Raw genomic sequence first — 48,799 nt, forward strand, 5'->3', positions numbered from 1 at the left:
CGAGCATGAATATGAAAATTTAACTTCTTAGCGTTTTCTTACCCTTACCTAAAAATATAAAAATGAAGTGACAGAAAAATTATAAACATATGAAAGTGCAGATTAATCCAGCTTCTGGAGAAGCTGGATAACACGAAAAAACCCGGCGTGATACCGGGTTTTAATTTTATCAGTATGTCTGCTTTTCTGCCAGTAAAGAAACAAAAGCGACATAAGATTTGGTAATCCCGATAGCCATCGGGACATTCAGGGGCACTTCGATCTCCTGTCTTTAGGCCAGTAAAGCAAAGAATTTATGGTTACTGGCATCGGTGAGGGGATTCCCGATTTTTTTTTAAACCTTCATGATGTCCACTTCTTTTTTTGCCAGAAGCTCATCTATTTTAGTAGAAAATTGATCGGTTAGTTTTTGAACGACATCTTCTGCTCTTTTTATTTCATCTTCAGACGCGCCATCTTTTTGAAGCTTCTTAAGCTCGTCATTGATGTCTTTGCGTACTGTTCTTAGGGATATTTTTCCTCCTTCGCATTCATGCTTAGCTTGCTTTACCAGAGAGATACGCCTCTCTTCCGTAAGTGCAGGAATGGTAAGGATGATTACTTCTCCGTTGTTTTGGGGAGCAAGTCCGAGGTCGGAATTGATTATGGCTTTCTCGATTTCAGAAATCATCGTACGCTCAAATGGCTTGATGGACAGCGTGCGGGCATCCGGTGTGTTTACAGAAGATACTTGGTTCAATGGAGTATTGGCTCCGTAATACTGCACCATAATCCCATCCAGCAGATTGGGCATAGCCTTGCCTGCACGGATTTTCAAAAGCTCAGCTGCCGTGTGATCCACTGCCTTCTGCATCAATTCTTTTGCTTCGTCTAAGTATAATTCGATTTCTTCCATAATTATTTGAGCTTAAAGAGAAGTGATCAAAGTACCGATTTCTTCACCCTGCACCAACTTGCGAAGGTTTTCTGCCACGTTCATGTCAAATACGATGATTGGCAGGTTGTTTTCTTGGCAAAGGGTGAAGGCTGTCATGTCCATGACGTTTAGGTTCTTTTCATACACTTCCTGAAATGAAATGGTTTTATATTTTGTGGCTGTTGAATCTTTTTCCGGATCGGCAGTATATACTCCGTCCACTCTTGTCCCTTTCAATACGATATCAGCCTCTACCTCAATCGCTCTCAAACTTGCCGTAGAATCTGTGGTGAAATAGGGATTTCCAATACCTGCTCCGAAGATCACGATACGTCCTTTCTCCAAGTGGCGGATCGCTCGTCTACGGATAAACGGCTCACATACGCTCTCAATCTTGATACCGGACATCAAGCGTGTGTACATCCCACCCTGCTCAAGTGCACTTTGCAGCGCCATCGCATTGATCAGTGTAGCGAGCATGCCCATGTAGTCTCCCTGCACTCTGTCTATCCCTGATTGCTCTGCCTGCACTCCTCTGAAAATATTGCCACCACCGATTACGATTGCAATTTCCACACCCATCTCCTGTACTTTTTTTATCTCTTGAGTGTATTGCTGAAGTCTTGCAGGATCAATGCCATAATTCTTATCACCCATCAGTGCTTCTCCACTTAGTTTGAGCAGTATTCTCTTGTATTTCATATCTATAGTTGGTTTTTTATGGTCACCCCGAGTAATCGGGGCAGGCTATGGAATCTTGCATGTTGGATAATAATCTCTCTATGTGTTGTTTTCGACATGCTCGATTTCATGTATTTGGTCTAGTTTTTCAGAGATTGATTATCGCTTGAACACGATTATTAGAGGCATTGCTTTTTCGATTGATGCCAAATAGCAAATCAAAATTGAATGAAAAAGAATCGGACAAAGCCCGATTAGCGCAAAATAATCCGACAAATATAATTTCTTCAATTCATTATGCTAGGGTTAAAAGTTAAAATTGGATCAAGACTTGATTTTTTTCCACGCTTTGGTTGAGAGAAACCTTCACGGCTTTGACAATGCCGTCTCCCGGAGATTTGAGGATATTCTCCATTTTCATAGCTTCCAGGATCAGCACTACTTCTCCTTTTTTGACCTCATCCCCGACTTTTACTTTCAGCTCTAATATGAGACCCGGCATTGGGGCTTTTATTTCTTTCAAAGCCTGGGAGGCCATATTGTTCATGCCCATTTGCTCCAGCAGAATGTCAAATCTGTCTTTCAGCTGAAGACTTGAAATTTTATTGCCAAGCTTGATGTTTAGGGTTTTTGTCTGCCTGTCTATGGAGAGCAGTTCTGCCTCTATAGACTTGCTATCATAAATGATGTGAATTTTTCGATCAGAAATCCACTGAAGATCCCAGTTGATCGTTTTCCCATTTACATGGACAGCTTCTTCTGCTATTTCTACCGAATAGCTTTTGTTTTGCGTAGTAACTGTAAACATTCCTGTTAATTTGAAGTCCAATATACAATTTCCAATAAAACCAACTCTTTTTCATTCGTTTTAAATATGAATCAATTGCCAGTACAAAACCCAGTTATCAGGTGGTATTCTTATATAAGTCCGATTATTTTTTTTCTTGTTTTTGCAGTTTCGTGCAAGTCAGTGCATGTCCCGGATCAGGAGCTATCAGAATCAGAACTTCTAATTGAAAACTCTACGGAAGAACTAGACGAAATTAGAACAATAGATACTGCCGCTGTAAAAGCACTGATTTCTCAAAAAGAAAAAGTTGCTGAATCGTATAAACCCTCGGCGAAGATAGACTTTGATATTTTACACACCGACTTGGACCTGTCTTTTGACTATCAGCGGCAAGCTGTATTAGGAAAGGCCGAATTAACTATCAGACCATTTTTCTATCCAACTGGAGAATTGGTGCTTGATGCTCAGGATTTTGAATTTGACGAGATATTTTTCATCCAAAACGGGAAACAGGAATCCGTCAGATATGATTACGATGAAGAGAAAATCCATATTCATCTACCGGGAGAGTTGACAAAGACCGACACGTTCCAAATAGTCCTGGACTACACCGCATTTCCGGAGCGCAATGCAGGAGCCGGAAGTGAGGCAATTATTGATACCAAGGGACTGTATTTTATTGACCCGCTGGATACCGTGCCTGACAAGCCGAGGATGATCTGGACTCAGGGGGAGACTGCCCATAATTCCAAGTGGTTTCCGACGATTGATTCACCCAATAATAAATTTACCCAGCTCATCAAACTGACCGTGTCCGACACACTCATAACCGTAGGAAATGGGGAATTGGTCAAACAGGAGAGTTTAGGTGATGGGATGAGAAAGGATTATTGGGAGATGAAGCTTCCCCATTCAGCCTATTTGGCTGCATTTGTCGTAGGGGATTTCGGTAAAGTCGAGGCTGAATGGGAAAATGTGCCTTTGGGGTATTATGTAGAAAAAGGCTATGAAAAGGGAGCCGGTAAAGTATTTAAGAATACCCCCGAGATGATAGGGTTCTTTTCAGAATTACTGGGAGTGAGATACCCTTGGCCCAAATATGACCAAATAGTCGTCAGAGACTTTGTGTCTGGGGCGATGGAAAACACGACCGCCTCTATTTTCATGGAAGAACTGCGACTTACAGAGCGGGAAGCGATTGATTCCGAATGGGATTACATCATTGCCCATGAGCTTTTTCACCAGTGGTTTGGAGACTATGTGACTACCGAGTCTTGGGCAAACCTTACTTTGAATGAAGGGTTTGCCAATTATAGTGAGTTCCTGTGGAACGAATACAAGTATGGCAGAGATGAGGCGAAATTGAAGCTAATCGTAGAAATGGAGAATTACTTTGCGGAAGCAGAAACAAAGCAGGTCGACCTGATTCGCTACGATTATGCAGAAGCGGAGGATATGTTTGATTCACATAGTTACTCCAAAGGAGGAGTGATCCTTCATATGTTGCGGGAGTACTTGGGGGCAGAAGCTTTTTTTGCAGGCGTACGTCATTATCTCGAGCGGCATTCTTTTGATAATGTGGAAGTAAATGATCTCCGGATAGCATTCGAGAAGGTAAGTGGGGAAGATTTGAATTGGTTTTTTAACCAATGGTTTCTGGATAAGGGGCATCCGGAACTTCAATTTGAGGTGGACTATTCGGATCCAAAAAATGTACAAATATCCGTTACCCAACAACAGGATTTGGCCACTACTCCGCTGTACCGGCTTCCTCTTGATGTGAGTTGGTATGAGGGGAATGAACGGATAAGTAAGCGCTTTATGATTACCAAGGCTTTTCAAAAGATTGATTTGGGGAATGAAAATCCTGTGGAATTGATATTCCTGGACGAGGAGAAAAATATGCTTGCCCAAAAGTATGTGGAAATGGACGCCGGTCAAATGCGTAAACAATTCAAGACTTCCGGATTTGGTATAGCGAGGTATGAGGCGTTGGATAGTTTGGCTGCATGGGAGGCCATGACAGAATTGGAATCCATTATACCCGAGGCATTGGATGATGAGTTTTGGTCAGTTAGGGAATCTGCACTGACCATTTTACAGGGACATTCTGACTGGCTGGAAGATAGTCCGGAGTTAGCGCGGAAGATTGCGCACATGGCTGAGAATGACGAAAGAAACTCGGTAAGAGCCGGAGCACTTGATGTGTTAACTGCTTTTGGACCTGATGAGTATTATGCCACTTTTTTGAAACTGGCTTCGGACTCGTCCTATTTGGTAGCAGGATCAGCATTAATGGGGCTGGTCAGCATAGAGCCGGAAAAGATTGACCCTGCGGTGATAGAAGGCTTTGCGGGTGAAGGAAACTTCCGAATGGTGATTCCTGTGGCCGATTACTACCTTACTAATTCTGTTACAGGCAAAGGGGCTTGGTTTATGGATCAGGCGAAAGCTATTTCGGGGCAGGGATTATATTATTATTTGGGATATTTCAGTGAGTATTTCAGTAGCTTCCCTGAAGAAGGCAAAGCCGATGCTGTTGATTTCTTATTGGGAAAGATGAGAAAAGATGCCCGAAGCTATATCCGCTTGGGGGCTTTTCAGGCATTGCTGGGATTCTCGGATGATGAAGAGGTTTTGAAGAAGACGAGAGAGGTAGCGGCTCTTGAAACGGACGCTGAACTGACTATGTACTACGAATATTTTTTAGAAGTAATGAAAGATGAAAATTAATGTATTGATTTATAATTGTTTGGAAATAAAAAGCACAAAATCTCATCAAATTTGAAATCCGTGTTTTGAATGTTTAATAAAAGCCTATAATTTTGCCATCCGTTACGATAGAAAAGCCCGAGAAAAAGGCAGGAAACGTAGCGCTAGTTGGGGGAATACCAAAGCGGCCAACTGGGACGGACTGTAAATCCGTTGACTTATGTCTTCACAGGTTCGAATCCTGTTTCCCCCACACCATTGCCGTAATGCAAAATTTTTTTTCTAGTTTTGCTGGGCGAAAAAAATCCGGATAAGACCGGATTGAAATGGAAGTAGCTCTCCGGGGTATTGCCTAAGGTATAATACTTAGAGGTAGAGCGGCCAGAGATGATTTCATCTCGAAAGATTACAAGCGGGAGTAGCTCAGTTGGTAGAGCGGCAGCCTTCCAAGCTGCAGGTCGCGGGTTCGAGCCTCGTCTCCCGCTCTTTGTTTCCCCTAAGGATTTCCTTAGGGGGAGCATAAGAGTCTAAGCCGACGTAGCTCAGGGGTAGAGTACTTCCTTGGTAAGGAAGGGGTCAGGGGTTCAAATCCCCTCGTTGGCTCATTTCGGCTTAATAAGAAAAAAAAATTAATATATCTTTAAACTTAAACTGAGGATTTTCACGCATGGCAAAAGCACAATTCGACCGTTCCAAGCCGCACGTTAATATCGGTACGATTGGTCACGTAGATCATGGAAAGACCACTTTGACTGCTGCCATCACTACCGTACTGGCTAGTAAGGGTCTATCTGAATTAAGAGACTTTTCTTCTATCGATAATGCACCGGAAGAAAAAGAAAGAGGTATCACCATTAACACCTCTCACGTAGAATATCAAACTGAAAACAGACACTACGCTCACGTGGATTGTCCAGGTCACGCTGATTACGTTAAGAACATGGTAACAGGTGCTGCCCAAATGGACGGCGCCATCCTAGTAGTTGCTGCTACTGACGGACCTATGCCTCAGACTAGAGAGCATATCCTTTTGGCTCGCCAGGTAGGTGTACCTCAGCTAGTAGTATTTATGAACAAAGTGGATATGGTGGACGATCCTGAGCTTCTTGAGCTTGTGGAAATGGAAATCAGAGAACTACTTTCTTTCTATGAATTCGACGGTGACAATATCCCGGTAATCGCTGGTTCTGCACTTGGTGCATTGAACGGTGAAGAAAAATGGGTTAACACTGTTATGGAATTGATGGATGCTGTCGATTCTTATATTCCTCTTCCTGAAAGAGCAATTGATAAAGACTTCTTGATGCCTGTAGAAGACGTATTCTCGATCACCGGTCGTGGTACTGTTGCTACCGGTAGAATCGAAAGAGGTGTGATCAACTCTGGAGAAGGTGTTGACATTATCGGTATGGGTGCTGAAGGCCTTAAGTCTACAGTTACCGGTGTTGAGATGTTCCGTAAGATTCTTGACAGAGGTGAAGCAGGTGATAACGTAGGTCTATTGCTAAGAGGTATTGAAAAATCACAAATCAAGCGTGGTATGATTATCTGTAAGCCAGGATCTGTGAAACCTCACTCTCACTTCAACGCTGAAGTTTACGTTCTTTCAAAAGAAGAAGGTGGACGTCACACACCATTCTTCAACAGATACCGTCCACAGTTCTACCTTAGAACTACAGATGTAACAGGCGAGATCAAACTTCCTGAGAATGTTGAGATGGTAATGCCGGGTGATAACGTGACTATTGAGGTGACATTGCTTAACGCAGTTGCTCTTGAGAAAGGTCTTCGTTTTGCGATCCGTGAGGGTGGTAGAACAGTAGGAGCTGGTCAGGTTACTGAAATTCTTGACTAATCATCAATCACTGATTGACTATTTATACAATGCGATCTCAAATTATTTTGGGATCGCATTTGTTTCTTTAGTAATCAATACCTAATTTTGCGTTCCCATTAGCGGGACGTTCATTTACACGGGCATAGTTCAACGGCAGAATAGCGGTCTCCAAAACCGTTGATGGGAGTTCGAATCTCTCTGCCCGTGCCAGTAAGTTAAGTACACTATGAATCTAAAAAACTTTGTCCTGGAGTCATATGATGAAATGAAGAATAAGGTCACATGGCCTAAGTTCTCTTTTCTTCAAAACAGTGCAGTATTGGTGTTGGTAGCTTCTATGATCTTTGCCCTATTTATAGGTGTGGTTGATCTTGGATTCGAAAACATCATGACATGGTTTTATGATTTATTCTAATTGAATTGACATTACAGAATGGCTGAACATAAATGGTACGTACTCAGAGTAGTAGCGGGACAGGAGAAAAAAACTAAAACCTATTTGGATAACGAGATTACCAGACAGGATATTGGGGATTTTATTCCGGAAGTCTTAATACCCTCCGAGAAGGTATATGAGATGCGTAACGGTAAAAAGCGTGTCAGAGAGAGAAACTTCTTTCCCGGATACGTTTTAGTTAATGCTGATCTCTCAAACGGTGAAGCCAATCACGTAATTACAAGTATTCCGGGAGTAATCGGTTTCTTAGGATCTAACTCAGGCGGGGCTTCCAAAACCCCTGAGCCACTTCGTCAGTCAGAAATCAACCGTATTTTAGGTAAGGTGGAAGAGATTGACGAGTTCGCAGAGAAACTGGATACACCATTTATAGTCGGAGAGACTGTCAAAGTAATGGACGGTCCTTTCAGTGGATTCACCGGAACTATAGAGGAGATATTTGAGGAGAAGAAAAAACTTAATGTTATGGTTAAGATCTTCGGCCGAAATACTCCTGTTGAATTAAACTTTATACAAGTAGAAAAACAAGACTAAGCAATGGCTAAGGAAATCACTGGTTATTTAAAACTACAAGTGAAAGGTGGCCAGGCAAACCCGTCGCCTCCGGTAGGTCCGGCTCTTGGTTCCAAGGGTCTGAACATCATGGAGTTTTGTAAGCAGTACAATGCACGTACCCAAGAGAAAATGGGTCAAGTGCTTCCTGTATTGATTACAATCTACTCAGACAAGTCTTTCGACTTCGTAGTAAAAACTCCTCCTGCAGCAAACTTGTTGCTAGAGGCTGCGAAAATCAAAAGCGGATCTGCTGAACCAAACCGTAAGAAGGTAGGATCGGTAACCTGGGATCAGGTTAAGGAAATAGCGGAGGTTAAAATGCCTGACCTTAATGCTTTCAAAGTTGAGTCTGCTATGAAAATGGTGGCTGGTACAGCACGAAGCATGGGAATCACAGTATCTGGTAAAGCCCCTTGGGAAGTATAAATAAAAAACAATGGCTAAGTTAACAAAAAAGCAAAAAGAAGCTCTTTCTAAGTACGACCCAAGCCAAGTGTACTCCCTGGAGGCAGCTTCTACTATCGTGAAGGATATTACTATGACGAAGTTTGACGCTTCCGTAGATCTTGACATCCGTCTGGGTGTGGATCCACGTAAAGCTGATCAAATGGTAAGAGGCGTTGTTGCGCTTCCTCATGGTACAGGCAAAGACATCAAAGTATTGGTGCTTTGTACTCCTGACAAAGTAGCAGAAGCAACCGAAGCAGGTGCAGATTACGCGGGCTTGGACGACTACATAGCTAAAATCGAAGGCGGATGGACTGACATTGATGTCATCATCACTATGCCTAATGTAATGGCGAAAGTAGGTAGATTGGGTAGGGTATTGGGACCAAGAGGTCTTATGCCAAATCCTAAATCAGGAACTGTTACTCTGGATGTAGCTAAGGCAGTAAGAGAAGTAAAAGCGGGTAAAATCGATTTCAAAGTAGATAAATTTGGAATTATTCACGCAGGTATAGGTAAGGCATCCTTCACTGCAGCGCAGATCGAAGAAAATGTTAAAGAACTTATCCTTACTATTTCTAAGCTGAAGCCATCATCTTCCAAAGGAACATATTTCAAGAGTATTCATTTATCCAGTACAATGTCTCCTGGAATTGCAGTTGACAAGGGTAGCATTCAAGGAATTTAATCATGACTAGAGACGAAAAGAAAGTAATAATCGACGGTCTTACTGAGAAATTTAAAGAAAACCCTTTCTTCTATATCACTGATGCTTCAGGTTTCTCTGTGGCGCAAGTGAATGCATTCAGAAGAGCTTGTTACGAAAAAGGAGTGGAGTACAAAGTGTACAAAAACACCTTGGTGACTAAAGCGCTGGAAAATTTAGATGCCGACTACACTGAGTTGTCAGATAAGGCATTGAAAGGATTCTCTGGAATTATTTTCTCAAAAGAGACGAGTAATCTTCCGGCAAATGTATTGCTGGATTTCAGAAAAAAATTAGGTAAAAAAGCAACGAAGCCTGCATTCAAAGGAGCTTCTATCGATGCGGATATATTCATCGGTGAAGAGAATCTGGAGATGCTTTCTAAGTTGAAGTCAAAGGAGGAATTGTTGGGCGATCTAATCAGCTTGCTACAGTCTCCTGCGATGAATCTTATCTCAGCATTGCAAAGTGGCCAGAACAATATTACTGGTGTGCTTAAGACGCTTGCTGATAGAGAAGAAAAATAAGTTAAAAAAAATAATTCAAACAAATATTAAATTTCAAATACAATGGCAGATCTTACGCAACTTGCAGATCAGTTGGTAAACTTGACTGTAAAAGAGGTTAAAGAATTGACAGATATACTTAAGGATCAGTATGGCATCGAGCCAGCTGCTGCAGGTGCAGTAGTTGTAGCAGGTGGCGCTGGTGCTGGTGAAGCTGCAGCTGAAGAAGAGAAAACGACTTTTGACGTGATCTTGAAAGCAGCGGGTGGATCAAAACTGGCAGTTGTTAAGCTTGTAAAAGAATTGACAGGTCTTGGTCTTAAAGAGGCTAAAGAACTAGTTGACTCTGCTCCTAAAGCGTTGAAAGAAGGCGTAGCTAAAGACGAAGCTGAAGGCTTGAAGAAGTCTTTGGAAGAAGCCGGTGCTGAAGTAGAGATCAAATAATTTGCTGAACCGCAACTATTAGGTTGGGGTTCACACCTAAGACCTGACTATTTTAGTCAGGTCTTTTCCTGTTTATGCACAGGTTCAAAATTGCATTATTCTAATCGGAAATAGAATTATTCCGATAATAACATTTCACCATAAACATACACTACCTTGGCTATCAAGAATCAAACCGAAAGGAAAAGTTTCTCCTCCATTAAGGTGGTCAAAAGCTATCCGGATTTCCTCGATATTCAGTTGCAGTCTTTCAAAGACTTTTTTCAATTGGATACGCCAGCAGAAAAGCGCCGGGCAGACGGTTTATTTAAAGTATTCGCAGAAAACTTCCCAATCAGTGATTCCAGAGAGAATTTCACTCTTGAATTTATTGATTATGCAGTAGATCCACCGAAATATTCTGTGAGCGAGTGCATTGACCGCGGCTTGACCTACTCTGTACCGTTGAAAGCAAAGTTGAGATTACTTTGCCATGATGAGGATAATGAAGATTTCGAAACGATTGAGCAAGAAGTATTCTTAGGTAATCTTCCGTATATGACCGAGAAGGGGTCATTTGTAATTAATGGTGCAGAAAGAGTTATCGTTTCACAACTTCACCGTTCTCCGGGCGTGTTCTTTGCCCAAAGCAAGCACACCAATGGTACGAAACTTTACTCTGCCAGAATTATACCTTTCAAAGGATCATGGATTGAATTTGCTACTGATATCAACAATGTCATGTATGCTTATATCGATCGTAAGAAGAAGTTCCCTGTAACAACCTTGCTAAGATCTATTGGCTATGGCTCTGATAAAGATATTCTCGATTTGTTCGGTCTATCTGAGGAAGTCAATGCTACTAAGACAGCAATGAAAAAAGTGGCCGGACGTAAGCTGGCTGCAAGGGTTCTAAGAACTTGGGTAGAAGATTTCGTAGATGAGGACACAGGTGAAGTAGTTTCCATCGACCGAAATGAGGTATTGCTTGAGCGTGATACCGTACTTACAGACGAAGATATCGAAATGATCTTGGACTCAGGCTCGAAGAGCATCATTCTCCATAGAGAAGATGTGAACGTGGCTGATTACTCTATCATCTATAATACATTACAGAAAGATAGCTCCAACTCTGAAAAAGAGGCTGTGGAAGTTATCTACCGTCAGTTGAGAAATACTGAAGCTCCGGATGAGTCTACAGCCCGTGAGGTAATTCACAGTTTATTCTTCTCTGACAAGCGCTATGACTTAGGTGAAGTTGGTCGTTATAGAATCAACAAGAAACTGGGTCTTGACATAGATTCTGAGAAAATCGTCCTTACCAAGGAAGATATTATCAACATCGTAAAATACCTGATCGGACTTATTAACTCTAAGGCTGTGGTCGATGATATTGATCACTTGAGCAATAGAAGAGTAAGAACGGTAGGCGAGCAGCTATATAGCCAGTTCGGCGTAGGTTTGGCCAGAATGGCAAGAACGATCCGTGAGCGAATGAACGTTCGTGACAATGAAGACTTTAAACCGGTCGATTTGATCAACGCCCGTACGCTTTCTTCTGTGATTAACTCCTTCTTCGGTACAAACCAGCTTTCTCAGTTTATGGATCAAACCAATCCATTGGCGGAGTTGACTCACAAGAGAAGACTTTCTGCATTGGGGCCGGGTGGTCTATCCAGAGAAAGAGCAGGTTTTGAGGTTCGGGATGTTCACTACACGCACTACGGTCGTCTGTGTACTATCGAAACTCCTGAAGGTCCAAACATCGGGTTGATCTCTTCTCTTTGCGTTCATGCTAAAGTGAACTCAATGGGCTTCCTTGAGACTCCTTACCGTAAGGTGAAAGAGGGTAAAGTAAGCATGAAAGCAGAGGACATTTTGTTCCTTACTGCTGAAGAAGAAGATAACCATAACATTGCACAGGCGAATGCTCCTTTGGATGAGTCTGGCAAGTTTATCAACGAGAAAGTAAAAGCAAGATTCGAAGGTGACTTCCCTGTGTTGGAGCCTTCAGAAATCAGCTATATGGACGTTGCTCCTAATCAGATTGTATCCGTTGCAGCATCTTTGATTCCATTCTTGGAGCATGATGATGCCAACCGTGCATTGATGGGATCCAACATGCAGCGACAGGCAGTTCCTTTGCTGAAAGCCGAAGCTCCTATCGTGGGTACCGGCTTGGAAGCAAAAGCTGCTGTAGATTCCAGATCACTGATCATTGCGGAAGCAAATGGTGTGGTAGATTATGTGGATGCTAAGAAAATCGTCATCAAGTATGATCTTACAGATGATGAGCTATTGGTAAACTTCACGGATGAATACAAAGCTTATGATCTGATCAAGTTCAGAAGAACTAACCAAGATACTACGATCAACCTTACTCCTTTGGTGCTGAAAGGCCAAAAAGTGAAAAAAGGTCAGGTTTTGGTTGAAGGTTACTCTACTAACAATGGAGAGCTGGCACTCGGTAAAAACCTGAAAGTGGCCTACATGCCTTGGCAAGGGTACAACTTTGAGGATGCTATCGTAATCTCTGAGCGCGTAGTAAGGGAAGATGTCTTTACTTCTATTCACGTAGAAGAATTTCAGTTGGAAGTTCGTGATACGAAGAGAGGTGAAGAAGAATTGACTTCTGAAATCCCTAACGTCTCTGAAGAAGCAGTTAAAAATCTTGATGAGCATGGTATCATCGCGATTGGAGCTGAAGTAAAAGAAGGAGATATCATCATCGGTAAGATCACTCCAAAGGGTGAAACTGATCCGACTCCTGAAGAGAAGTTGCTTAGAGCAATCTTCGGTGACAAAGCTGGAGATGTGAAAGATGCTTCCTTGAAAGCTTCTCCTTCATTGAATGGTGTTGTAATCGAGACGAAGCTATTTGCAAGACCTAAGAAGGACAAAGACGTAAGAGCTAAGTCTAAAGCTGACGTTGAAAAACTGAAAGGAAGATACTCTAAAGATCTTTTGGGCCTTAGAGCACGAATGATCAACAAGATGGTTACCATCCTAGACGGCAAAACTTCTCAAGGCGTAAAGCATAAATTTGGTGATGAGATCATCACCAAAGGCCAAAAGTTCAATGCAAAAAACATTGAAAACAATCTTTTCCCTGCTAAGAACCCTTACAGAGATGAGAGCAATTACAATGTGCCGGAAGAAGCTAACCTGATTTCCGATATCGTTCTTGATGACTGGACAAATGATCCTCATACCAATGAGTTGATTGTTCACTTAGTGAAAAACTTCATTAATTCAAGAAATGAGATTAGCGGTACGTTCAAGAGAGAAAGATTTACTCTTGAGGTAGGAGATGAACTTCCTGCAGGTATCGTTCAACTTGCCAAAGTTTACATCGCTAAGAAGCGTAAGCTGAAAGTGGGTGATAAGATGGCGGGTCGTCACGGTAACAAAGGTATCGTAGCCAGAATCGTAAGAGACGAGGATATGCCATTCCTAGAGGATGGAACTCCAATGGATATCGTATTGAATCCGCTGGGTGTACCTTCCCGAATGAATATTGGACAGATCTTCGAAACTGTATTGGCTTGGGCCGGACAGAAGCTGGACAAGAAATACGCTACTCCGATCTTTGACGGTGCTTCTATGGAAGAAGTATCCCATGAATTGGAATTGGCAGGCTTGCCGGCTTACGGACGAACCTATCTATACGATGGTCTTTCGGGTGTGAAATTCGATCAGCCAATCACGGTAGGTATTGCATACATGCTGAAACTTGGTCACTTGGTGGATGATAAGATGCACGCACGTTCCATCGGGCCATACTCATTGATCACGCAGCAGCCATTGGGAGGTAAAGCCCAGTTTGGTGGTCAGCGTTTCGGAGAGATGGAAGTTTGGGCATTGGAAGCATTCGGTGCATCCCATGTACTGCAGGAAATCCTGACAGTGAAGTCTGATGACGTAATCGGTAGAGCAAAAGCTTACGAAGCGATTGTGAAGGGTGAGAACCTTCCAAAACCTAATATTCCTGAATCATTCAATGTATTGGTTCATGAGTTGAGAGGTTTGGCTCTTGAAATTACCCTGGATTAATAAAGCGAATGGGCTCGCAAGAGCCCTTTACATATCTTTCAAAAAACTATGGCGTTCAGAAAAAATAAAAAACTTAGCAATGATTTTTCCAGAGTCACCATTAGTTTGGCTTCCCCAGAATCTATTCTGGATAGTTCAAACGGTGAGGTGACCCAGCCAGAGACCATCAATTATAGAACTTACAAGCCCGAAATGGGCGGATTGTTCTGTGAGCGGATCTTTGGTCCGGTCAAAGACTGGGAGTGTCATTGTGGCAAGTACAAGCGCATCAGGTATAAAGGTATTATCTGTGACCGCTGCGGTGTAGAGGTTACAGAGAAGAAAGTAAGAAGAGAGAGAATGGGGCACATCGAACTGGTAGTACCGGTAGCTCACATTTGGTATTTCAAATCTCTTCCTAACAAAATCGGTTATCTTCTTGGTCTTCCGACTAAGAAACTTGACCAGATTGTCTATTACGAGCGTTATGCGGTAGTTCAGGCAGGTGTCAAAGCAGAAGAGGGCGTTCAGTATTTGGACTTCTTGACTGAAGATGAATACTTGGATATCATGGACAAGCTTCCTAAGGAAAACCATATGCTTGACGATGAGGATCCAAATAAATTCATCGCCAAAATGGGTGCTGAAGCGTTGGAGATGCTATTGGCAAGAATTGATTTGGATGACCTTTCTTACTCTCTTCGTCACCAGGCGGCTACTGATACATCTCAGCAGAGAAAAGCAGAAGCGCTGAAAAGACTGAAAGTGGTAGAAGCATTCCGTGATGCAAGAACCAGAATCGAAAACCGCCCTGAGTGGATGGTCGTTCGTATGGTTCCTGTTATTCCACCTGAATTGCGTCCTTTGGTTCCTTTGGATGGTGGCCGTTTTGCGACTTCCGATTTGAATGACCTTTATAGAAGAGTTATTATCAGAAATAACCGTCTGAAGCGATTGATCGACATCAAAGCTCCGGAGGTGATTTTGAGAAATGAAAAGAGAATGCTTCAGGAAGCTGTGGATTCTCTATTTGATAACTCCAGAAAAGTAAATGCGGTAAGATCTGATGGAAACCGTGCGTTGAAGTCCCTTTCGGATATGTTGAAAGGTAAGCAAGGCCGATTCCGTCAAAACTTGCTCGGTAAGCGTGTGGATTACTCCGGTCGTTCTGTGATCGTGGTAGGTCCTGAATTGAAGCTTCACGAGTGTGGTCTTCCTAAAAATATGGCAGCTGAACTTTTCAAGCCTTTTATCATCAGAAAACTGATCGAAAGAGGTATTGTGAAGACAGTAAAGTCTGCAAAGAAAATAGTGGATCGTAAAGATCCTGTGGTTTGGGATATCTTGGAGAATGTACTTAAAGGACACCCTGTGCTCCTTAACCGTGCTCCTACACTTCACAGACTGGGTATTCAAGCATTCCAGCCGAAACTTATAGAAGGAAAAGCGATTCAGCTTCACCCATTGGTATGTACTGCATTCAACGCCGATTTTGACGGTGATCAGATGGCGGTTCACGTACCTCTGGGACATGAGGCTATTTTGGAAGCTTCTACGCTGATGCTTTCTTCGCACAACATTCTTAACCCTGCTAACGGAGCTCCGATTACTGTACCTTCTCAGGATATGGTGTTGGGTCTGTACTACGTGACCAAGGGCAAGAGATCTACTCCTGAGGAGATTGTTGCCGGTGAAGGAATGACATTCTACAGCACTGAAGAAGTGATTATCGCGCTGAATGAAGAGAAAATCTCCAAACATGCGAATATCAAATGTAAAGTGCAGGTAAGAACCGAAGATGGAGGATACAAGGATGAGATCATCGAGACCGTAGCTGGCCGTTTGATTTTCAACCAATTTGTTCCAAGAGAAGTAGGTTATGTAAATGAGCTTTTGACCAAGAAAAAACTTCAGCAGATCATTGCTAAGGTGGTTAAGGTATGTGGAATGGCACGTACAGCTCAATTCTTGGATGATATCAAAAATCTTGGATTCCAGATGGCCTACAAAGGCGGTCTGTCCATGGGATTGAATGATGTAATCATCCCGGAAGAAAAAGAACCGATGATTAATAAGGCCAAAGAAGAAGTGGACCAGGTATGGAACAACTACTTGATGGGTCTAATCACGGACAACGAACGATACAATCAAGTAATTGATATCTGGACCCGTACCAACTCTCATCTGACTAATAATCTGATGAAGCAGATGGAAGAGGATAAGCAAGGATTCAATGCCATCTATATGATGATGCACTCAGGAGCCCGTGGTTCCAGAGAGCAGATTCGTCAGCTGGGTGGTATGAGAGGTTTGATGGCCAAGCCACAGAAAAACCTTCAGGGTTCTGTAGGTGAGATCATCGAAAACCCAATCCTCTCCAACTTCAAAGAAGGTCTGGATGTATTGGAATACTTCATCTCTACTCACGGTGCACGTAAAGGTCTTGCCGATACTGCATTGAAAACTGCTGATGCGGGTTACCTAACCAGACGTCTGGTAGATGTGGCTCAGGATATGATTGTCACTGAAGATGACTGTGGTAGCTTAAGAGGACTTCTTGTACAGCCATTGAGAGACAATGACGAGATCGTTGAGCCTCTTTCTGAAAGAGTTCTGGGACGTGTTTCTGTTCACGATATTTTCCATCCTCTTACGGATGAATTGATCGTAGAATCAGGTCTTCAGATTAACGATGAAGTAGCTAAGCTGATCGATGATGCTGGAATCGATGAAGTAGAGATCAGATCTGTACTGACTTGCGAAACCCGTAGAGGAGTTTGTGGTAAGTGCTATGGAAGAAACCTTACCACCGGTCATATGGTACAGGAAGGTGAATCTGTAGGTGTTATCGCAGCACAGTCTATCGGTGAGCCGGGTACTCAGCTTACACTAAGAACATTCCACGTAGGTGGTACTGCATCAAACATGGCTGTTGAAGCCAGTGTGATTGCCAAGTTCGACGGTGAAGTGGAATTTGATGAGGAATTAAGATTGATCGAGACTACCAACAAAGATGGCGAGCACATTACAGTTGTCATGGGTAGATCCGGTGAAATCAAGATCAATGATCCTAAGACAGGCAAGACATTAGTGTCTAATCATGCTCCTTATGGTGCTATTGTGAATGTGAAAGATGGAGAGAAAGTTACCAAGGGCCAGACCCTGTGTAAGTGGGATCCATACAACGCAGTTATCCTTTCTGAGTTTGACGGTAAGATTGAATTCGAAGCAATTGTAGAAGGTGTTACCTATAAGGAAGTGTCCGATGATCAGACAGGTTTCCGTGAGAAAGTAATCATCGATACAAAAGATAGAACCAAGAACCCTGCTATCATTGTAAACTACGGTGGGGAGTCTAAAGGATACAATATTCCGGTAGGTGCCCACTTGGCGATTGACGCAGGTGATAAGGTGAGATCGGGTCAGATCTTGGTGAAAATCCCAAGGTCCGTAGGTAAGACAAGAGATATTACCGGTGGTCTTCCAAGAGTTACCGAGCTATTCGAAGCAAGAAACCCATCCAATCCGGCTGTAGTTTCTGAGATCGATGGTGTAGTGACTTATGGTGGTATCAAGAGAGGTAACAGAGAGATCATTATCGAGTCCAAAGATGGTGTGATCAAGAAATACATGGTATCCTTGTCTAAGCATATCCTGGTTCAGGAGAATGACTTTATCAGAGCCGGCGAGCCACTTTCTGATGGAGCTATCACTCCAAATGACATCCTGTCTATCAAAGGTCCAACGGCTGTTCAAGAGTACTTGGTGAATGAGATCCAGGAGGTTTACCGACTTCAGGGTGTGAAAATCAACGATAAGCACATCGAGGTGATTGTAAGCCAGATGATGCAGAAAGTTGAAATCCTTGATGCAGGTGACACTGGGTTCCTTCAGAATCAAGTGGTGGACAAGTGGGCTTTCAGAGAAGAGAATGACAATATTCTTGACCGTAAGGTGGTCATGGATGCAGGTGATTCTTCCACATTGAAGCCGGGAATGATTATCTCTGCAAGAAGATTGAGAGATGAGAATTCCAGCTTGAAGCGTAAGGATCTTAAGTTGGTACAGGTACGTGATGCAGAAACTGCGGTTTCTAAGCCTACACTACAGGGTATCACTGCAGCATCTTTGGGTACTGAATCATTTATCTCTGCCGCTTCCTTCCAGGAGACTACCAAAGTCCTTTCTGAAGCAGCTATCAGAGGTAAGCGGGATGAACTGAAAGGCCTGAAAGAGAACGTAATCGTTGGTCACTTGATTCCTGCCGGTACCGGTCAGCGAAGATTGCAGCCGATCATCGTAGGTTCTCAGGAAGAGTACAATAAGCTTTCGGAAAACATGGAGCGCACATCTAAAAGATCCAGTGAAGCAATCCTGTAATATTCTAATAAATTAGTTCAAAAGGCCTGTTTCACGACAGGCCTTTTTTATGAATAACTTAAGTAACCACGGGGAACACAGAGTTTTACGCAGAGGACGCAGTTCTTTTAAACTAATTCAATCATGCAAGACGACAACAAAAAAGTAGATCAACAGATCAATGTAGAACTTTCGGAAGAAGTGGCTGAAGGTGTTTATTCCAATTTGGCTATGATAGCACATTCCAACTCGGAATTTGTGATTGACTTTATCCGCCTGATGCCGGGCGTACCGAAGGCTAAAGTAAAGTCTAGGATTATCGTCACTCCTGATCATGCGAAGCGATTGCTTGCCGCATTGAAAGATAATATCGAAAAATACGAAGCCGCTTTTGGCAAGATTAATCAATCAGGAGGAGCGCCGCAGTTTCCGATTAGCTTCGGCACACCGGGAGAGGCATAACAAAAATATAACTGCTTAGCTTTGTTACTCTTATTACTTTGTTTACCTTTGCAGTCCAAAATTTAACAGTTTACGGGAAAACTAAATTTTATCAGTTAATGCCTACTATTCAACAGTTAGTACGAAAAGGTAGAACTACACTGGAGACGAAATCAAAATCAAGAGCTTTGGATGCATGTCCACAGCGAAGAGGAGTTTGTACCAGAGTATACACTACAACCCCTAAGAAGCCAAACTCTGCAATGAGAAAAGTGGCCAGGGTGAGATTGACAAACGGAAAAGAAGTGAATGCTTACATTCCTGGAGAAGGTCACAATCTACAAGAGCACTCGATCGTCTTGATCAGAGGTGGTCGTGTGAAAGATCTGCCGGGTGTGAGATATCACATCATCCGTGGTGCACTAGATACCGCAGGAGTAAAAGACCGTAAGCAAGGTCGCTCTAAGTATGGTGCTAAAAGACCGAAGGCTGGAAAAGGCGCTCCGGCGAAGAAATAATACTTTATAACATTTAGAAAAAATGAGAAAAGCGAAACCAAAGAAGAGATATATTCTTCCTGATCCAAAGTTCAATGATACCCTAGTGACTAGGTTTGTGAACAATCTAATGGTAGATGGGAAGAAGAGTATTGCTTACAGAATTTTCTACGACGCAGTAGAAAAGGTAGAATCCAAAGTAGGTGAGAATGGTCTTGAAGTTTGGAAAAAAGCGCTAAACAATATTTCTCCATCCGTAGAGGTGAAGAGTCGTAGAGTTGGTGGTGCTACATTCCAGGTTCCAATGGAAGTCCGACCTGATAGAAAGATTGCCTTGGGAATGAAATGGATGATCAGCTATGCCAGAAAAAGAGGAGAGAAAACAATGATGGACAGACTTGCTGGCGAAATTATCGCTGCTTCCAAAGGCGAAGGTGCCGGTGTGAAGAAGAAAGATGATACGCACAGAATGGCTGAGGCCAACAAGGCATTCTCTCACTTTAGATTTTAATTAATATGGCTAAAAGAGATCTAACACTTACCAGAAATATTGGTATTGCCGCGCACATTGATGCGGGTAAGACTACTACGACAGAGCGAATACTTTTTTATTCGGGCGTATCTCACAAAATAGGTGAGGTTCACGACGGAGCAGCTACCATGGACTGGATGGCTCAGGAGCAGGAAAGAGGTATTACCATTACTTCCGCTGCAACTACCGTTTTTTGGAATTACAGAGAGAAAAAATACCAGATCAACATCATCGATACTCCCGGTCACGTTGATTTTACTGTTGAAGTAAACAGATCACTTCGTGTTCTCGATGGATTGGTATTCCTTTTCAGTGCTGTAGATGGCGTAGAGCCACAGTCAGAGACCAACTGGAGACTTGCGGATAACTACAAAGTAGCCCGTATTGGCTTCGTAAATAAAATGGACCGTGCCGGTGCAAACTTCCTTGAAGTGTGTAAGCAGGTAAAAGAAATGCTAGGCAGCCACGCTGTTCCTTTGCAGCTTCCTATCGGTGCTGAAGATAAATTCCGTGGTGTAGTTGATCTAATCAACAACCGTGCGATCGTATGGAATGAGGATGACTTCGGGATGACTTTCGAAGAAGTTCCAATTCCTGAAGATATGTTGGATGACGTAGCGGAATACAGAGAGTATTTGCTGGAAGCTGTTGCGGATTACGACGAATCTTTAATGGAGAAATTCTTTGAAGATTCTAATTCTATTACAGAGCAGGAAATCCTTTCAGCTTTGAGAAAAGCTGTAATTGACATGAAGATTGTACCTATGGTATGTGGATCTTCATTCAAAAACAAAGGTGTTCAGACTATGCTTGATCTGGTAATGGAATTGCTTCCTTCTCCTATGGACAAGGACGATATCATTGCACATGATATAGACGACGAGGAAGTAGATGTGAGAATCTCTCCTGACGAGACTGAGCCTTTCGCAGGTCTTGCCTTCAAAATTGCAACGGATCCATTCGTAGGCCGTCTTTGTTTCGTAAGAGCGTATTCAGGAATTTTGAATTCCGGTTCTTATGTATTCAATAGCCGCTCGGGCAACAAAGAGCGTATCTCAAGAGTATTCCAAATGCATGCCAACAAGCAGAACCAAATCGATGCGCTAAGAGCGGGAGATATTGGTGCAGTAGTAGGCTTTAAGGATATCAAGACCGGAGATACACTTTGTGACGAAAAACGTAAAGTAGTATTGGAATCCATGGTATTCCCTGAGCCTGTTATCGGTTATGCTATCGAGCCTAAGACTCAAGCTGACGTTGACAAGCTGGGTATGGCTATCGCCAAACTGGTAGAGGAAGATCCTACACTTCAAGTAAATACTGACCACGAAACAGGGCAGACTATCTTGAGAGGTATGGGTGAACTTCACTTGGATATCATCATTGACCGTCTGAAGAGAGAATTCAAGGTTGAGATCAACCAAGGTGCTCCTCAGGTTGCTTACAAAGAGGCTTTATTTGGTTCATACGAACACAAAGAAGTTTACAAGAAGCAAACAGGTGGTAAAGGTAAATTTGCGGATATTTCATTCGAACTTAGCCCTAGAGATCCTGATCCTGAAACAGGTGAGATCAAACCGGGACTGGACTTCGTGAACGCTATTGTGGGTGGTGTGATTCCTAAGGAATTCATTCCTTCTATCCAGAAAGGATTCGCTGAGTCTATGAAGAACGGGCCTTTGGCAGGATATCCTATCGAGTCGATGAAAGTAAGATTGTTCCATGGTTCATTCCATGATGTCGATTCAGATGCACTTTCATTCGAATTGGCAGCTAGACTTGGTTTCAAAGAAGCAGCCAAAAAATGTAAGCCTCAGTTACTTGAGCCTATCATGGCTGTAGATGTAGTTTCTCCTGATGAGTACACCGGACCAATCACCGGTGACTTGAACAGAAGAAGAGGTTTGATGAAAGGAATGGATACCAAAGGTACTTCTTCTGTAATCAAAGCTTCAGTACCATTGTCTGAGTTGTTTGGTTACATTACTGACCTTAGAACGATCACCTCCGGTAGAGCTACAGCTTCATTGACATTCTCTCACTATGAGTCAGTGCCTAATAACATTGCCGAAGGTGTAATTGCTACAGTAAAAGGTCAGAAGGTCTAAATAATATTTGTGATGAATCAGAAAATCAGAATAAAACTAAAATCATACGATCACAGCCTGGTGGATAAGTCATCAGAGAAGATTGTAAAGGCAGTGAAAGCCACTGGCGCAGTAGTAGTAGGGCCAATTCCATTGCCTACCAAGAAGGAGAAATTCACTGTGTTGAAGTCTCCACACGTAAGTAAAAAAGCCAGAGATCAATACCAACTTTGTACATACAAGAGATTGGTTGATATCTATTCCAACTCTTCCAAAACTGTGGATGCTTTGATGAAAATCGAGCTTCCAAGTGGAGTTGATGTAGAGATCAAAGTTTGATCGGACCGGATTAATATAAAAAAACCTGCTTTTCGAAGCAGGTTTTTTTTGCTCTATTTGGCTCAGGTGATGGGTTGACGGGTATAAATGCCTGAGTCACAATCGAAATATTTTGTAATTCATTTAAAATTTAGGATGTCGGATTTGTTGCAGAATTTAATTTCAGTAACTTTGCAGTCCTTTAAAAGGAGCCCCGGCAGGTAAATGCTTGTGGGTTATTATATTATCTTAATAAAAGATGTCTGGTATAATAGGTAGAAAAGTAGGAATGACTAGCATTTTCAGTGCCGATGGGCGTAACGTCGCATGCACGCTAATAGAAGCTGGTCCTTGTGTAGTGACGCAAGTAAAAAACGTTGAAACAGACGGGTACAACGCAGTGCAGTTGGCTTATGGTGAGCGTAAAGAGAAAAATACGCCAAAGCCATTGATCGGTCATTTTAAAAAGGCCGGTACAACACCAAAGCACAAAGTTGTTGAGTTCAGAGATTTCCGGGTCGAGTTTGAAGGCCAGGTGAATCTAGGAGCTACTGTGAAGGCCGGTGAAGTATTTATCGAAGGTGACTTCGTGGATGCAATCGGAACTTCAAAAGGTAAAGGATTCCAGGGTGTGGTAAAACGTCATGGTTTTGCGGGTGTGGGTGGACAAACTCACGGTCAGCACAACAGAGGCAGACACCCGGGTTCAATTGGTGCATGTTCTTGGCCATCCAGAGTATTCAAAGGAATGAGAATGGCTGGTAGAACGGGCGGAGACAGAGTAAAGGTAGTCAACCTTAAAGTGTTGAAGATCTATGCTGACAAAAACCTACTATTGGTTTCTGGATCTGTACCTGGTCCTAAAAATTCTTACGTTATTCTAGAGAAGTAAGCCATGGAATTAGCAGTAATTAATCAAAACGGAGAAGACACAGGTAGAAAAATCAGCTTGTCTGATGAGATCTTCGCAATCGTTCCCAACGATCACGCGATCTACCTTGATGTAAAGCAGTACTTGGCTAACCAAAGACAGGGAACGCACAAGTCTAAAGAAAGAAATGAGATAGCCGGTTCTACTCGTAAGATCAAAAAGCAAAAGGGCACTGGTAGTGCACGTGCGGGATCTATCAAGTCGCCGCTATTCCGAGGAGGAGGAAGAGTATTTGGCCCCCAGCCAAGAGACTATTCTTTCAAATTGAATAAAAAGGTAAAACAACTAGCCAGAAAATCTGCACTTGCTTATAAAGTGAAAGAGAACAGCCTGTCAGTATTGGAAAGCATCTCATTTGATGCTCCAAAGACTAAAAGCTACATGGCATTGCTTGACGGACTATCTCTGGGAGATAAGAAGACGTTACTTGTACTTCCTGAGGAAAATACAAACGTGTTCCTTTCCAGCAGAAACTTGCCAAAAGCAAAAGTTGTGACTGTAAATGATGTAAATACTTACCAGGTACTTAATGCTGATCACTTGGTGATCTGTGAAGGTTCAATCAGTAAGTTGGAAACCATTTTATCGAAATAAGACAATGGATATTCTAAAGCAGCCTTTAATTACAGAAAAGATTTCTGCCATGAACGAAAGAGGCGTTTATGGATTCATCGTGGAAAAAACCGCGAAGAAACCGGAAATCAAACTTGCTGTAGAAAAAACGTTTGGTGTGAAAGTGGTTTCAGTAAGAACCATCAGATATGCTGCAAAGCATAAATCAAGATACACCAAAGCTAAAGTGGTTTCAGGCTTTACCAATGCTTTCAAAAAAGCAATCGTGCAAGTAGCCGATGGTGAAGTGATTGATTTTTACGGAGAAATTTAATTGAATCTATATCATGGCAATTAAAAAGTTGAAGCCTGTAACTCCAGGGACAAGATTCAGAGTAGCTCCTGCATTTGACGAGATTACTAAGTCAAAGCCGGAAAAATCTCTTCTTGCTCCTATCAAGAAGTCAGGTGGACGAAATAATGAAGGCAAAATGACTGTCCGCAATATCGGTGGCGGTCATAAGAGAAGACTACGTCTTGTAGACTTCAAAAGAAACAAGTTCGGAGTACCTGCAGTAGTGAAAGCTATTGAGTACGATCCAAACAGAACGGCACGTCTCGCCCTACTATATTATGCAGATGGTGCTAAGGCCTACATTATCGCCCCGGAAGGTTTGTCAGTGGGACAGACAGTGATTTCCGGTGAGCAAGTTGCTCCAGAAGTGGGCAACGCGATGCCAGTGGTGAATATTCCTATGGGTACAATTGTACACTGTTTGGAATTGAAGCCGGGTAAAGGCGCCGCAATGGTAAGAAGTGCCGGAGGTTATGCACAGATCGTGGCCCGTGACGGGAAATACGTGACTGTAAAACTTCCGTCAGGTGAGATGAGACTTGTACTGAATACGTGCATGGCAACTGTTGGGACTGTTTCCAACGGGGATCACATGAACGTGGTATTGGGTAAAGCCGGCCGTAAAAGATGGCTCGGATCAAGACCTCGCGTAAGAGGTGTTGCGATGAACCCGGTAGATCACCCTATGGGTGGTGGTGAAGGTCGTTCTTCCGGAGGACACCCTAGATCTAGAAAAGGTCTATTGGCTAAAGGAAAGAAAACAAGATCTCCTAAGAAGTATTCAAACAAGTTCATCGTAAGCAAAAGATCTAAATAATTATGGCACGTTCATTAAAAAAAGGTCCTTATATCGAGCACCATCTTGTGAAGAAAGTGGATGCTCAGAACGAATCAGGCAAGAAATCGGTAATCAAGACTTGGTCAAGAAAATCAATGATTTCTCCGGATTTCGTAGGACATACCTTCGCTGTGCATAATGGAAATAAATTCATTCCGGTATTTGTAACAGACAACATGGTAGGTCATAAGCTAGGTGAATTTGCTCCTACCAGAAATTTCAGAGGCCACATTGCCAAAAAAGATAAAGGAAAGAGATAATCATGGAAGCATTAGCAAAATTAAATAATGTCCCTACCTCTCCGCGTAAGATGCGCCTTGTGGCTGACCTTGTCAGAGGCAAGAGAGTAGGATTGGCACTTAGCATTTTGAAGTTTACTCCGAATCACGGAGCTATCAGACTTGAAAAGTTGTTGCTTTCTGCTGTAGCCAACTGGCAGGCAAAGAATCCTGACGCTAAGCTAGAAGAAGCTGATCTGTTCATCAAAACCGTCATGGTGGATGAAGGAAGATCTCTTAAGAGATTGAGACCGGCTCCTCAAGGCAGAGGCCACAGAATTCGCAAAAGATCAAATCATGTAACTCTAATTGTTGATTCATTCAATGATCAGGAAGTTACCGCTGATGTAGTAGAAACAAACGAAAAGGCAAATTAAGAACAGACTATGGGACAAAAGATCAACCCAATAGGATTTAGACTTGGTGTAGTCAAAGGCTGGGATTCCAACTGGTATGGTGGGAAAGACTTCGCTGAAAAACTGCATGAAGATCAGAAAATCCGTAAGTACGTCCTTGCCAGAATTCCTAAGGGAGGTATTTCTAAAGTGATTATCGAGCGTACGCTCAAGAGAATCACTCTTACGATTCATACTGCCCGTCCAGGTGTTGTAATTGGTAAAGGTGGAGCCGAAGTAGATAAACTGAAAGAAGAATTAAAGAATATCACCAACAAGGATATTCAGATTAATATCTTCGAGATCAAGCGTCCTGAGTTAGATGCGAAATTGGTAGGTGAATCGATCGCTCAGCAGCTTCAAGCAAGAATTTCTTTTAGAAGAGCGATGAAGCAAGCTATCGCAGCATCCATGAGAGTGGGAGCGGAAGGAATCAAAGTTAAACTTTCTGGACGTCTAGGCGGAGCCGAAATGGCCCGTTCTGAAATGTACAAAGAAGGAAGAATTCCTCTTCACACATTGAGAGCAGATATTGATTACGCACTTTCAGAAGCCCTTACGGTTTATGGATTGATCGGGATCAAAGTTTGGATCTTCAAAGGTGAAGTGTACGGAAAAAGAGATCTTTCTCCTAATCAGGGAGCAGCTAATGAGCCTAAAGGTGCTCGTAATGCCGGTCCTAAGAGAAATGATGGTCCAAGACGAAGAAAAAGAAATAACTAATTTTCACCCATAAGTGAGAACTCATGTTACAGCCAAAAAGAACTAAATATAGGAAAATGCAAAAGGGCCGTGTCAAAGGCATTGCACAAAGAGGGCACACGCTTTCTTTTGGCAACTTTGGCATCAAGTCCCTTGAGCCAGGATGGATCACATCCCGTCAGATCGAGGCAGCTCGTATCGCGATGACTAGAGCAATGAAAAGAGAAGGACAGGTTTGGATCAGAATTTTTCCTGACAAGCCTATCACTAAAAAGCCCGCTGAGGTTCGTATGGGTAAAGGTAAAGGTGCTCCTGAGTATTGGGTGGCCGTTATCAAGCCCGGAACAATCCTTTTCGAAGCTACAGGCGTGAGCCTGGAGACAGCACAGGAGGCGTTAAGACTTGCACAGCAGAAGCTACCTGTAAGTACTAGATTTGTTGTTCGTAGAGATTACGCTGAATTATAAGCACTATGAAAAATACAGAGATAAATTCACTTTCAAACAGTGAAATCGCCGAGCGACTTGTCGCTGAACAGGAGAATCTAACCAAACTTAGGTTTGCGCACTCGATTTCTCCTATAGAGAATCCTAACAGAATCCGCGAGACCAAGCGCTTTATCGCAAGATTAAAGACTGCATTGGCTGCCAAATAACTAGCTAACAAAAAGAATATGGCTACGATAGAGAGAAATCTTCGAAAAGAAAGAGTTGGTAAGGTGGTAAGTAACAAGATGGATAAATCCATCACCGTAGCGGTAGAACGTCGCGTAAAGCACGCTATCTACGGTAAGTTTGTTGCCAAAACAACCAAATTTATGGCTCATGACGAGAACAACGAGTGTAACCCAGGTGACCTCGTGAAAATAAGCGAAACTCGTCCGCTGAGTAAGAACAAGCGTTGGAGAGTAGTTGAAATTATTGAAAGGGCTAAGTAATTATGATCCAGCAAGAATCAAGACTAAGCGTAGCGGACAACTCTGGTGCCAAAGAGGTATTGGTCATCCGCGTATTGGGGGGAACAAAAAAGCGATATGCTTCCATCGGCGATAAAGTCGTAGTGACAGTAAAATCGGCTCTATCTTCCAGTAGCATGAAAAAAGGTACCGTGTCAAGAGCGGTAATCGTGCGTACCCGTAAGGAAATAAGAAGAAAAGACGGTTCTTATATCCGATTCGAGGATAACGCAGCTGTGTTATTGAACAACAACGATGAGCCAAGAGGCACTCGTATCTTCGGCCCTGTGGCCAGAGAGTTGAGAGAGAAGCAGTTTATGAAAATCGTTTCATTGGCTCCTGAAGTATTGTAATCATGGTAAAGAAAATGAACAAGCAAACAAAGCTTCATATCAAAACCGGTGACACTGTAAAAGTGATCGCAGGTGATGACAAGGGCAAAACAGGAAAAGTACTTTCCGTAGATAAGCTAAAAAGTAGAGCAATCGTAGAGGGTCTTAACATGATCACCAAGCACGTGAAGCCTACGGCGGCTAAGCCTCAGGGAGGTATCGAAAAGAAAGAAGCTTCTATCCATATTAGTAACCTGAAACTTGTAGATCCTAAGACCGGTGAAGCCACCAGAACAGGTCGCAAAGAAGGCGAAAATGGTAAATTAGTAAGATACTCTAAGAAAACCGGGGAGGTGATCAATGGCTAATCCAAGAATCAAGCAAAAGTACGTGGACGAAATCGTCCCTGCTTTGAAAGAGAAATTTCAGTACTCTTCAGTAATGCAAGTGCCTAAGTTGGAGAAAATTGTCCTCAACAAAGGTATAGGTGCTGCTGTAGCAGACAAGAAATTGGTTGACCAAGGTGTAGAAGAACTTTCTTTGATCACAGGTCAGAGAGCTGTTTCGACTATTGCAAAGACTTCTGTTTCCAACTTTAAGTTGAGAGAAGGAATGCCTATCGGAGCGAAGGTGACTTTGAGAGGACAGACTATGTATGAATTCCTAGATCGTCTGATCACTATAGCACTTCCTCGTGTTAGGGATTTCAAAGGTATTTCGGATAAAGGTTTTGACGGAAGAGGCAACTACACACTTGGTGTGCAAGAGCAAATTATCTTCCCTGAAATCAGTATCGAGAAAGTCAACAGAATCTCCGGTATGGATATTACTTTCGTGACTTCTGCTAAGACAGATGAAGAAAGTTTGGAATTGTTTAAGGCTTTCGGAATGCCTTTCGTTAAAAAAACTAAAGAAGAATAGTCATGGCAAAAGAGTCAATCAAAGCTCGTGAGAGAAAAAGAGAGCGTCTGGTAGCCAAGTATGCTGATAAAAGAGCCGCGCTGAAAGCAGCCGGTGATTATGAAGCTCTTGATAAATTGCCTAAGAACGCATCTCCGGTAAGACTTCACAACAGATGTAAACTTACCGGTCGCCCTAAAGGCTACATGAGAAAGTTCGGTATCAACAGGGTAACCTTCAGAGAAATGGCCTCCGCGGGCAAAATCCCTGGAGTGACTAAGTCCAGCTGGTAAAATAACGACAGTAGTTTTTATTCTAAAAATCAATTCGTAACTTTGCACGCCCAAAATGGGTGTAGCTAGACTATAAAATACAATGACTGATCCAATAGCTGATTATCTGACAAGGTTGAGAAATGCCATCAAGGCTTCTCACCGAATCGTTGAAATACCTGCTTCTAACATCAAGAAAGAGATTACAAAAGTATTGCACGAAAAAGGATACATTCAGAATTACAAGTTTGAAGAAAACGGTCCTCAGGGATCCATCAAAATTGCTCTGAAATTCAATCCTGTTACCAAGCAAAACGCAATTGTAAGTCTGAAAAGAGTTAGTACGCCGGGTTTGAGAAAATATGTGAAACATACGGAGCTTCCAAGAGTCATCAATGGCCTTGGGATAGCGATCGTATCCACTTCTAAGGGTGTGATGACAGACAAAGAAGCCCGCACTGAAGGTGTTGGTGGAGAAGTTCTTTGCTACGTATACTAATTTACTATCATGTCTAGAATAGGTAAAAAACCAATAAATATACCCGGCGGTGTTACTGTAGACGTTACAGCTCATGGAACTGTAACTGTTAAAGGTCCAAAGGGTACACTGGTGCAGGATGTGAATCCTGATATCACAGTGAAAGTAGAAGGCAACGAAGTAGTTGTCACTAGACCTACGGATTCCAAAAGACACAAGTCTATTCACGGTCTTTACAGATCACTTATCAACAATATGGTGATAGGTGTATCGGAAGGATACAAGAAAGATTTGGAGCTTGTGGGTGTAGGTTATAAGGCGTCTAACCAAGGCCAGATTCTTGAATTGAATCTTGGTTACTCTCACAACATCTTTATGATGCTTCCGGATGAGGTTGCTATTAAAGCTGAGACTGCAAAAGGTAAAAATCCAATCATTACCTTAGAATCTATAGATAAAGAATTGATTGGACAAGTTGCCGCAAAAATCAGATCTCTGCGTAAGGTTGAACCTTACAAAGGAAAAGGTGTGCGCTTCGTTGGTGAACAAGTTAGACGTAAGGCTGGTAAAACTGCCGCTAAAAAATAATAGGTTATGGCATTTAATAAGAATTCCAGAAGACTTAGAATCAAGCAGGGTATCAGAAGAAAGATTTCCGGTACTGATTCCAGACCTCGTTTGTCAGTTTTCAAAAGCAATACTGGCATATACGCTCAGCTTATCGATGACCTTAAGGGTCAGACTGTGGCTCAGGCTTCTTCCAAAGAATTGGGAGCAAAGGCTAACACTAATGTATCAGTATCCAAGGAAGTAGGTAAAAAACTTGCTGAGAGAGCTGTTGCAAACGGAGTAGATTCCGTAGTATTTGACAGAAATGGCTACTTGTATCATGGGAATGTGAAAGCTTTGGCAGAAGGTGCCAGAGAAGGAGGCCTCAAATTTTAATAAGCTATGTCTCAATTAAGAAGAAAGCCTATCAGGGCTACAGATACAGATTTAAAAGAAAAAGTAGTAGCAATCAACCGTGTTGCCAAAGTGGTAAAAGGCGGTAGAAGATTCTCTTTTTCAGCAATAGTTGTTGTGGGTGATGGCCAAGGAGTTGTAGGTTACGGATTGGGTAAGGCCAATGAAGTAACTGATGCAATCACTAAGGGTATCGAAGACGCAAAGAAAAACTTGGTGAAAGTGCCGATTTTGAAGGGAACTATCCCTCATGAGCAGATTGGTAAATTCGGTGGTGGATTTGTTTTGATCAAACCGGCGGCAGCAGGTACAGGCGTTATCGCAGGTGGTGCAATGCGTGCAGTATTGGAGAGTGCAGGCGTTACAGACGTATTGGCCAAATCCAAAGGATCATCCAATCCCCACAACGTAGTTAAAGCTACAATTGAAGCGTTGGTTCAGCTAAGAGATGCTATTGCTGTTTCACAGCAGAGAGGCGTTAAAATGTCTAAAGTATTTAACGGATAATCATCATGGCTAAGATCAAAATCACGCAAACGAAAAGTACCATCAAAAGACCAAAAGATCAGAAGGCAACTATTACTGCACTGGGTCTAGGTCGTATCAGCAAATCAGTGATCGTAGAGAATACGCCTCAGATTGCCGGTATGGTAAATAAAGTTAATCACCTTGTAAAAGTGGAGGAAGCTTAATTATGAAACTGCATACATTAACACCAGCTGAAGGATCTACCAAAAATCGCAAGAGAATAGGTAGAGGTACAGGTTCGGGTAGAGGTGGGACTTCTACAAGAGGTCACAAAGGAGCTAAATCAAGATCTGGATATAAGTCTAAACTTGGTTTTGAAGGCGGTCAAATGCCTCTTCAGAGAAGAGTTCCTAAATTTGGCTTCAAAAGCTTGAACAGAGTTGAGTTCAAACCGGTAAATTTGGATACATTGCAAGGTCTCGCCGAGCAATACAATCTTGAAGCAGTAAACATGGAAGCTATGGTTTCTCATGGTATTGCCTCCAAGAATGACAAAATCAAAATCCTCGGTGGAGGTGAATTGAAGGCCAAATTAGACGTAACTGCCCACAAATTTTCAGCATCTGCAGTAGCAGCTATTGAGAAACTGGGTGGAACGGTAAACACAATTTAATTTAATGAAAAAGTTTATTTCGACAGTTAAGAACATTTTCTCTATCGAAGACCTTAGAGTTAGAATCATGAATACGGTCGGTTTTTTGATCATATTCAGATTGGGGTCATTCATAGTTCTTCCCGGTGTTGATCCTTCTCGTTTAGGTGATGCTCCGGAAGGAATCTTTGGATTGATCGATACTTTCCTTGGTGGAGCGTTCAGTAATGCATCTATCTTCGGTCTGGGTATTATGCCATATATATCTGCATCCATTGTGTTGCAGTTATTGACTGTCGGAGTACCATATTTTCAGAAAATGCAAAAAGAGGGTGAATCTGGAAGAAAAAGAATCAACCAGATCACTCGGGTTTTGACTATCCTGATCACAATAGCACAAGGTATAGGGTATGTTTCTGCCACCATCCTGCCTACAGGAGCAGTGATGATCAGCTCTACCCTATTTATGTTTAGTTCTTTGGTTTTACTTTCAGCAGGCACTATGTTCTGTATGTGGCTGGGAGAGAAGATCACGGAGAAAGGCATCGGTAACGGTATCTCGATGCTGATCATGATCGGTATTATATCGAGATTTCCGGGAGCGATTATCGCCGAGGGTCTTGAGAAAGGTACCTCAGGTATGTTGCTACTTCTCATTGAGGCCGCAGTATTGTTCTTCGTTGTAGTAGGGGTGATTGCCTTGACTGAAGCGACAAGAAGAATTCCGGTACAATATGCCAAGCAGGTAGTAGGAGGTAAAGTATACGGTGGTCAACGACAGTATATACCTATCAAGGTAAATGCTTCAGGTGTAATGCCGATTATCTTTGCTCAGTCTCTGATGTTTGTTCCTGCTCTTATTGCGCAGATTTGGGCTCAGGACAACGAGATAGCCAATTACATAGGAGCAACCTTTAGTAATCCTATTTCATGGCAATACAATGTGTTGTTTGCCGTGTTGATTATCCTATTCACATTCTTCTACACTGCGATCACGGTTAATCCTGAGCAGATAGCTGAAGATATGAAAAGAAACGGTGGCTTTGTTCCGGGTATCAAGCCGGGAGCACCTACTTCTGAGTTCATTGATGGGATTATTTCCAAGATTACTTTACCGGGTTCTATTCTATTATCAGTTGTGGCTATTCTTCCTGCTATAGCTGTTATTGCCGGAGTTGGTCAGGAATTCTCATATTTCTATGGTGGTACCTCACTACTTATCATGGTAGGTGTGATCATGGATACCTTGAGACAGATCGAAAGTTATTTGTTAATGAGACATTACGAGGGCATGATGAAGAGTGGTAATGTGAAGAATAACCCTTCTAATTACCAAGTTGCCTAAGATGATCAATTACAAGACTTCTGAGGAAGTTAAGTTAATAAAAGAAAGTGCCGATATACTAGCCAAAGCCCATGGGGAAGTGGCAAAATATATCAAGGAAGGGGTAAAGACCTCTTTTCTGGACAAAATTGCTGAGGAGTTTATCAGGGATCACGATGGAGTTCCTTCATTCAAGGGCTACAATGGATTTCCTGCTTCACTGTGTATTTCTGTAAATGAAGTAGTAGTACATGGTTTTCCCAGTGAGTATGAATTGAAAGATGGCGATATAATCTCAGTAGATTGTGGAGTCTTTCACCAAGGTTTTCATAGCGATTCCGCTTATACGTACCCTATTGGTGAGGTCTCTCCTGCTGTAAAAGCATTATTAAAAGCCACCAAAGATTCACTTTACATTGGAATTGAGCAGGCTGTCTTTGGGAAAAGAATAGGTGATGTAGGTAATGCCATCCAGAAGTTCGTAGAAGCCAAAGGCTACACAGTAGTCAGAGAGCTTGTCGGACATGGATTGGGTAAGAATCTACATGAAGCGCCTGAAGTTCCCAATTACGGAAAGAAGGGAAGCGGGCCTTTACTGAAGGATGGAATGGTGATCGCTATTGAGCCCATGATCAACCTTGGGACACGGAATATTGTCCAGGAGCGGGATGGGTGGACTATACGTACAGCGGATAGAAAGCCTTCTGCACATTATGAGCATACAGTAGCGATATTTGAAGACAGAACAGAGGTACTAACCTCTCATAAATACATAGAAGAGAATTTTAAATTCTAATATGGCCAAGCAAACATCAATAGAGCAAGACGGTACCATCAAGGAAGCATTGTCTAATGCGATGTTCAAAGTGGAACTGGAGAATGGGCATCAGCTGATCGCCCATATATCCGGTAAGATGAGGATGAATTACATAAAGATCCTTCCTGGTGATCGAGTTAAATTGGAACTGTCTCCCTATGATTTAAGTAAAGGCAGAATTGTATATCGATATAAATAAGACTGAGATGAAAGTAAAAACATCCATCAAAAAGAGAAGTGCTGACTGCAAACTTATCCGTAGAAAAGGGGTATTGTATGTCATCAATAAGAAGAATCCTAAGTTTAAACAAAGACAAGGTTAAATTATGGCTAGAATTGCAGGTGTAGACATACCAGACAATAAGCGTGGCGTAATCGGACTTACCTATATCTTCGGAATAGGAAGATCTGCTGCCAAAGCTATCCTGACCAAGGCCGGTATCTCTTTCGATAAAAAAGCAGGTGAGTGGGATGACGATGAGTCAACCTCTATCCGTAACATTATTGCTGAAGAGTTCAGAACCGAAGGTGTATTAAAGTCAGAGATCCAATTGAACATCAAGCGACTACAAGATATCGGTTGCTATAGAGGTTTGAGACACAGAAAAGGACTTCCGGTTCGTGGTCAACATACCAAGAACAACGCCAGAACAAGGAAGGGTAAGAGAAAAACAGTTGCTAACAAGAAAAAAGCAACTAAATAAAACCTGATTTAGATTATGGCTCAGAAAAGAAACGATAAAGCAAAAGGTAAAAAAAGAGTAGTAAAGGTTGAGGCTGTAGGCCAAGCTCACATCAGAGCGTCCTTCAACAACATCATTATCTCTCTTACCAACAATGCAGGTCAAGTAATATCTTGGGCTTCTGCCGGTAAAATGGGTTTCAGAGGTTCTAAGAAAAATACTCCTTACGCAGCACAGATGGCCGCACAGAACTGTGGACAGGTAGCATATGACTTAGGTTTGAGAAAAATCGAAGTGTTTGTAAAAGGTCCGGGATCTGGTCGTGAATCAGCGATCAGAACATTGCAAAATGTAGGATTGGACGTGACTACGATCATCGATGTGACTCCAATGCCACACAATGGCTGTCGTCCTCCTAAGCGTAGAAGAGTTTAATCATAAAATTGTAATACAATGGCTAGATATACAGGTCCTAAATCAAAGATTGCCAGAAAATTTGGCGAAGCTATTGAGGGACATAGCAAAGCACTTGCAAAGAAAAACTATCCTCCGGGCATGCACGGAAGAGGTAGAAGAAAAAAGCAGTCTGAATACGCAATCCAGCTTGCTGAGAAGCAAAAAGCAAAATACATCTACGGAGTATTGGAGAGACAATTCGCAAAGATGTTTGATATTGCTTCCAGAAAAAATGGAATCACCGGAGAAAACCTTCTTCAGCTTCTAGAAGCAAGATTGGATAATACGGTATATAGATTGGGAATTTCCCCTACCAGAAGAGGTGCTAGACAACTAGTTTCTCACAAGCATGTGCTTGTAAACGGTGAGGTGGTTAACATTCCTTCGTTTACTCTTAAGCCGGGTGATGTAGTTTCTGTCAGAGAAAGATCTAAATCTCTAGAAGCGATCACCAATAGCTTAGCAGGTAGAGGTGCTAATAAATTTTCCTGGTTAGAGTGGGATGGCGCTTCATTGACCGGCAAATTCGTCAGTGTTCCAGGCAGAGATGATATTCCTGAGAATATCAAGGAGCAACTCATTGTCGAACTATACTCTAAGTAATATTTTACTATTTTCAGCTTTTAAAAAAGAACGAGATATATGTCCATACTAGCATTTCAAATGCCCGAGAAAGTGGTGATGGAAAAAGCCGATGATTTTCATGGCCTATTCACTTTCAAACCACTCGAAAAAGGCTATGGAGTTACAATCGGTAACGCCCTGAGAAGAATTTTGCTTTCTTCCTTGGAAGGTTATGCCATCACTGCGATCAAGATTCCCGGTGTAGTGCATGAGTTTTCGACCATCGAAGGTGTAGTTGAAGACGTTACAGATATTATTTTGAACCTTAAGCAGGTGAGATTCAAGAAGGTGCATGACGCATTTGACGGAAAGATCACTGTAGAGATTAAAAATCAGTCTGTATTCACTGCAGGGGACATTGCTAAGTTCACTTCTTCTTTCGAAATCTTGAACCCAGAGTTGATAATCTGTCATATTGATGAGACCAAGAGCTTTGAGATCGAATTGACGATGGAAAAGGGAAGAGGGTATCTACCAGCTGAAGAATCCAAACCAAAAGAACAGATATTCGGTACTATCGCAATTGATGCTGTTTTCACTCCTATTAAGAATGTGAAATACAGTGTTGAAAATACGCGTGTAGAACAGAAAACTGACTTCGAAAAGTTGATCATGGAAGTTTCTACTGACGGCTCTATCCATCCGGAAAAAGCACTTCAGGAATCTGCCAAAATCCTAATCCAACACTTTATGTTGTTCTCTGACCAGACTATGGTTTTGGATTCGACTGGAGTAGCAGAGCCGGAACCAATTGACGAAGAATTCTTGCATATGAGAAAGCTTCTTAAGACTTCCTTGGCTGATCTTGACCTTTCGGTTAGAGCATTCAACTGTCTTAAAGCTGCTGATGTGAAGTCTTTGGGTGATCTAGCCAAACTTGAGATTTCTGATATGATGAAATTCAGAAACTTTGGCAAGAAGTCCCTAGCTGAGCTTGAGCAACTTATCCAAGAAAAAAGCCTGACCTTCGGGATGGATATTTCTAAGTATAAACTTGATGAAGAATAACTAATAATGAGACACGGTAAGAAATTTAACCACCTTGGAAGGAAGGCCGCTCATAGAAAAGCAATGCTTTCTAATATGGCAACTTCGCTGATTCTTCACAAGCGTATCTCAACCACGCTTGCCAAGGCAAAAGAATTGAAGAAGTACCTGGAGCCACTAGTGACAAGAGCTAAAGAAGATACTACGCACAATAGACGTATGGCTTTCGCTTATTTGAAAAATAAGGAAGCTATCATCGAACTTTTCGGTGAAGTAATCTCTAAAGTAGCTACTCGTCCGGGTGGATATACCAGAATTATAAAAACTGGATTCAGATTAGGTGATAACGCTGAAATGTGTATCATCGAATTGGTAGACTTCAACGAATTGATGTTGAAAGATGCTCAGCCTGCTAAGAAAACTACCAGAAGATCCCGTAGAGGTTCAGGTAAAGCGGCTGGTTCTGAAGATGCTGCAAAAGCAGAAATCGCTCAAGAAGAAGCTCCGGCTGAAGCTACTGAGGAGCCTAAGGCACCTGAAGCTTCTGCTGATTCAGCTGAAGAAGAAACTGATAACAAATAAGTTGATCAGTGACTTCACCATATTGAAAGGATTGGACATTTGTTCAATCCTTTTTTTATACCCTTTTCATTTATCTTCCTTCCCAATAAATATTTAACTTTGGGCAATTATTTAGCAAAATGATCAAACAAAAAGCAACTTTACTCTTGGCTGACGGGACTGTCTTTAATGGCTCCCTGATTGGTAATCCCGGTACAAATGGTGGTGAGATTTGCTTCAACACCGGTATGACCGGCTATCAGGAAATCTACACAGACCCATCTTACACCGGACAGATTATCGTAACTACCACCTCCCACATTGGTAATTATGGTGTGATTGACGAGGAGGTAGAATCCGATCACCCTACCATAGGCGGTATAGTAGTCAATACCTTTTCAGATGTCTATTCCCGTCTCGATGCATCGGGTTCTCTGCAAGATTATCTTGTGAAGAACGGTATCACCGGAATTGCGGATATAGATACGAGAAAACTCGTAAGACATCTCCGCTCAAAAGGTGCTATGAATGCAATCATCAGCTCTGAGTTCGAAGATAATTTGGATGGGCTGCAAGCCGAACTGGACAAAGTTCCTGATATGGATGGCTTGGAGCTTTCCTCTACAGTCTGCACCCAAGAGCCATATTTTTATGGTGATGAAAGTGCTTCCATTAAAGTTGCCTGCGTGGATTTTGGTATCAAAAAGAACATCCTTAGAAACTTGGCAGATCGTGGAGTTTATTGCAAAGTATTTCCTGCCAAGGCTACACTAGCTGAAATGGAAGAGTGGGCTCCTAACGCTTATTTTCTTTCTAACGGCCCGGGAGATCCTGCTGTAATGGAATATGCAGTGAATACTACCAAAGATATCCTGGGGACCGGTAAGCCTGTATTTGGCATTTGCCTTGGGCATCAGATTTTGGCAGAATCTTGCGGAATATCCACCTATAAAATGCACCATGGACACAGAGGTTTGAATCACCCGATCAAAAACCTCCTGACAGGCAAAAGCGAAATTACCTCCCAGAATCATGGATTCAATATAAATCGCGAGGATACAGAACAAAACGCTGAGGTTGAAATCACCCATGTTCACCTGAACGATGGTACTGTTGCGGGAATCCGACTCAAAAACAAGCCGGCATTTTCAGTTCAATACCATCCGGAATCTTCTCCGGGACCTCACGATTCCCGCTACCTGTTTGACGATTTTATTTCTTTAATCAATAAAAATTAATACCCTTAAACCTTTTAAAACTATGACGTTGATTCAATCAATTCATGCAAGACAAATCCTCGATTCTAGAGGAAACCCAACAATTGAAGTAGATGTTTACACTGAAAATGGAGCTTTTGGACGTGCAGCAGTACCTAGCGGTGCTTCTACAGGCATCAATGAAGCAGTAGAGCTTCGTGACGGAGATAAAGGAGCATACATGGGCAAAGGAGTAATGAAAGCTGTCGCAAATGTGAACGACATCATTGCTTCTGAGCTGGTCGGCTTTGATGTATTTGAGCAAAACTCCATTGATCAGATTATGATTGATCTGGATGGTACACCGAATAAAGGTAACCTTGGGGCTAATGCTATCCTTGGGGTTTCATTGGCAGTAGCCAAAGCTGCAGCAATGGAGTCAAATCAGCCGCTTTACAGATATATCGGTGGAGTGAATGCCAATACACTTCCTGTACCAATGATGAATATCATCAACGGTGGCTCTCACTCTGATGCACCTATCGCATTCCAAGAGTTTATGATCCGCCCTGTGGGCGCTCCTACTTTCTCAGAAGCAATGAGAATGGGAACGGAGATTTTCCATAACCTTAAGAAAATCCTTCATGACAAAGGTCTTAGTACTGCAGTAGGGGATGAAGGTGGATTTGCTCCTAACTTCTCCGGAGGTACGGAAGAAGCTCTTGGAAGTATTTTGGATGCTATCGCAAAAGCGGGCTACAAAGCGGGTGATGACGTGACTATCGCATTGGACTGCGCAGCATCTGAATTCTTCAAAGATGGTGTTTATAACTACAAGAAATTTGAGGGAGATACAGGAGTAGCTAGAAGCAGAGAAGAGCAAGTGGCTTACTTGGCTGAACTTACTGAGAAATATCCGATCGATTCAATCGAGGATGGATGTGCTGAAGAAGATTGGGAAGGTTGGGCTATGTTGACTGCCAAAATCGGTGATAAAATCCAGTTGGTAGGAGATGATCTTTTTGTGACTAACGTGAAATTCCTTAAGAGAGGAATCGAAGAAAAATCGGCAAATTCCATCTTGATTAAAGTAAACCAAATCGGAACTTTGACAGAAACAATCAACGCTGTTAACCTTGCGCACAAAGCAGGCTTCACGGCTGTGATGTCTCACAGATCCGGTGAAACTGAAGATTCTACAATTGCTGATCTTGCAGTTGCGCTGAACTGTGGACAGATCAAAACCGGTTCTGCGTCTAGATCTGATCGTATGGCTAAATACAATCAATTGCTTAGAATTGAGGAGCAATTGGGAGATTCTGCTGTATTTAACGGTAAGTTTTAACAATAGCTGGTAGCTAGTTATAATTAAAGGAACAGCTCGCTTCGGCGAGCTGTCTTTTTTTTGCATCATTTTTGTACCTTGAACCTCCATTACAATCATGTCATATGAGAAAATACCTTAAGTACACCAAGAATTTTTACTTCCTCGGGATTGTCTTTTTTCTTGCGTGGATGATTTTTATTGATTCTAACAATGTGGTTAATCAGGTAAAGTTGAGCAGTAAGCTTGGCCAGCTCGAAGATCAAAAAGAATTTTATCTGGATCGGAAAGAGAAAATCCAAGCCGAACGTGAGGAATTAATGAGCAATCCTGAACTCTTGGAGAAGTTTGCACGTGAAAAGTACTTAATGAAGAAAAATACCGAAGACCTCTATGTCATTGTCAAAAAGTAAATATCTCCTCTTATTTTTCCTTGCATTTGCATTGTTTCAAACGTCTTCCTTTGCCCAGCGGGAGATTTATCCCGAAGATTCTATAGTATTCAAAGATCGTTTGTACTATGGGGGCAATTTCGGAATGCAGTTTGGAACGATCACATTGATAGACTTTTCTCCATTAGTAGGGGTAATGATTACTCCGAAGTTTTCCTCGGGAGTAGGGATCACTTATCAATATTTTAATGACAAAAGATTTCCCGGTGGCCAGACTTCCTCTTATGGAGGACGCTTGTTCAGTAGATACAATGTGTTTCCCAATATTTTCCTCCATGCTGAATATGAGTCTATCAATTTCGATAATTTTAATAGACGCACGGACCAGTTTGAGCGCATCTGGTCAAATGCCTTGTTTTTAGGCGGAGGCTATTTCGCTCCATTTGGATCTAGGGGAGGTGCGAACTTTACTTTCCTTTATAATGTATTGCATGACAATCTTCGTTCGCCCTACGGTGAACCATACGTGATCCGTGTGGGTTTTGTGCTATAAATACATCTAACGCGTTTTTCATGGAGTCTTTTGTTTCGAAACTATACAAAGCACATCAGGATTGCTCAGCATGCCCGTCCCCGAAAGCAATTCAGCAGTTTTTCGAAGATGTACTTGGGTTGCTTTTTCCGGAATACACTGTCGAGAGAATAAATGATAAAGCTCAAATAGAGGCTTCACTCGCTCATTTGAAGGCTAATCTATCTTCTATTTTGGAACGTAATCCACATTTGCATAGTGGATTGGGGTCAAAGTTGGCAGATGCTTTTTTCTTAGAACTTGAGCAAGTGTTTGATTGGATACATCAGGATGTCGATGCGATGTTTGCCGGAGATCCGGCGGCCAAATCGAGAACAGAAATTCTTAGAAGTTATCCCGGTTTTTACGCCATAGCGGCTTATAGAATTGCACACTCACTGCACGGATTGGGTGTTAAGCTGATTCCAAGGATGATTACTGAATTTGCGCACAGTCGCACGGGGATCGATATTCATCCCGGAGCTACCATAGGCCAGTATTTCTGCATAGATCACGGTACAGGCGTTGTGATAGGGGAAACCACCATAATCGGAAGCCATGTCAAAATCTATCAGGGAGTCACTCTGGGGGCATTAAGTGTGGACAAAGCAGATGCGGATAATAAGAGACACCCGACGATTGAAGATGAAGTGGTGATCTACTCCGGAGCGACAATTCTCGGAGGAAGCACAATTATCGGAAAAGGCAGTGTGATCGGAGGAAATGTGTGGCTTACCAAAAGTGTAGCACCAAGGAGTAAAGTCTATTACCAAACTCAAATGTACCATGCGGATTCTGCAGTGACCGATATGTACATTTTCAAAAACGATCACGATGAGGCTATTTGAACTGATAGGAAATACCCCTTTAGTACAGTTAGAACATATTCCCGTAAATCCTAAGGTCAAGATTTTTTGCAAACTTGAAGGCCAGAATCCCGGTGGAAGTGTGAAGGATAGGGCAGCCTACAATATGCTGAGAAGTGCCATGGATCGTGGAGAAATCAAATCAGGAGATAAACTGGTGGAAGCTACGAGCGGTAATACAGGAATCGCTTTGGCTATGGTTGCCAAAATTCTTGGCTTGGAGATGACTTTGATTATGCCTGATAATTCTACCAAGGAACGGGTGATTTCCATGGAAGCATATGGGGCAAAAGTTATTTTGACTCCTGCCGCCAAGACTATAGAGTATTCCAGAACACTTGCCGAGCAAATGAGCAGGGAGGGGTATTTGATGCTTGATCAGTTTGCAAATCCGGACAATTATCTGGCGCATTATAAGACTACCGGGCCTGAAATCTGGGAAGATACAGATGGCAAAATCACCCACTTCGTCTCGGCTATGGGGACTACGGGAACCATTATGGGTGTTTCCAACTATTTGAAAGAAAGAAATCCAGCTATTCAGATTGTAGGAACCCAGCCTACCGACGGATCAAGTATTCCCGGAATCAGAAGATGGTCCCCGGAATTTCTACCGAAGATATTTGACCCCGGCAGAGTAGATCAAATCATTGATGTAAGTGAGGTGCAGGCGACTGAAATGACGCGCAGAATGGCTAGAGAAGAAGGCATACTGGCGGGAATGAGCAGTGGCGGAGCACTTCATGCTGCTATAGAACTTTCCAAGACGTTAAGTGAGGGCTTAATTGTTTGCATTACATGTGACCGTGGAGACCGATATCTTAGTTCTGATCTTTTTGGTTAAGCTCAATGCTAAGGCCACTTCGGCCTGCCTACCGGCAAAGTCAGGTCACCCGTCTTCGGCCAGCCTCGCCGTGGCGGGTCTTCCATCCATTCAACTAAGAGAGAAATGACTACTGGCATCATTGCTGATTACCTTATTAATTTATACAGCTATTCTTAGGGATGTATTTCCCCGATTTAGGCATAAATGCAATACTTTTTGAGCGGATGTGATTTATGATCAGAAAGAGAAGGAACTTATTATCTCCATATAGCGCATTCTGAGAGTGTTTTTTTTGATGGGAATAAGTTTTCTAATCATTACTTGTGCTTCGGCAACCCGTTTGCATTACTAGGAGTGAACCCGGATTTCGGGTTGTCATTTTGAACTTGCAAACCAACAATATCATGGACTCAATTAATGAAAACCAAGAAGAGCATACAAGAGAAGATCTTGTCGGAGCTGCGGCAATAGAGAAAATCCGAGAGTTGATCGACAAATCCGGTTCTTGTTTTTTTGTGACTTCTACCAGCCTAAACAATTCTCATAAATCCCGCCCCATGTCTGTTCAGAAAACTGACAAAGCTGGGAACATCTGGTTTCTTAGTGCAAAGGACAGCATGAAAAATTTGGAAATCTCCACAGATACAGATGTGACACTGTATTTTCAAGGGTCATCCCACTCTGATTTCTTGGAGCTCAGTGGTCATGCTTTAATTACTTATGACAGAGCAAAAATTGAAGAGCTGTGGGATCCGACAGTGAAGGCGTGGTTTACCGAAGGGAAAAATGACCCAAGAATATCAGTAATACAATTCATTCCTGACAGTGGATATTATTGGGACAATAAGCATGGAAATACTGTGGCCGGGATCAAGGTTTTGCTCAGCGCTATATCCGGAAAAACAATGGATGATTCCATTGAAGGGACTTTAAATGTGTAGTTGGGGCGCTTTAAAGTTCATAATGTGATCCGGGAGACCGGATCACATTTTTTTTATTCTTTTGTATTAAGAAACTGAGGATACTGGCATCCGATACCGGACGCGGATCACCAATAGAAATAGGGCTTAACTACTAAATCCTGAAGAATATCTTTTTCCTATATAAGAAATAGCATACATACCACATTGCTCCTAGGGTTAGAAACGCAGTAATTACGGCTGTGACAGGCTCTTCTATGCCAATTGCATCGAATATTCCCCCGCTGAAAATCCCGATAAATCCATACAGCCAGCGATGACCTAAAATCTCAGCAAATAGATAAATGAAAATGGAATTCATACCCACAATCACAAAAGGAGTGACCCATGAATTTTTCTTTTTCACATCCACCAACCAATAAAAAAATGCCAAGGCCAGAATAGCCCAGCCACTGGAAACCAAAGAGAATGAGGTAGTCGCGACACGTTTAATAATAGGTGTGATCTCCAAAAAGTCTAAACCGTATCCGATGAGTAATCCCGCCAGCGCAGCGATCAGTAGTGTTTTTAGTTTGTGTTTCTCTGAAGTCATGGAAAGCAATAAATTTCCGCAGATGGCCCCCCAGATGGTATGTGCTGCTGTAGGAATACAATTGATGGCTACCCAGCCGCCATCATTAATTTTACCCATCAAAATCATATCGGCATAGTTTCCGAAGTTGGTTCCATGCTCGTAAGGAGACTCGGGATTATAAAGTCTGTAGAGGATTTCGGTTAAAGCCAGCAGGCTTATTGAAACGCCCAATTGAACTTTCCAAGATCTGTCCAGCAGGAAGTAGGTGACCAAAATGGTGAAGGACAATTGGGTCAAAACATTCCATAGCTCAAATACCAACTCTCCCGCATATACACAATGAAGACCGGTGCCAAATAGGAAAAGCAATAGACATCTCTTCAGTATATGCTGTGTCACTTTTCCTTTATCACCTGCTTTCGCCATTCTTTTATTTAATGAAAATGGCATAGCAACGCCTACGATAAACATAAAAAAAGGCTGGATCAAATCCCAAAATCTAAGCCCATGCCAGGGATGATGGGTGAACTGGGTGAAAAACGTATGAAAAAAAGATCCTTCTGAAGTCGCTTCAAGTAAGGAGTCATAAACTAATGCAGCTTCTGCTACTAACAAAAACATGGTCAATCCACGATATACATCCAAGGAAATCAATCGCTTGCGATCAGAAAGATTAAGGTCGGTCATAGGGTAAGGTTAAAATAGCTTTAGTGATAGGTTCCAGAGATTTATTGGCATCTATAGTTTCCACCTGTTCTGTGTCAGTGCTTGAAAAGTGTGCTACATTAGTGTCTAATCTTTCGCTGATTTCTTCAATAGTAGATTTCTTAATTAAGAGGTGATTACTAGGTGAACTGCATAAAAACTAGCGGTGTTGATCGACCAAGATCATGTTTCCATCCGGGTCTTGTATCAAAAAACTTGCAGGTCCGGAGCTACTTTCATCCACTTCATTTATGATTTCTATGTTATTGGATTTGAGATGATTTTGGATTTCCCTCACATCCCGAAACTCTTTGATTTCCTGTGCATTTTCATCCCAACCCGGATTAAATGTTAGCATATTACCTTCAAACATTCCCTCAAACAAGCCGACTAACGCATTGCCATTTTTCATGATCAGGTAATTAGCCTTTATGTCTCCGGCGAAATCAGAAAACCCAAGAGTTTCATAGAATTCTTGGGATGCAGCTAGATCTTTTACACTGAGGCTAATTGAGAATGCTCCCAAACCGGTATCTGTGATCGTTGGGTTTTCCTGTGTGCTTATCGGTCTTTTTTCAACTAAGGAATTGAAAAAGAATCCTAGACCAAAAGACGCAGAAATTGTAGCTGAGAAAAGAATTGACCGATTCATGACTGGGATGTTCAGATTAGTTGAGAAGTTTTAAGATACTTACCATTGTGCCCAAGTGTAATGCTTCGTGGTAATTATTGAATGAAATCGCATCGGCGGCACTAGCTAGGTGAAATCCCTTGGAAGTTGTGTATTCGTTATAGTTTTGAAATTTTCCGGATTCGAAATCAGCGATTGTCTGATCGATAGGAGAAATCAACAGATCTTTGAATAACTCCACTGTTTCCTGAGGCTCGTCCGATTCCGGCTTGGTTCCCGGTTTATATTTCTGATATAGCTCATCACTAATATGCATAGGGAGACCTGATAAGCCATACACCAGTCGCTGCTGAGCTACGATCACATGGCCTATATTCCAGATCAAGTTATTGTTGAATCCTTCAGGGATCTTATTTAGCTTTTCTAGGGAATTGTGTTGAAGGAATTTGTGGTAAATAGATCGGTTGTTTTTCCAGATGTGGAAGTTAGTGTTCATGGTTGATTTTGGGAGTTAGTTTACTCGTTATCTGATTCGTAACGGTCGAGTCTGTTTTTGGCAGCAGCGAGTTGGCTTTTCAACTCATCTACTTTATTTAGCAAGTTTAATATCACATCAATCCCTTCAGGGTTGACTTCGAGATCCTGATGAATTCGGATCATCTTCTCCAAATCGGCCACTTTCTCCTCGGGGATGAATCGGGTCTGTTCCACGGTATGAATTTCGATCAAGCCCAAGCTATACAGGGAATCCACAAATGATACTTCGATTTCATAATGTGTACAGAGCGTCTCTATAAGTATTAAGTTTTGCTGTGCCATTTTATCGTAGTTTTTGGAGTTCTTCAAATAGCTTTTTCTCTTCTGCAGTCAGCTTTGTCGGGTTTTTGATGGAATAGGTGAGGATCAAATCACCAAATTCACCTTCTTTTTTATAGACGGGAAATCCTTTTCCTTTCAGGCGAACCTTAGTCCCTGTTTGAGTTTCCGAGGGGACTTTCAGTTTCACTTTTCCATCAAAAGTATCTGCCACGATCTCTCCGCCAAGCATAGCCGTATAAAGATCTACTTCTAACGTAGCATATAAATTATCTCCCTCTCGGGCGAATTTTGTGTCATTTTTGATCATAAACTTAATGTACAAATCCCCGCTCGGGCCACCGTTGATCCCGGGAGCTCCTTTTCCTTTGATCTTGATAGTCTGCCCATCAGCAATACCTGCAGCGATTGTCAGACGGATATTTTCCCCATTGACTGTAAGAACCTGTTTGCGGGTTTGATATGCATCATGAATCGTAAGCTGCAGTTCGGCATGGAAGTCTTGACCTTTGAACTTGGTGCTGCGGCCCCCCTGTCTAAAACCTCCGGATGTTCCCCCAAACATGGATTCGAAGAAATCCGAATAATCTGCTTCAGTATAAGCTCCTTCGCCAAATCCCCCGCCCGGATTTCCCTGACTACGCTGTTGCCTTCCGCTACTTGCACCCGCCTGTTCAAATTGATCTGCATGCTTCCAATCCTGGCCATACTTATCGTATTTTTTACGTTTTTCAGGATCGCTCAGTACTTCATTAGCCTCGTTTACTTCTTTGAATTTGAGTTCAGCTTCCTTATCATCGGGATTCACATCCGGATGATACTTTCGCGCTTGCTTCCTATAAGCTTTTTTGATATCCGCCTCAGTGGCATTTTTGGCTATGCCTAAAATGCTATAATAATCTATAAATGCCATAGTTCTAACTGGGATTTTACTTAGGATTAGAAAAATGTAAGCAGAAAGCCAAACATGACTTTCTCCCAATCAATATACTGAGAATGACGCTAAAATAGAGAATATGATTATCCGCAATGATGCCAGTAGCTATATTTTCTTTGTTTTACTGGTTGGAAGACCGAAGACGGGTGACCGAAGTGGCCTTGATGCTAGTGTTTCCCGAATCCTATGATGCTTTTGCTGCTTTACTGACAGAAAAGCGGCTATACATAATAGAAAATCAGCCGGTTATTCCTGCATGTTTTCATTGACCAATAAAATACCTTTTAGGCTCAGTATAATTACGTTTTCTTCGGATTGTCGTATAGTCAGGGATTGAATCTGAATACGTATTTTGACATTCTTATCAGTTTTGGAAACGACCATTTCATCCTCTTCCACAACGTGATATCCATCTTCATATCTGGTGAGGAGGTCGTTCAAATAGTGGAAAATATTTATTTCCATCTGCTGATCTTCCCATTTCAGTATCAAATTGGATTGAATATCTTGGTCAGTATCCAGCCTGTACCTTTTTTCATCGGATATTTCTGCAGAATGATCCCATTCACTAAGATCTATGAGGCTCAAGTAATCATATTCTGATATGTCCAGCTGGAACTTATCATTTGCTACGAGACTTAGGGTTTTTGGTCCCCCGTTTTTTATCACCCTTTGGTAAGGGGGGACATAAGACAATCCCATAGTTTCTATGAGAAATTTGCTTGGTGCGACGGTTCTCATCCTGAACTTGCCCTTATTGAATTCCCTTACGAGACTATCCATGTCCTGCTCAAACCATGAATAAAGATTCTTCATACCATGGTAATCTTCTAAGTATTCAAGTATAGAGTTTACTTCAAATAGTTTTTCAGTTGGAAGTGAGTTGGTGTTCAATTCCTTAATAGGCTTTGGTTTTTCGTCATTTCCGATTTCCCATTGCACTTCATTTTGGATTTTATTCTGAACCAAGATGTTGTGCTCTGTCAAAATTTTCGCCAGACGATTTCTTTGCATCAACTCACTAAGACCAAACATCCCCCACGGACCAAAAGAGGAGAAGAGCATAACCAGCGCTAGAGAAAGAGGAATGAGTTTGATGTTTCGCTTGCCCAGTGAATAGTATATTGAAATAAGGCCCAGCCAAATCCCCATCAAGGTGATGATGTATCGGTTTACGGTAAGGCCATAATCTTGGATTCGAATGCCGATAGCTAAGAAAAGTAGAATGATCAAGGGAATGAGAAATACATAATATCCCCGATGAAACTTCTTGATCCAACCGCTTTCTTTCCATTGATGATAGGGATAGAGTAGCAGATTGGTGAAGATCCCCAGTACCGAAATAGCTATAATCATATAACTCACTATTCCCTTCGGCCAGTCTCCTGTAAAAATGATTTTCGCTCCATAGAAATACAGGATACAGAGGTAGACAAGCAGGAGGGGGATCAGGATAAACTGTGTGAAAATCTTTAGCGCTTTAGGATAATCCTCCAGAGATAGCTCACTGTCAAAAATCTTTGGAATACCGGCTAAGAAAAACCAGGTATTGAATATGGCATAAGTAACGACAAATAGCTGGGCATAGGTTTCTTCTTTAATGTTAACTTCGAAAAGGGCATTTACTGCCAGTAAGGCAAGGCTTATTCCTATAAAAATCACCGATGAATAGTAGATTCCTGTCACTAACCGGATGAACAAATTCTTGTTGTAGTTCCAAAAACCTTCCTGATTATCGCTCCCAATATAGGGAAGGAAGGAGACCATCAAGTGAATGGCCAAATTGTAAATAGTGTATCGTATATATGGGACTCGGGTATTGGTAAACGTGTCTTCTGAAGGAAAACTCATGTAGATTAATCCTAAAAAAACAAGCCCAATACTCCATGAAATACTACGCTGGAGTAGGGTGAAATTCTTTTTTTCTGCAAATACGTCGATACAGAAATACAATGGAATTCCAAGACCAAAAGTCAGCAATAAGTTAATATGCCTCAGGTCTTGTTCAGCGTTTAATTCGATCATCCAACAGCCTAAGCCTGCAGCCAGAAAGCCAAAAAATAAACTTAAAGGGAAGCGCAATGCAGCATTTGTTCCATCTTGCTGTAGCTGGGTGATCGACGGGAATTTCATATGTTTATAATTTTTCTGTCACTTCATTTTTATATTTTTAGGTAAGGGTAAGAAAACGCTAAGAAGTTAAATTTTCATATTCATGCTCG

Annotated in this window: 60 protein-coding genes and 4 tRNA genes; 55 read left to right on the plus strand and 9 right to left on the minus strand. The window is 42.1% G+C overall.

What is annotated here, in order from left to right:
• Nucleotides 1–334 precede the first annotated feature (334 nt).
• The 3 genes from frr to J2X69_RS22755 all read right to left on the minus strand — a co-directional run bounded on the left by frr (nt 335) and on the right by J2X69_RS22755 (nt 2,405).
• Nucleotides 335–895, minus strand: a complete 561-nt coding sequence (gene frr, locus J2X69_RS22745) for a ribosome recycling factor (protein ID WP_310108517.1) — start codon at nt 893–895, stop codon at nt 335–337.
• 12 nt (nt 896–907) lie between these two features.
• Nucleotides 908–1,618, minus strand: a complete 711-nt coding sequence (gene pyrH / locus J2X69_RS22750) for a UMP kinase (RefSeq protein WP_310108519.1) — start codon at nt 1,616–1,618, stop codon at nt 908–910.
• Nucleotides 1,619–1,910: 292 nt separating this feature from the next.
• Nucleotides 1,911–2,405, minus strand: a complete 495-nt coding sequence (locus J2X69_RS22755; RefSeq protein ID WP_310108522.1) for a biotin/lipoyl-containing protein — start codon at nt 2,403–2,405, stop codon at nt 1,911–1,913.
• Nucleotides 2,406–2,471: 66 nt separating this feature from the next.
• Here J2X69_RS22755 and J2X69_RS22760 point away from each other — a divergent pair, with 66 nt between their 5' ends.
• The 55 genes from J2X69_RS22760 to J2X69_RS23030 all read left to right on the plus strand — a co-directional run bounded on the left by J2X69_RS22760 (nt 2,472) and on the right by J2X69_RS23030 (nt 42,935).
• Entirely contained in the window at nt 2,472–5,120 is a 2,649-nt protein-coding gene (locus J2X69_RS22760; protein ID WP_310108526.1) for a M1 family metallopeptidase, read from the plus strand.
• A 149-nt stretch (nt 5,121–5,269) separates the two neighbouring features.
• Nucleotides 5,270–5,352: transfer RNA gene (locus J2X69_RS22765), tRNA-Tyr, on the plus strand.
• Between the two features lie 159 nt (nt 5,353–5,511).
• A tRNA-Gly gene (locus J2X69_RS22770) sits at nt 5,512–5,584 on the plus strand.
• Between the two features lie 46 nt (nt 5,585–5,630).
• Nucleotides 5,631–5,702: transfer RNA gene (locus J2X69_RS22775), tRNA-Thr, on the plus strand.
• Nucleotides 5,703–5,766: 64 nt separating this feature from the next.
• A complete protein-coding gene (gene tuf, locus J2X69_RS22780; protein ID WP_310108529.1) occupies nt 5,767–6,954 on the plus strand; it encodes an elongation factor Tu in 1,188 nt (395 codons plus the stop codon).
• A 118-nt stretch (nt 6,955–7,072) separates the two neighbouring features.
• Nucleotides 7,073–7,146: transfer RNA gene (locus J2X69_RS22785), tRNA-Trp, on the plus strand.
• A 16-nt stretch (nt 7,147–7,162) separates the two neighbouring features.
• The gene (secE, locus tag J2X69_RS22790; protein WP_310108531.1) at nt 7,163–7,351 is read left to right on the plus strand and encodes a preprotein translocase subunit SecE; all 189 of its coding nucleotides are present in this window, start codon (nt 7,163–7,165) and stop codon (nt 7,349–7,351) included.
• Between the two features lie 18 nt (nt 7,352–7,369).
• A complete protein-coding gene (gene nusG / locus J2X69_RS22795; protein WP_057939469.1) occupies nt 7,370–7,927 on the plus strand; it encodes a transcription termination/antitermination protein NusG in 558 nt (185 codons plus the stop codon).
• A 3-nt stretch (nt 7,928–7,930) separates the two neighbouring features.
• A complete protein-coding gene (rplK, locus tag J2X69_RS22800; protein WP_310108536.1) occupies nt 7,931–8,374 on the plus strand; it encodes a 50S ribosomal protein L11 in 444 nt (147 codons plus the stop codon).
• A 10-nt stretch (nt 8,375–8,384) separates the two neighbouring features.
• Nucleotides 8,385–9,083 carry a 50S ribosomal protein L1 gene (rplA, locus tag J2X69_RS22805; RefSeq protein WP_057939467.1) on the plus strand — a complete coding sequence of 233 codons (699 nt, stop codon included), beginning with the start codon at nt 8,385–8,387 and terminating at the stop codon, nt 9,081–9,083.
• A gap of 2 nt (nt 9,084–9,085) precedes the next feature.
• The gene (gene rplJ, locus J2X69_RS22810) at nt 9,086–9,628 is read left to right on the plus strand and encodes a 50S ribosomal protein L10 (RefSeq protein ID WP_310108541.1); all 543 of its coding nucleotides are present in this window, start codon (nt 9,086–9,088) and stop codon (nt 9,626–9,628) included.
• Nucleotides 9,629–9,670: 42 nt separating this feature from the next.
• Nucleotides 9,671–10,051, plus strand: a complete 381-nt coding sequence (rplL, locus tag J2X69_RS22815) for a 50S ribosomal protein L7/L12 (RefSeq protein ID WP_092894643.1) — start codon at nt 9,671–9,673, stop codon at nt 10,049–10,051.
• A gap of 156 nt (nt 10,052–10,207) precedes the next feature.
• On the plus strand, nt 10,208–14,083 hold the full coding sequence (gene rpoB, locus J2X69_RS22820) for a DNA-directed RNA polymerase subunit beta (protein ID WP_310108547.1): 3,876 nt from the start codon (nt 10,208–10,210) through the stop codon (nt 14,081–14,083).
• A gap of 48 nt (nt 14,084–14,131) precedes the next feature.
• On the plus strand, nt 14,132–18,442 hold the full coding sequence (gene rpoC, locus J2X69_RS22825; protein ID WP_310108549.1) for a DNA-directed RNA polymerase subunit beta': 4,311 nt from the start codon (nt 14,132–14,134) through the stop codon (nt 18,440–18,442).
• 123 nt (nt 18,443–18,565) lie between these two features.
• A complete protein-coding gene (locus J2X69_RS22830; RefSeq protein ID WP_057939462.1) occupies nt 18,566–18,883 on the plus strand; it encodes a DUF3467 domain-containing protein in 318 nt (105 codons plus the stop codon).
• Nucleotides 18,884–18,981: 98 nt separating this feature from the next.
• On the plus strand, nt 18,982–19,380 hold the full coding sequence (gene rpsL / locus J2X69_RS22835; protein WP_057939461.1) for a 30S ribosomal protein S12: 399 nt from the start codon (nt 18,982–18,984) through the stop codon (nt 19,378–19,380).
• A 22-nt stretch (nt 19,381–19,402) separates the two neighbouring features.
• Nucleotides 19,403–19,870, plus strand: a complete 468-nt coding sequence (gene rpsG / locus J2X69_RS22840) for a 30S ribosomal protein S7 (protein WP_057939460.1) — start codon at nt 19,403–19,405, stop codon at nt 19,868–19,870.
• Between the two features lie 5 nt (nt 19,871–19,875).
• On the plus strand, nt 19,876–21,999 hold the full coding sequence (gene fusA / locus J2X69_RS22845) for an elongation factor G (protein ID WP_310108558.1): 2,124 nt from the start codon (nt 19,876–19,878) through the stop codon (nt 21,997–21,999).
• A gap of 12 nt (nt 22,000–22,011) precedes the next feature.
• On the plus strand, nt 22,012–22,317 hold the full coding sequence (gene rpsJ, locus J2X69_RS22850) for a 30S ribosomal protein S10 (protein WP_008203035.1): 306 nt from the start codon (nt 22,012–22,014) through the stop codon (nt 22,315–22,317).
• Between the two features lie 238 nt (nt 22,318–22,555).
• Nucleotides 22,556–23,188 carry a 50S ribosomal protein L3 gene (gene rplC / locus J2X69_RS22855; RefSeq protein WP_310108575.1) on the plus strand — a complete coding sequence of 211 codons (633 nt, stop codon included), beginning with the start codon at nt 22,556–22,558 and terminating at the stop codon, nt 23,186–23,188.
• Between the two features lie 3 nt (nt 23,189–23,191).
• A complete protein-coding gene (gene rplD, locus J2X69_RS22860; protein WP_310108578.1) occupies nt 23,192–23,821 on the plus strand; it encodes a 50S ribosomal protein L4 in 630 nt (209 codons plus the stop codon).
• A 4-nt stretch (nt 23,822–23,825) separates the two neighbouring features.
• Complete coding sequence (gene rplW, locus J2X69_RS22865; protein WP_310108581.1) at nt 23,826–24,113, plus strand: 50S ribosomal protein L23; 288 nt, start codon at nt 23,826–23,828, stop codon at nt 24,111–24,113.
• A 13-nt stretch (nt 24,114–24,126) separates the two neighbouring features.
• Nucleotides 24,127–24,951: a 50S ribosomal protein L2 gene (rplB, locus tag J2X69_RS22870; protein WP_310108584.1), complete on the plus strand. Its 825-nt coding sequence runs from the start codon at nt 24,127–24,129 to the stop codon at nt 24,949–24,951.
• Between the two features lie 2 nt (nt 24,952–24,953).
• Complete coding sequence (gene rpsS / locus J2X69_RS22875; protein ID WP_057939455.1) at nt 24,954–25,232, plus strand: 30S ribosomal protein S19; 279 nt, start codon at nt 24,954–24,956, stop codon at nt 25,230–25,232.
• 2 nt (nt 25,233–25,234) lie between these two features.
• Nucleotides 25,235–25,627, plus strand: coding sequence for a 50S ribosomal protein L22 (gene rplV / locus J2X69_RS22880; RefSeq protein ID WP_192346942.1), 393 nt, complete (start codon nt 25,235–25,237; stop codon nt 25,625–25,627).
• A 9-nt stretch (nt 25,628–25,636) separates the two neighbouring features.
• Nucleotides 25,637–26,368: a 30S ribosomal protein S3 gene (gene rpsC, locus J2X69_RS22885; protein WP_057939453.1), complete on the plus strand. Its 732-nt coding sequence runs from the start codon at nt 25,637–25,639 to the stop codon at nt 26,366–26,368.
• Nucleotides 26,369–26,391: 23 nt separating this feature from the next.
• The gene (gene rplP, locus J2X69_RS22890) at nt 26,392–26,814 is read left to right on the plus strand and encodes a 50S ribosomal protein L16 (protein ID WP_086500277.1); all 423 of its coding nucleotides are present in this window, start codon (nt 26,392–26,394) and stop codon (nt 26,812–26,814) included.
• Nucleotides 26,815–26,819: 5 nt separating this feature from the next.
• Complete coding sequence (gene rpmC / locus J2X69_RS22895; RefSeq protein ID WP_086500279.1) at nt 26,820–27,002, plus strand: 50S ribosomal protein L29; 183 nt, start codon at nt 26,820–26,822, stop codon at nt 27,000–27,002.
• An 18-nt stretch (nt 27,003–27,020) separates the two neighbouring features.
• Entirely contained in the window at nt 27,021–27,284 is a 264-nt protein-coding gene (gene rpsQ, locus J2X69_RS22900; protein ID WP_057939450.1) for a 30S ribosomal protein S17, read from the plus strand.
• Between the two features lie 2 nt (nt 27,285–27,286).
• Nucleotides 27,287–27,655 carry a 50S ribosomal protein L14 gene (gene rplN, locus J2X69_RS22905; RefSeq protein WP_086500285.1) on the plus strand — a complete coding sequence of 123 codons (369 nt, stop codon included), beginning with the start codon at nt 27,287–27,289 and terminating at the stop codon, nt 27,653–27,655.
• 2 nt (nt 27,656–27,657) lie between these two features.
• Nucleotides 27,658–28,002 carry a 50S ribosomal protein L24 gene (gene rplX / locus J2X69_RS22910; protein ID WP_192346938.1) on the plus strand — a complete coding sequence of 115 codons (345 nt, stop codon included), beginning with the start codon at nt 27,658–27,660 and terminating at the stop codon, nt 28,000–28,002.
• On the plus strand, nt 27,995–28,555 hold the full coding sequence (gene rplE, locus J2X69_RS22915; protein WP_086539684.1) for a 50S ribosomal protein L5: 561 nt from the start codon (nt 27,995–27,997) through the stop codon (nt 28,553–28,555). The genes rplX and rplE overlap by 8 nt, the downstream gene beginning before the upstream one ends.
• Before the next feature lie 2 nt (nt 28,556–28,557).
• Nucleotides 28,558–28,827 carry a 30S ribosomal protein S14 gene (rpsN, locus tag J2X69_RS22920; protein WP_086539683.1) on the plus strand — a complete coding sequence of 90 codons (270 nt, stop codon included), beginning with the start codon at nt 28,558–28,560 and terminating at the stop codon, nt 28,825–28,827.
• A gap of 82 nt (nt 28,828–28,909) precedes the next feature.
• Nucleotides 28,910–29,305, plus strand: coding sequence for a 30S ribosomal protein S8 (gene rpsH / locus J2X69_RS22925; RefSeq protein WP_092894627.1), 396 nt, complete (start codon nt 28,910–28,912; stop codon nt 29,303–29,305).
• 9 nt (nt 29,306–29,314) lie between these two features.
• Nucleotides 29,315–29,872: a 50S ribosomal protein L6 gene (gene rplF / locus J2X69_RS22930; protein WP_310108605.1), complete on the plus strand. Its 558-nt coding sequence runs from the start codon at nt 29,315–29,317 to the stop codon at nt 29,870–29,872.
• Between the two features lie 6 nt (nt 29,873–29,878).
• Nucleotides 29,879–30,229, plus strand: a complete 351-nt coding sequence (gene rplR, locus J2X69_RS22935; protein ID WP_310108608.1) for a 50S ribosomal protein L18 — start codon at nt 29,879–29,881, stop codon at nt 30,227–30,229.
• 6 nt (nt 30,230–30,235) lie between these two features.
• Nucleotides 30,236–30,754, plus strand: a complete 519-nt coding sequence (rpsE, locus tag J2X69_RS22940; protein WP_310108611.1) for a 30S ribosomal protein S5 — start codon at nt 30,236–30,238, stop codon at nt 30,752–30,754.
• Between the two features lie 5 nt (nt 30,755–30,759).
• Entirely contained in the window at nt 30,760–30,939 is a 180-nt protein-coding gene (gene rpmD / locus J2X69_RS22945) for a 50S ribosomal protein L30 (protein ID WP_310108615.1), read from the plus strand.
• Between the two features lie 2 nt (nt 30,940–30,941).
• Complete coding sequence (gene rplO, locus J2X69_RS22950) at nt 30,942–31,388, plus strand: 50S ribosomal protein L15 (RefSeq protein WP_310108620.1); 447 nt, start codon at nt 30,942–30,944, stop codon at nt 31,386–31,388.
• Nucleotides 31,389–31,392: 4 nt separating this feature from the next.
• Complete coding sequence (gene secY, locus J2X69_RS22955) at nt 31,393–32,712, plus strand: preprotein translocase subunit SecY (RefSeq protein ID WP_310108623.1); 1,320 nt, start codon at nt 31,393–31,395, stop codon at nt 32,710–32,712.
• 1 nt (nt 32,713) lies between these two features.
• Nucleotides 32,714–33,487: a type I methionyl aminopeptidase gene (map, locus tag J2X69_RS22960; protein WP_310108627.1), complete on the plus strand. Its 774-nt coding sequence runs from the start codon at nt 32,714–32,716 to the stop codon at nt 33,485–33,487.
• 1 nt (nt 33,488) lies between these two features.
• Nucleotides 33,489–33,707: a translation initiation factor IF-1 gene (gene infA, locus J2X69_RS22965; RefSeq protein ID WP_057939437.1), complete on the plus strand. Its 219-nt coding sequence runs from the start codon at nt 33,489–33,491 to the stop codon at nt 33,705–33,707.
• Between the two features lie 7 nt (nt 33,708–33,714).
• The gene (gene rpmJ, locus J2X69_RS22970) at nt 33,715–33,831 is read left to right on the plus strand and encodes a 50S ribosomal protein L36 (protein WP_082632371.1); all 117 of its coding nucleotides are present in this window, start codon (nt 33,715–33,717) and stop codon (nt 33,829–33,831) included.
• Nucleotides 33,832–33,834: 3 nt separating this feature from the next.
• Nucleotides 33,835–34,212 (plus strand): 30S ribosomal protein S13, encoded by a 378-nt coding sequence (gene rpsM, locus J2X69_RS22975; RefSeq protein ID WP_092894620.1) that lies wholly within the window; start codon nt 33,835–33,837, stop codon nt 34,210–34,212.
• A gap of 15 nt (nt 34,213–34,227) precedes the next feature.
• Nucleotides 34,228–34,626, plus strand: a complete 399-nt coding sequence (gene rpsK, locus J2X69_RS22980) for a 30S ribosomal protein S11 (protein WP_057939435.1) — start codon at nt 34,228–34,230, stop codon at nt 34,624–34,626.
• 18 nt (nt 34,627–34,644) lie between these two features.
• Entirely contained in the window at nt 34,645–35,250 is a 606-nt protein-coding gene (rpsD, locus tag J2X69_RS22985) for a 30S ribosomal protein S4 (protein WP_310108639.1), read from the plus strand.
• A gap of 39 nt (nt 35,251–35,289) precedes the next feature.
• Nucleotides 35,290–36,279: a DNA-directed RNA polymerase subunit alpha gene (locus J2X69_RS22990; protein WP_310108642.1), complete on the plus strand. Its 990-nt coding sequence runs from the start codon at nt 35,290–35,292 to the stop codon at nt 36,277–36,279.
• A gap of 6 nt (nt 36,280–36,285) precedes the next feature.
• A complete protein-coding gene (gene rplQ / locus J2X69_RS22995; RefSeq protein ID WP_310108645.1) occupies nt 36,286–36,840 on the plus strand; it encodes a 50S ribosomal protein L17 in 555 nt (184 codons plus the stop codon).
• Nucleotides 36,841–36,959: 119 nt separating this feature from the next.
• On the plus strand, nt 36,960–38,057 hold the full coding sequence (carA, locus tag J2X69_RS23000; RefSeq protein ID WP_310108648.1) for a glutamine-hydrolyzing carbamoyl-phosphate synthase small subunit: 1,098 nt from the start codon (nt 36,960–36,962) through the stop codon (nt 38,055–38,057).
• A gap of 22 nt (nt 38,058–38,079) precedes the next feature.
• The gene (gene eno / locus J2X69_RS23005; RefSeq protein WP_310108651.1) at nt 38,080–39,360 is read left to right on the plus strand and encodes a phosphopyruvate hydratase; all 1,281 of its coding nucleotides are present in this window, start codon (nt 38,080–38,082) and stop codon (nt 39,358–39,360) included.
• A 104-nt stretch (nt 39,361–39,464) separates the two neighbouring features.
• The gene (locus J2X69_RS23010) at nt 39,465–39,752 is read left to right on the plus strand and encodes a septum formation initiator family protein (RefSeq protein WP_310108653.1); all 288 of its coding nucleotides are present in this window, start codon (nt 39,465–39,467) and stop codon (nt 39,750–39,752) included.
• Complete coding sequence (locus J2X69_RS23015; protein WP_310108656.1) at nt 39,733–40,284, plus strand: hypothetical protein; 552 nt, start codon at nt 39,733–39,735, stop codon at nt 40,282–40,284. The genes J2X69_RS23010 and J2X69_RS23015 overlap by 20 nt, the downstream gene beginning before the upstream one ends.
• A 20-nt stretch (nt 40,285–40,304) precedes the next feature.
• Nucleotides 40,305–41,150: a serine acetyltransferase gene (locus tag J2X69_RS23020; RefSeq protein ID WP_310108659.1), complete on the plus strand. Its 846-nt coding sequence runs from the start codon at nt 40,305–40,307 to the stop codon at nt 41,148–41,150.
• Nucleotides 41,137–42,012 carry a cysteine synthase CysM gene (gene cysM / locus J2X69_RS23025; RefSeq protein ID WP_310108663.1) on the plus strand — a complete coding sequence of 292 codons (876 nt, stop codon included), beginning with the start codon at nt 41,137–41,139 and terminating at the stop codon, nt 42,010–42,012. The genes J2X69_RS23020 and cysM overlap by 14 nt, the downstream gene beginning before the upstream one ends.
• 386 nt (nt 42,013–42,398) lie before the next feature.
• A complete protein-coding gene (locus tag J2X69_RS23030) occupies nt 42,399–42,935 on the plus strand; it encodes a pyridoxamine 5'-phosphate oxidase family protein (protein ID WP_310108666.1) in 537 nt (178 codons plus the stop codon).
• A 133-nt stretch (nt 42,936–43,068) separates the two neighbouring features.
• On the opposite strand, the gene J2X69_RS23035 is transcribed toward J2X69_RS23030, so the two are convergent.
• From J2X69_RS23035 to J2X69_RS23060, 6 genes are all read right to left on the minus strand, one after another.
• Entirely contained in the window at nt 43,069–44,175 is a 1,107-nt protein-coding gene (locus tag J2X69_RS23035) for a DUF5009 domain-containing protein (protein ID WP_310108669.1), read from the minus strand.
• Between the two features lie 178 nt (nt 44,176–44,353).
• Nucleotides 44,354–44,845 (minus strand): VOC family protein, encoded by a 492-nt coding sequence (locus J2X69_RS23040; protein ID WP_310108671.1) that lies wholly within the window; start codon nt 44,843–44,845, stop codon nt 44,354–44,356.
• 16 nt (nt 44,846–44,861) lie between these two features.
• Nucleotides 44,862–45,320, minus strand: coding sequence for a DinB family protein (locus J2X69_RS23045; protein WP_310108674.1), 459 nt, complete (start codon nt 45,318–45,320; stop codon nt 44,862–44,864).
• A gap of 20 nt (nt 45,321–45,340) precedes the next feature.
• Entirely contained in the window at nt 45,341–45,643 is a 303-nt protein-coding gene (locus J2X69_RS23050; RefSeq protein ID WP_310108676.1) for a chaperone modulator CbpM, read from the minus strand.
• Between the two features lies 1 nt (nt 45,644).
• Nucleotides 45,645–46,553 carry a J domain-containing protein gene (locus tag J2X69_RS23055; protein WP_310108680.1) on the minus strand — a complete coding sequence of 303 codons (909 nt, stop codon included), beginning with the start codon at nt 46,551–46,553 and terminating at the stop codon, nt 45,645–45,647.
• A gap of 270 nt (nt 46,554–46,823) precedes the next feature.
• Nucleotides 46,824–48,710, minus strand: a complete 1,887-nt coding sequence (locus J2X69_RS23060) for a DUF4153 domain-containing protein (RefSeq protein WP_310108683.1) — start codon at nt 48,708–48,710, stop codon at nt 46,824–46,826.
• Nucleotides 48,711–48,799: the final 89 nt, after the last annotated feature.

Source organism: Algoriphagus sp. 4150 (assembly GCF_031457395.1).
Taxonomy (GTDB): domain Bacteria; phylum Bacteroidota; class Bacteroidia; order Cytophagales; family Cyclobacteriaceae; genus Algoriphagus.

Coding starts and splice junctions, on each gene's coding strand:
- frr (WP_310108517.1), bottom strand. CDS start 895: ATGGAAGAAATCGAATTATACTTAGACGAAGCAAAAGAATTGATGCAG.
- pyrH (WP_310108519.1), bottom strand. CDS start 1,618: ATGAAATACAAGAGAATACTGCTCAAACTAAGTGGAGAAGCACTGATG.
- J2X69_RS22755 (WP_310108522.1), bottom strand. CDS start 2,405: ATGTTTACAGTTACTACGCAAAACAAAAGCTATTCGGTAGAAATAGCA.
- J2X69_RS22760 (WP_310108526.1), top strand. CDS start 2,472: ATGAATCAATTGCCAGTACAAAACCCAGTTATCAGGTGGTATTCTTAT.
- tuf (WP_310108529.1), top strand. CDS start 5,767: ATGGCAAAAGCACAATTCGACCGTTCCAAGCCGCACGTTAATATCGGT.
- secE (WP_310108531.1), top strand. CDS start 7,163: ATGAATCTAAAAAACTTTGTCCTGGAGTCATATGATGAAATGAAGAAT.
- nusG (WP_057939469.1), top strand. CDS start 7,370: ATGGCTGAACATAAATGGTACGTACTCAGAGTAGTAGCGGGACAGGAG.
- rplK (WP_310108536.1), top strand. CDS start 7,931: ATGGCTAAGGAAATCACTGGTTATTTAAAACTACAAGTGAAAGGTGGC.
- rplA (WP_057939467.1), top strand. CDS start 8,385: ATGGCTAAGTTAACAAAAAAGCAAAAAGAAGCTCTTTCTAAGTACGAC.
- rplJ (WP_310108541.1), top strand. CDS start 9,086: ATGACTAGAGACGAAAAGAAAGTAATAATCGACGGTCTTACTGAGAAA.
- rplL (WP_092894643.1), top strand. CDS start 9,671: ATGGCAGATCTTACGCAACTTGCAGATCAGTTGGTAAACTTGACTGTA.
- rpoC (WP_310108549.1), top strand. CDS start 14,132: ATGGCGTTCAGAAAAAATAAAAAACTTAGCAATGATTTTTCCAGAGTC.
- J2X69_RS22830 (WP_057939462.1), top strand. CDS start 18,566: ATGCAAGACGACAACAAAAAAGTAGATCAACAGATCAATGTAGAACTT.
- rpsL (WP_057939461.1), top strand. CDS start 18,982: ATGCCTACTATTCAACAGTTAGTACGAAAAGGTAGAACTACACTGGAG.
- rpsG (WP_057939460.1), top strand. CDS start 19,403: ATGAGAAAAGCGAAACCAAAGAAGAGATATATTCTTCCTGATCCAAAG.
- fusA (WP_310108558.1), top strand. CDS start 19,876: ATGGCTAAAAGAGATCTAACACTTACCAGAAATATTGGTATTGCCGCG.
- rpsJ (WP_008203035.1), top strand. CDS start 22,012: ATGAATCAGAAAATCAGAATAAAACTAAAATCATACGATCACAGCCTG.
- rplC (WP_310108575.1), top strand. CDS start 22,556: ATGTCTGGTATAATAGGTAGAAAAGTAGGAATGACTAGCATTTTCAGT.
- rplD (WP_310108578.1), top strand. CDS start 23,192: ATGGAATTAGCAGTAATTAATCAAAACGGAGAAGACACAGGTAGAAAA.
- rplW (WP_310108581.1), top strand. CDS start 23,826: ATGGATATTCTAAAGCAGCCTTTAATTACAGAAAAGATTTCTGCCATG.
- rplB (WP_310108584.1), top strand. CDS start 24,127: ATGGCAATTAAAAAGTTGAAGCCTGTAACTCCAGGGACAAGATTCAGA.
- rpsS (WP_057939455.1), top strand. CDS start 24,954: ATGGCACGTTCATTAAAAAAAGGTCCTTATATCGAGCACCATCTTGTG.
- rplV (WP_192346942.1), top strand. CDS start 25,235: ATGGAAGCATTAGCAAAATTAAATAATGTCCCTACCTCTCCGCGTAAG.
- rpsC (WP_057939453.1), top strand. CDS start 25,637: ATGGGACAAAAGATCAACCCAATAGGATTTAGACTTGGTGTAGTCAAA.
- rplP (WP_086500277.1), top strand. CDS start 26,392: ATGTTACAGCCAAAAAGAACTAAATATAGGAAAATGCAAAAGGGCCGT.
- rpmC (WP_086500279.1), top strand. CDS start 26,820: ATGAAAAATACAGAGATAAATTCACTTTCAAACAGTGAAATCGCCGAG.
- rpsQ (WP_057939450.1), top strand. CDS start 27,021: ATGGCTACGATAGAGAGAAATCTTCGAAAAGAAAGAGTTGGTAAGGTG.
- rplN (WP_086500285.1), top strand. CDS start 27,287: ATGATCCAGCAAGAATCAAGACTAAGCGTAGCGGACAACTCTGGTGCC.
- rplX (WP_192346938.1), top strand. CDS start 27,658: ATGGTAAAGAAAATGAACAAGCAAACAAAGCTTCATATCAAAACCGGT.
- rplE (WP_086539684.1), top strand. CDS start 27,995: ATGGCTAATCCAAGAATCAAGCAAAAGTACGTGGACGAAATCGTCCCT.
- rpsN (WP_086539683.1), top strand. CDS start 28,558: ATGGCAAAAGAGTCAATCAAAGCTCGTGAGAGAAAAAGAGAGCGTCTG.
- rpsH (WP_092894627.1), top strand. CDS start 28,910: ATGACTGATCCAATAGCTGATTATCTGACAAGGTTGAGAAATGCCATC.
- rplF (WP_310108605.1), top strand. CDS start 29,315: ATGTCTAGAATAGGTAAAAAACCAATAAATATACCCGGCGGTGTTACT.
- rplR (WP_310108608.1), top strand. CDS start 29,879: ATGGCATTTAATAAGAATTCCAGAAGACTTAGAATCAAGCAGGGTATC.
- rpsE (WP_310108611.1), top strand. CDS start 30,236: ATGTCTCAATTAAGAAGAAAGCCTATCAGGGCTACAGATACAGATTTA.
- rpmD (WP_310108615.1), top strand. CDS start 30,760: ATGGCTAAGATCAAAATCACGCAAACGAAAAGTACCATCAAAAGACCA.
- rplO (WP_310108620.1), top strand. CDS start 30,942: ATGAAACTGCATACATTAACACCAGCTGAAGGATCTACCAAAAATCGC.
- secY (WP_310108623.1), top strand. CDS start 31,393: ATGAAAAAGTTTATTTCGACAGTTAAGAACATTTTCTCTATCGAAGAC.
- map (WP_310108627.1), top strand. CDS start 32,714: ATGATCAATTACAAGACTTCTGAGGAAGTTAAGTTAATAAAAGAAAGT.
- infA (WP_057939437.1), top strand. CDS start 33,489: ATGGCCAAGCAAACATCAATAGAGCAAGACGGTACCATCAAGGAAGCA.
- rpmJ (WP_082632371.1), top strand. CDS start 33,715: ATGAAAGTAAAAACATCCATCAAAAAGAGAAGTGCTGACTGCAAACTT.
- rpsM (WP_092894620.1), top strand. CDS start 33,835: ATGGCTAGAATTGCAGGTGTAGACATACCAGACAATAAGCGTGGCGTA.
- rpsK (WP_057939435.1), top strand. CDS start 34,228: ATGGCTCAGAAAAGAAACGATAAAGCAAAAGGTAAAAAAAGAGTAGTA.
- rpsD (WP_310108639.1), top strand. CDS start 34,645: ATGGCTAGATATACAGGTCCTAAATCAAAGATTGCCAGAAAATTTGGC.
- J2X69_RS22990 (WP_310108642.1), top strand. CDS start 35,290: ATGTCCATACTAGCATTTCAAATGCCCGAGAAAGTGGTGATGGAAAAA.
- rplQ (WP_310108645.1), top strand. CDS start 36,286: ATGAGACACGGTAAGAAATTTAACCACCTTGGAAGGAAGGCCGCTCAT.
- carA (WP_310108648.1), top strand. CDS start 36,960: ATGATCAAACAAAAAGCAACTTTACTCTTGGCTGACGGGACTGTCTTT.
- eno (WP_310108651.1), top strand. CDS start 38,080: ATGACGTTGATTCAATCAATTCATGCAAGACAAATCCTCGATTCTAGA.
- J2X69_RS23010 (WP_310108653.1), top strand. CDS start 39,465: ATGAGAAAATACCTTAAGTACACCAAGAATTTTTACTTCCTCGGGATT.
- J2X69_RS23015 (WP_310108656.1), top strand. CDS start 39,733: ATGTCATTGTCAAAAAGTAAATATCTCCTCTTATTTTTCCTTGCATTT.
- J2X69_RS23020 (WP_310108659.1), top strand. CDS start 40,305: ATGGAGTCTTTTGTTTCGAAACTATACAAAGCACATCAGGATTGCTCA.
- cysM (WP_310108663.1), top strand. CDS start 41,137: ATGAGGCTATTTGAACTGATAGGAAATACCCCTTTAGTACAGTTAGAA.
- J2X69_RS23030 (WP_310108666.1), top strand. CDS start 42,399: ATGGACTCAATTAATGAAAACCAAGAAGAGCATACAAGAGAAGATCTT.
- J2X69_RS23035 (WP_310108669.1), bottom strand. CDS start 44,175: ATGACCGACCTTAATCTTTCTGATCGCAAGCGATTGATTTCCTTGGAT.
- J2X69_RS23040 (WP_310108671.1), bottom strand. CDS start 44,845: ATGAATCGGTCAATTCTTTTCTCAGCTACAATTTCTGCGTCTTTTGGT.
- J2X69_RS23045 (WP_310108674.1), bottom strand. CDS start 45,320: ATGAACACTAACTTCCACATCTGGAAAAACAACCGATCTATTTACCAC.
- J2X69_RS23050 (WP_310108676.1), bottom strand. CDS start 45,643: ATGGCACAGCAAAACTTAATACTTATAGAGACGCTCTGTACACATTAT.
- J2X69_RS23055 (WP_310108680.1), bottom strand. CDS start 46,553: ATGGCATTTATAGATTATTATAGCATTTTAGGCATAGCCAAAAATGCC.
- J2X69_RS23060 (WP_310108683.1), bottom strand. CDS start 48,710: ATGAAATTCCCGTCGATCACCCAGCTACAGCAAGATGGAACAAATGCT.